The organism is Pseudoalteromonas sp. Of7M-16 (assembly GCF_022347805.1).
GTDB lineage: Bacteria > Pseudomonadota > Gammaproteobacteria > Enterobacterales > Alteromonadaceae > Pseudoalteromonas > Pseudoalteromonas luteoviolacea_F.
On the sequence record NZ_JAKRFY010000008.1, the window covers coordinates 287,047 to 344,717 of the forward strand.

51 protein-coding genes and 5 tRNA genes (2 of these 56 only partly in view) are annotated in these 57,671 nt (G+C 43.0%); 16 read left to right on the top strand and 40 right to left on the bottom strand.

Annotation, left to right across the window (positions count from 1 at the left end):
- The 7 genes from MHN81_RS11040 to rppH form a co-directional block, all read right to left on the bottom strand.
- Positions 1 to 898, bottom strand: the 5' portion of a protein-coding gene (locus tag MHN81_RS11040) for an efflux RND transporter periplasmic adaptor subunit (protein WP_239425730.1). Its footprint begins 830 nt before the window's first position; the window shows 898 of its 1,728 coding nt (coding positions 1-898); the start codon lies at positions 896 to 898; its stop codon lies beyond the left edge, outside the window.
- Positions 899 to 977: 79 nt separating this feature from the next.
- Positions 978 to 1,466, bottom strand: a complete 489-nt coding sequence (locus tag MHN81_RS11045; RefSeq protein ID WP_023397132.1) for a DUF411 domain-containing protein — start codon at positions 1,464 to 1,466, stop codon at positions 978 to 980.
- 146 nt (positions 1,467 to 1,612) lie between these two features.
- Positions 1,613 to 2,032 carry a hypothetical protein gene (locus MHN81_RS11050; protein ID WP_239425731.1) on the bottom strand — a complete coding sequence of 140 codons (420 nt, stop codon included), beginning with the start codon at positions 2,030 to 2,032 and terminating at the stop codon, positions 1,613 to 1,615.
- A gap of 115 nt (positions 2,033 to 2,147) precedes the next feature.
- Positions 2,148 to 2,942 (bottom strand): prolipoprotein diacylglyceryl transferase, encoded by a 795-nt coding sequence (gene lgt / locus MHN81_RS11055; protein ID WP_023397134.1) that lies wholly within the window; start codon positions 2,940 to 2,942, stop codon positions 2,148 to 2,150.
- Positions 2,943 to 2,951: 9 nt separating this feature from the next.
- Positions 2,952 to 3,764, bottom strand: a complete 813-nt coding sequence (locus MHN81_RS11060) for a sulfite exporter TauE/SafE family protein (RefSeq protein WP_036974841.1) — start codon at positions 3,762 to 3,764, stop codon at positions 2,952 to 2,954.
- 168 nt (positions 3,765 to 3,932) lie between these two features.
- The gene (gene ptsP / locus MHN81_RS11065) at positions 3,933 to 6,218 is read right to left on the bottom strand and encodes a phosphoenolpyruvate--protein phosphotransferase (RefSeq protein WP_023397136.1); all 2,286 of its coding nucleotides are present in this window, start codon (positions 6,216 to 6,218) and stop codon (positions 3,933 to 3,935) included.
- A gap of 13 nt (positions 6,219 to 6,231) precedes the next feature.
- On the bottom strand, positions 6,232 to 6,750 hold the full coding sequence (gene rppH, locus MHN81_RS11070; protein ID WP_023397137.1) for an RNA pyrophosphohydrolase: 519 nt from the start codon (positions 6,748 to 6,750) through the stop codon (positions 6,232 to 6,234).
- A gap of 425 nt (positions 6,751 to 7,175) precedes the next feature.
- Here rppH and mutH point away from each other — a divergent pair, with 425 nt between their 5' ends.
- Complete coding sequence (mutH, locus tag MHN81_RS11075; protein WP_023397138.1) at positions 7,176 to 7,850, top strand: DNA mismatch repair endonuclease MutH; 675 nt, start codon at positions 7,176 to 7,178, stop codon at positions 7,848 to 7,850.
- Between the two features lie 59 nt (positions 7,851 to 7,909).
- On the opposite strand, the gene MHN81_RS11080 is transcribed toward mutH, so the two are convergent.
- From MHN81_RS11080 to rlmD, 6 genes are all read right to left on the bottom strand, one after another.
- The gene (locus tag MHN81_RS11080; protein WP_023397139.1) at positions 7,910 to 8,293 is read right to left on the bottom strand and encodes a hypothetical protein; all 384 of its coding nucleotides are present in this window, start codon (positions 8,291 to 8,293) and stop codon (positions 7,910 to 7,912) included.
- A 181-nt stretch (positions 8,294 to 8,474) separates the two neighbouring features.
- Positions 8,475 to 9,767 (bottom strand): phosphopyruvate hydratase, encoded by a 1,293-nt coding sequence (gene eno, locus MHN81_RS11085; protein WP_023397140.1) that lies wholly within the window; start codon positions 9,765 to 9,767, stop codon positions 8,475 to 8,477.
- A 160-nt stretch (positions 9,768 to 9,927) separates the two neighbouring features.
- Entirely contained in the window at positions 9,928 to 11,562 is a 1,635-nt protein-coding gene (locus MHN81_RS11090; protein WP_023397141.1) for a CTP synthase, read from the bottom strand.
- A 114-nt stretch (positions 11,563 to 11,676) separates the two neighbouring features.
- Positions 11,677 to 12,456, bottom strand: coding sequence for a nucleoside triphosphate pyrophosphohydrolase (mazG, locus tag MHN81_RS11095; protein WP_023397142.1), 780 nt, complete (start codon positions 12,454 to 12,456; stop codon positions 11,677 to 11,679).
- A gap of 9 nt (positions 12,457 to 12,465) precedes the next feature.
- Positions 12,466 to 14,622, bottom strand: a complete 2,157-nt coding sequence (relA, locus tag MHN81_RS11100) for a GTP diphosphokinase (RefSeq protein ID WP_023397143.1) — start codon at positions 14,620 to 14,622, stop codon at positions 12,466 to 12,468.
- A 6-nt stretch (positions 14,623 to 14,628) separates the two neighbouring features.
- Entirely contained in the window at positions 14,629 to 15,942 is a 1,314-nt protein-coding gene (gene rlmD, locus MHN81_RS11105) for a 23S rRNA (uracil(1939)-C(5))-methyltransferase RlmD (protein WP_239425732.1), read from the bottom strand.
- Between the two features lie 82 nt (positions 15,943 to 16,024).
- Here rlmD and barA point away from each other — a divergent pair, with 82 nt between their 5' ends.
- Positions 16,025 to 18,793 (top strand): two-component sensor histidine kinase BarA, encoded by a 2,769-nt coding sequence (barA, locus tag MHN81_RS11110; RefSeq protein ID WP_023397145.1) that lies wholly within the window; start codon positions 16,025 to 16,027, stop codon positions 18,791 to 18,793.
- 98 nt (positions 18,794 to 18,891) lie between these two features.
- On the opposite strand, the gene MHN81_RS11115 is transcribed toward barA, so the two are convergent.
- The 8 genes from MHN81_RS11115 to pspA all read right to left on the bottom strand — a co-directional run bounded on the left by MHN81_RS11115 (position 18,892) and on the right by pspA (position 25,465).
- Positions 18,892 to 19,236 (bottom strand): 4a-hydroxytetrahydrobiopterin dehydratase, encoded by a 345-nt coding sequence (locus MHN81_RS11115; RefSeq protein WP_023397146.1) that lies wholly within the window; start codon positions 19,234 to 19,236, stop codon positions 18,892 to 18,894.
- A 10-nt stretch (positions 19,237 to 19,246) separates the two neighbouring features.
- Positions 19,247 to 20,044: a phenylalanine 4-monooxygenase gene (gene phhA, locus MHN81_RS11120; RefSeq protein ID WP_023397147.1), complete on the bottom strand. Its 798-nt coding sequence runs from the start codon at positions 20,042 to 20,044 to the stop codon at positions 19,247 to 19,249.
- A gap of 212 nt (positions 20,045 to 20,256) precedes the next feature.
- On the bottom strand, positions 20,257 to 21,435 hold the full coding sequence (locus MHN81_RS11125) for an aminotransferase class I/II-fold pyridoxal phosphate-dependent enzyme (RefSeq protein ID WP_023397148.1): 1,179 nt from the start codon (positions 21,433 to 21,435) through the stop codon (positions 20,257 to 20,259).
- A 176-nt stretch (positions 21,436 to 21,611) separates the two neighbouring features.
- On the bottom strand, positions 21,612 to 22,637 hold the full coding sequence (locus MHN81_RS11130) for a TIGR01620 family protein (RefSeq protein ID WP_239425733.1): 1,026 nt from the start codon (positions 22,635 to 22,637) through the stop codon (positions 21,612 to 21,614).
- Positions 22,634 to 24,040, bottom strand: coding sequence for a YcjX family protein (locus MHN81_RS11135; protein ID WP_239425734.1), 1,407 nt, complete (start codon positions 24,038 to 24,040; stop codon positions 22,634 to 22,636). Before MHN81_RS11135 ends, MHN81_RS11130 begins: the two co-directional genes overlap by 4 nt.
- Before the next feature lie 55 nt (positions 24,041 to 24,095).
- Entirely contained in the window at positions 24,096 to 24,497 is a 402-nt protein-coding gene (gene pspC, locus MHN81_RS11140; RefSeq protein ID WP_023397151.1) for an envelope stress response membrane protein PspC, read from the bottom strand.
- Positions 24,494 to 24,727, bottom strand: a complete 234-nt coding sequence (gene pspB, locus MHN81_RS11145) for an envelope stress response membrane protein PspB (protein ID WP_023397152.1) — start codon at positions 24,725 to 24,727, stop codon at positions 24,494 to 24,496. The genes pspC and pspB overlap by 4 nt, the downstream gene beginning before the upstream one ends.
- 78 nt (positions 24,728 to 24,805) lie before the next feature.
- A complete protein-coding gene (gene pspA / locus MHN81_RS11150; protein WP_023397153.1) occupies positions 24,806 to 25,465 on the bottom strand; it encodes a phage shock protein PspA in 660 nt (219 codons plus the stop codon).
- Positions 25,466 to 25,648: 183 nt separating this feature from the next.
- Here pspA and pspF point away from each other — a divergent pair, with 183 nt between their 5' ends.
- Genes pspF through MHN81_RS11180 form a run of 6 tightly spaced genes read left to right on the top strand, consistent with a single transcriptional unit; the run spans position 25,649 to position 32,056 of the window.
- Positions 25,649 to 26,734: a phage shock protein operon transcriptional activator gene (pspF, locus tag MHN81_RS11155; RefSeq protein WP_023397154.1), complete on the top strand. Its 1,086-nt coding sequence runs from the start codon at positions 25,649 to 25,651 to the stop codon at positions 26,732 to 26,734.
- A 14-nt stretch (positions 26,735 to 26,748) separates the two neighbouring features.
- Positions 26,749 to 28,392 carry an ABC transporter substrate-binding protein gene (locus tag MHN81_RS11160; RefSeq protein WP_239425735.1) on the top strand — a complete coding sequence of 548 codons (1,644 nt, stop codon included), beginning with the start codon at positions 26,749 to 26,751 and terminating at the stop codon, positions 28,390 to 28,392.
- Positions 28,389 to 29,423, top strand: coding sequence for an ABC transporter permease subunit (locus MHN81_RS11165; RefSeq protein ID WP_036974792.1), 1,035 nt, complete (start codon positions 28,389 to 28,391; stop codon positions 29,421 to 29,423). The genes MHN81_RS11160 and MHN81_RS11165 overlap by 4 nt, the downstream gene beginning before the upstream one ends.
- Entirely contained in the window at positions 29,410 to 30,303 is an 894-nt protein-coding gene (locus tag MHN81_RS11170) for an ABC transporter permease subunit (RefSeq protein WP_023397157.1), read from the top strand. The genes MHN81_RS11165 and MHN81_RS11170 overlap by 14 nt, the downstream gene beginning before the upstream one ends.
- On the top strand, positions 30,303 to 31,310 hold the full coding sequence (locus MHN81_RS11175) for an oligopeptide/dipeptide ABC transporter ATP-binding protein (RefSeq protein ID WP_023397158.1): 1,008 nt from the start codon (positions 30,303 to 30,305) through the stop codon (positions 31,308 to 31,310). The genes MHN81_RS11170 and MHN81_RS11175 overlap by 1 nt, the downstream gene beginning before the upstream one ends.
- A complete protein-coding gene (locus MHN81_RS11180) occupies positions 31,295 to 32,056 on the top strand; it encodes an ATP-binding cassette domain-containing protein (protein WP_239425736.1) in 762 nt (253 codons plus the stop codon). The genes MHN81_RS11175 and MHN81_RS11180 overlap by 16 nt, the downstream gene beginning before the upstream one ends.
- 76 nt (positions 32,057 to 32,132) lie before the next feature.
- Here MHN81_RS11180 and ppiD read toward each other — a convergent pair whose 3' ends face one another.
- From ppiD to MHN81_RS11235, 11 genes are all read right to left on the bottom strand, one after another.
- Positions 32,133 to 34,046, bottom strand: a complete 1,914-nt coding sequence (gene ppiD, locus MHN81_RS11185) for a peptidylprolyl isomerase (RefSeq protein WP_239425737.1) — start codon at positions 34,044 to 34,046, stop codon at positions 32,133 to 32,135.
- 159 nt (positions 34,047 to 34,205) lie between these two features.
- Positions 34,206 to 34,478: a nucleoid-associated protein HU-beta gene (hupB, locus tag MHN81_RS11190; RefSeq protein ID WP_023397161.1), complete on the bottom strand. Its 273-nt coding sequence runs from the start codon at positions 34,476 to 34,478 to the stop codon at positions 34,206 to 34,208.
- A 209-nt stretch (positions 34,479 to 34,687) separates the two neighbouring features.
- Positions 34,688 to 37,057, bottom strand: coding sequence for an endopeptidase La (lon, locus tag MHN81_RS11195; protein ID WP_023397162.1), 2,370 nt, complete (start codon positions 37,055 to 37,057; stop codon positions 34,688 to 34,690).
- 123 nt (positions 37,058 to 37,180) lie between these two features.
- Positions 37,181 to 38,464 (bottom strand): ATP-dependent protease ATP-binding subunit ClpX, encoded by a 1,284-nt coding sequence (gene clpX, locus MHN81_RS11200; protein ID WP_023397163.1) that lies wholly within the window; start codon positions 38,462 to 38,464, stop codon positions 37,181 to 37,183.
- 233 nt (positions 38,465 to 38,697) lie between these two features.
- A complete protein-coding gene (gene clpP, locus MHN81_RS11205; RefSeq protein ID WP_023397164.1) occupies positions 38,698 to 39,306 on the bottom strand; it encodes an ATP-dependent Clp endopeptidase proteolytic subunit ClpP in 609 nt (202 codons plus the stop codon).
- A 188-nt stretch (positions 39,307 to 39,494) separates the two neighbouring features.
- Complete coding sequence (gene tig, locus MHN81_RS11210; protein ID WP_023397165.1) at positions 39,495 to 40,802, bottom strand: trigger factor; 1,308 nt, start codon at positions 40,800 to 40,802, stop codon at positions 39,495 to 39,497.
- Between the two features lie 275 nt (positions 40,803 to 41,077).
- Positions 41,078 to 41,154: transfer RNA gene (locus MHN81_RS11215), tRNA-Pro, on the bottom strand.
- Positions 41,155 to 41,177: 23 nt separating this feature from the next.
- Positions 41,178 to 41,254 (bottom strand) — tRNA-Pro (locus tag MHN81_RS11220).
- 21 nt (positions 41,255 to 41,275) lie between these two features.
- Positions 41,276 to 41,351, bottom strand: a tRNA-His gene (locus MHN81_RS11225).
- A 28-nt stretch (positions 41,352 to 41,379) separates the two neighbouring features.
- Positions 41,380 to 41,456: transfer RNA gene (locus MHN81_RS11230), tRNA-Arg, on the bottom strand.
- A 49-nt stretch (positions 41,457 to 41,505) separates the two neighbouring features.
- A tRNA-Pro gene (locus MHN81_RS11235) sits at positions 41,506 to 41,582 on the bottom strand.
- A 390-nt stretch (positions 41,583 to 41,972) separates the two neighbouring features.
- On the opposite strand from MHN81_RS11235, the gene folD reads away from it, so the two are divergent.
- Positions 41,973 to 42,827: a bifunctional methylenetetrahydrofolate dehydrogenase/methenyltetrahydrofolate cyclohydrolase FolD gene (gene folD, locus MHN81_RS11240; protein ID WP_023397166.1), complete on the top strand. Its 855-nt coding sequence runs from the start codon at positions 41,973 to 41,975 to the stop codon at positions 42,825 to 42,827.
- 28 nt (positions 42,828 to 42,855) lie between these two features.
- Here folD and MHN81_RS11245 read toward each other — a convergent pair whose 3' ends face one another.
- Positions 42,856 to 43,278 (bottom strand): hypothetical protein, encoded by a 423-nt coding sequence (locus MHN81_RS11245; protein WP_023397167.1) that lies wholly within the window; start codon positions 43,276 to 43,278, stop codon positions 42,856 to 42,858.
- 111 nt (positions 43,279 to 43,389) lie between these two features.
- Positions 43,390 to 43,854, bottom strand: coding sequence for a Rid family detoxifying hydrolase (locus MHN81_RS11250; protein WP_023397168.1), 465 nt, complete (start codon positions 43,852 to 43,854; stop codon positions 43,390 to 43,392).
- 229 nt (positions 43,855 to 44,083) lie between these two features.
- Between MHN81_RS11250 and MHN81_RS11255 the strand changes: the two genes are divergently transcribed.
- Positions 44,084 to 44,254 carry a hypothetical protein gene (locus MHN81_RS11255; RefSeq protein WP_023397169.1) on the top strand — a complete coding sequence of 57 codons (171 nt, stop codon included), beginning with the start codon at positions 44,084 to 44,086 and terminating at the stop codon, positions 44,252 to 44,254.
- A 46-nt stretch (positions 44,255 to 44,300) separates the two neighbouring features.
- Here the strand turns inward: MHN81_RS11255 and cysS are convergent, their stop codons facing one another.
- Positions 44,301 to 45,680: a cysteine--tRNA ligase gene (cysS, locus tag MHN81_RS11260; RefSeq protein WP_023397170.1), complete on the bottom strand. Its 1,380-nt coding sequence runs from the start codon at positions 45,678 to 45,680 to the stop codon at positions 44,301 to 44,303.
- Between the two features lie 207 nt (positions 45,681 to 45,887).
- Between cysS and MHN81_RS11265 the strand changes: the two genes are divergently transcribed.
- On the top strand, positions 45,888 to 46,382 hold the full coding sequence (locus tag MHN81_RS11265; protein WP_023397171.1) for a peptidylprolyl isomerase: 495 nt from the start codon (positions 45,888 to 45,890) through the stop codon (positions 46,380 to 46,382).
- Positions 46,383 to 46,435: 53 nt separating this feature from the next.
- Positions 46,436 to 47,158 carry a UDP-2,3-diacylglucosamine diphosphatase gene (locus MHN81_RS11270; protein ID WP_023397172.1) on the top strand — a complete coding sequence of 241 codons (723 nt, stop codon included), beginning with the start codon at positions 46,436 to 46,438 and terminating at the stop codon, positions 47,156 to 47,158.
- Positions 47,159 to 47,193: 35 nt separating this feature from the next.
- Here the strand turns inward: MHN81_RS11270 and MHN81_RS11275 are convergent, their stop codons facing one another.
- The 5 genes from MHN81_RS11275 to MHN81_RS11295 form a co-directional block, all read right to left on the bottom strand.
- Positions 47,194 to 48,117 (bottom strand): glycosyltransferase family 2 protein, encoded by a 924-nt coding sequence (locus MHN81_RS11275; protein WP_023397173.1) that lies wholly within the window; start codon positions 48,115 to 48,117, stop codon positions 47,194 to 47,196.
- The gene (locus MHN81_RS11280; RefSeq protein WP_023397174.1) at positions 48,074 to 49,213 is read right to left on the bottom strand and encodes a polysaccharide pyruvyl transferase family protein; all 1,140 of its coding nucleotides are present in this window, start codon (positions 49,211 to 49,213) and stop codon (positions 48,074 to 48,076) included. Before MHN81_RS11280 ends, MHN81_RS11275 begins: the two co-directional genes overlap by 44 nt.
- A 225-nt stretch (positions 49,214 to 49,438) precedes the next feature.
- Complete coding sequence (locus MHN81_RS11285) at positions 49,439 to 50,128, bottom strand: sugar transferase (protein WP_023397175.1); 690 nt, start codon at positions 50,126 to 50,128, stop codon at positions 49,439 to 49,441.
- Positions 50,129 to 50,130: 2 nt separating this feature from the next.
- Positions 50,131 to 51,387, bottom strand: coding sequence for a WecB/TagA/CpsF family glycosyltransferase (locus tag MHN81_RS11290; RefSeq protein WP_239425738.1), 1,257 nt, complete (start codon positions 51,385 to 51,387; stop codon positions 50,131 to 50,133).
- A gap of 202 nt (positions 51,388 to 51,589) precedes the next feature.
- Positions 51,590 to 52,333 carry a putative nucleotide-diphospho-sugar transferase gene (locus MHN81_RS11295; protein ID WP_023397177.1) on the bottom strand — a complete coding sequence of 248 codons (744 nt, stop codon included), beginning with the start codon at positions 52,331 to 52,333 and terminating at the stop codon, positions 51,590 to 51,592.
- A gap of 239 nt (positions 52,334 to 52,572) precedes the next feature.
- Between MHN81_RS11295 and MHN81_RS11300 the strand changes: the two genes are divergently transcribed.
- From MHN81_RS11300 to MHN81_RS11315, 4 genes are all read left to right on the top strand, one after another.
- Positions 52,573 to 54,201 carry an LruC domain-containing protein gene (locus MHN81_RS11300; RefSeq protein WP_023397178.1) on the top strand — a complete coding sequence of 543 codons (1,629 nt, stop codon included), beginning with the start codon at positions 52,573 to 52,575 and terminating at the stop codon, positions 54,199 to 54,201.
- Positions 54,202 to 54,214: 13 nt separating this feature from the next.
- The gene (locus MHN81_RS11305) at positions 54,215 to 54,829 is read left to right on the top strand and encodes a hypothetical protein (protein ID WP_023397179.1); all 615 of its coding nucleotides are present in this window, start codon (positions 54,215 to 54,217) and stop codon (positions 54,827 to 54,829) included.
- Between the two features lie 270 nt (positions 54,830 to 55,099).
- A complete protein-coding gene (locus tag MHN81_RS11310; protein WP_239425739.1) occupies positions 55,100 to 56,560 on the top strand; it encodes a sigma-54 dependent transcriptional regulator in 1,461 nt (486 codons plus the stop codon).
- A gap of 168 nt (positions 56,561 to 56,728) precedes the next feature.
- Positions 56,729 to 57,671 carry the 5' portion of an oligosaccharide flippase family protein gene (locus MHN81_RS11315; protein ID WP_023397181.1) on the top strand. Its footprint extends 299 nt past the window's final position, so the window shows 943 of its 1,242 coding nt (coding positions 1-943); the start codon lies at positions 56,729 to 56,731; its stop codon lies off the right edge, out of view.

Below are 57,671 nucleotides of genomic sequence, written 5' to 3' on the forward strand. Positions count from 1 at the left end.
TCAAAGTACGGTTTTGAGCGTCTAAGCTGGGATACACGTAATCTACTTCGCCGAGCCAAGACTTGCCTGGTAAGTAGTCTAACTCCATTGTAACTGGTAGCCCGGGTTTGATAACCGCAGCTTGGCGCTCAAATACTTCGGCTTCAACCCAAACCTGATCTAGCTTGCCTATGCTCATCATCGTCGTGCCAGGTTGTACATAGTAACCTTCGCGGATCTTAAGGTTTTCAACCACGCCGGATTGCGGTGTGTAAAATGTAACTGTTTGACGAACCTGCTTGGTCTTTATCAGCTTTTCAATGAAGTCCACTGACATTTTAAGTGCTCGAAGCCGCTTACGCGCTGCATCTATCAGCTGCTGATCTGATTGCTTCAACGCGACGAGCATTTCTTTTTGAGCATTCACCAATTCAGGAGAATATAAATCGTACAAAGCCTGTCCTTGCTCGACTTCATCACCTATCGCTTTGACGTATAAATTATCTACCCAACCATCTACACGAGGATGGATATGCACCAACTCGTGTTCATCATACTGAACATAGCCCACGGTACTTACTGAGGCTTGCAGTGAGCTTCGCTTTACGGTCGCCGTTCTCACCCCTAAGTTATTAACCACATGAGAAGCTATTTTTACTACGCCAGGGCCAAACTCATCTTGTCCTTGAGGTTCGTCATAAACCGGCACTAGGTCCATGCCCATCGGAGATTTTCCCGGTTGGTCACGGCGATAATTTGCATCCATCGGTGCCACCCAATAAAGCGGCTTCTTCTCGCCTTCCGGTGTTGCTTCTTTATCACTGAGCGGTTGTACCTCCATAAATAACGTAGCCGATAGGCCGCCTATCGCAATCCCAATTAAAGCCGTACAAAGCGTTTTTATTGCAGAAGACATCATCGTACTCCTCCTAAACCTTTGCTAATTAAACTTGGTTGCTGTTTGGGAAATGGCATGCATTGCTCATAGATAACGGCCATTAGAACTGCTCCTTATATTCAGTCACGGTGGCAAATACCTTACTGCTGCCGTCTTTCATTAGTATCAACACTTGATATGGGTTAAAACGCTTCCCTACTTCCATGCCCGGAGAACCAAGCGGCATAGCCGGAACAGACAACCCAATGGCATTTTCTATCGGATTAGATAAGAACTGTTTAATAAACTTTGCTGGGATATGCCCTTCAAAAACATAACCATTGTCGCTCACCCCAGTATGACAAGATTGATAACGGGCTTGGATCCCCAACTTGCGTTTAACCTCGCTTAAGTTAGGTAAATCATATATTTGGTGAGATACGTTAAACTGAGTTAAATGTGCTAACCACTTCGTACAACAGCCACATGTCGGGGTTTTGTATACTTTTAACATCGGACGCTCGGCGCTTTGTGTTGCGCTTACTGGACTTTGAAAGCCAAAAATAACTGAAAGGCATAGCACAAGTGCTACAAATTTAAATTTATACATGCTGGAACTCATTTTTAGTTGTGATCTATAGCCACCGACACATATCGCTAAAACTAGAACCCAATGCGTTCACAGCACAGGCTAATAGGCAGACATCAAGGTGACCAATTTTTATACAAGACATTTAGGGCGCAATAACCCTAGGATCACACCAAAATGGGGGGTTTATATACGGAGTTGATAAATTGGTTAGGTGAACCAACATAGCCAGAAACAGGTTTGTCTGTCGCTAAATTGATTGTAGAAAAGATATTCGCTTCACTGATAAAAAGAGAAAACGGCGCACACAAACTGGTAGGGCAAGTACAATCAGTTTTGCAACAATCCATATCACTGTGTGTTGCCATAGAAGTATCATGGTGCATACCGCTACTGTGGTCATGAGACTGCGTTATGCTCTGGTGAACATCATGCATGGCCACCGCTTTAGAAGCTATGGGCATATCATGATCACATATCATTTTTGCCTGCACCAATGGCTGAAATACAAACATCAAAAACACTGCAACAACTAATACCAGTTGCACAGGGTTATGTATTGTTTTTGATAATTTGCGATCACTCACAAGTCTGATACCTTTGATTTTTGTAGCACTACTATAACGCTAAATCGACAAAGAATAAAACACTGCCTAGCTAAGTGAGTAATTTACTCACTTAGCAAAGACCATAAGCATGTAATTAAGCAGCTTTAACTGCTTCTCGGCGATGCGCCCAAATCATCAGGCCCAGGCCGCCAATTATCATTGGCAACGACAATATTTGCCCTTGTGAGATAATACCGGCATGCAACCCAATATGGGCATCAGGTTGACGGAAGTATTCAATTGCAAACCTAAACACGCCGTAGCCCAATAAGAATAGTCCTGCAATACTACCTGCTGGACGCGGCTGTTTGCGATACCAAACAAGAATTAAGAATAACACCAAACCTTCAAAAAACGCTTCGTACAATTGGGAGGGGTGCCTTGGAACATTGCCGCCCGAAGGAAAAATTACCGCCCAAGGTACATCCGTTTGTCGTCCCCACAATTCACCGTTAATAAAGTTACCGATCCTGCCTGCCAATAACCCCACTGGTACCATAGGCACCACAAAATCTCCCACAGCCAAAGGGGACTTATTAGTTCGCCATGCAAAAATAAAAATCGCGGTGATGACGCCCAGTGCGCCGCCGTGGAAAGACATTCCTCCTTCCCATACTTTAAATAGCATCAGCGGATCTGATAAAAATGAAGAGAAGTTGTAAAATAGCACGTAGCCAATACGGCCGCCTAAAATGACCCCTAACATGCCATAAAATAATAAGTCACTGACTTGTTCTCTCGTCCAGCCCGAGTTGGGTTTATCAGCTTCTTTATTTGCCCACCACATCGCAAATGCAAAACCAATTAAGTACATAAGGCCGTACCAACGGACACTTAGTGGACCGACTGAAAATATAATCGGATCAATTTCCGGAAACTGCAAAGCCATCGCTTTCCCTCAATAAAATAACATTTTGCCTGCAATCACGATGAGAATGAATGCAAACACCTTTTTAATTGTTGCTACTGGTAAATAATGTGTGGCTTTAGCACCTAGTGGTGCAGTAAACCAAGAAGTCAGTACAATACCAAATAAAGCCGGTAAGTAAATATATCCCAAAAAGCCTTGTTGCAAAGTTAACTTTTCGCTACCCGCAACGATATAACCAATACTGCCAAACAAAGCAATTACAATACCACTCACCGCGGCACACCCTATGGCTTTTCTCATATCTATAGAAAAATAGTTAAGCAATGGTACTACAAGCACCCCTCCTCCAATGCCAATCATGGCTGAGAGCGCGCCCATTATACTCGTTATGCCAGTAATCATCGCACCGCTGGGTAAACTTCGAGTGACGTTTTGTTCGACTTTACGGCTTGAAATAACCATTTTTGCAGCGATTAAAATCACACACAGTAAAAATATCCATTTGATGATCAAAGCAGGGATTAAGGTGGTAAAAAAGCCACTTAAAAGCGCACCTATCGCGACACCGCCCACCACCCAAGGTGCTATAGTCCAAGGTACATTGCCATTTCGGTGATGTGCAATTGCTGAAGACGTTGAAGTAAATAATATTGAGGCTAATGAGGTCGCAATTGCCACTACGATGACTTGCTCAGTGGGTAATATTGAAAAACTGACCAATATTGCCGATAGGACCGGAACAATAATGAGGCCACCACCAATACCAAGCAACCCAGCTAAAAAACCGACCACACAACCGAGTAACGCACAGCTTAAAACCAAAGGTGCGTTAATAGACATAATGATGTTCATTATGATGCTCTTTGTTATTGTTGTGCCCTATGTTAACGCATCTGCTGTGAGCCTGCACACCTATTCTCTTGATTCAAAAATAGCGTTCTTTAACTAAACTCTAAACGCTATTCATTCAGCTCACGACTCGTTCCATGAAAAAACCGATTTTAGAATCTAAACGTTCTTTGGCCCTGATTGCGTATAGATGATTTCGCTTAAGCCCTGAGCGATAATAAACTCTCGTAAATAACGATGTACTTGAATCGCACTTGATGCGCTCAAACATTGCTCAAGTAAGGCTTCCATGTCAGTCACCTTGAGCCTTCTAAGCACCCATTTTACTTTATTCAACGCCGAAATATTCATACTCAACCTGCGATAACCCATAGCCACGAGTAAAATCGCGCCTTCAGGTTCTGAGCCCAGCTCTCCGCATAAACTAAAAGGTAATTCCAGTGCTTGGCAATCTGTGGCAATGCGATTTAGCGCCCTTAGTACGCTAGGATGATATGGTTCAAAGAGTTTAGCAACACGTGAATTGGCTCTATCTACTGCCAGTAAATACTGCGTTAGGTCATTACTACCCACAGAGCAAAAATCGACTTTTTCTGCCCACTCAGGTAACAAAAAGATACTTGAAGGCACCTCTATCATGACCCCAATTTCAGGTTTATCTATCTGATAAAACTGATCAGCCCATTCCTCTTGTAGTTCAAAATAGGCTTGCTCAAGCAGAGCCAGCGCATCATCCACTTCTTCCGTATGACCTATCATTGGCAGCATAATTCGTAAATTACCGAGCCCTGCGTTTGCCTTAATCATCGCTTTTAGCTGATCGAGAAAAAGTTCTGGGTGATCCAGTGTAACTCTTATTCCACGCCAGCCCAAAAATGGGTTTTCTTCTTCAATGTCAAAATAATCTAAGACTTTGTCTCCGCCGATATCCAAAGTACGCATAACAACGGGTTCAGGATGATACAGAGACAACACTTCTCGGTAACACTGCTCTTGCTCTGCTTGAGATGGAAATTGTCCCCGTTGCATAAACCAAGATTCGGTACGATATAAACCGACCCCGTCACTGTACTTTGCGCTCATATGTTCTGAAGAAAGATCAAGCCCCGCATTTAATAGTAAGCTGATGCGCTCTCCATCTAGGGTAATGGGCGGCAAATCATGTTCCGCATCAAACTTATCATGCAGTTGGCTTTCTTTTTGCCGAAGTGCCTCATATTCTTGAGTCAGTACTTTAGATGGAGAAACATATACTCTCCCAGCATAAGCATCAAGAATGATGGGCTTGTCTTCAAACTGCAGTAGTGGGATATTTTCAATCCCCCAAATTGCCGGGATCCCCATTGCCCGAGTTAATATTGAAGCATGAGAATTCGCTGAACCATGAACACTGATCACCCCTACCAATTTGTCTTTAGGTACATGTGCTAACATGGCGGGAGTGAGTGTCTCCGCGACTAAAATGGTCTGCTCATGATATGACTTTGTTACCGACTCAGTACTAACCAAATGATGTAATACTCTTAACCCTAAATCCTTTACATCCACTGCTCGTTCTTTGATATAAGGATCTTGCATTGCCTCAAATTGAGTTACCAGATCTTCAATTACATGTTTTAGCGCAGATTTCGCATCCCAGCCGAGCTCTAACTCTTTGTTAACTTGCTGACCTAGACTGCGCGCATCTAAAAGCTGTTGATAAACCTCAAAGACAGCCAATGCCTCTTTGGGTAAAGATAACGATAGGCGATTAGCAAGCACATGAAACTCATGTCTAGTTGCATCCACAGCTTGTTTAAATAACTTTTTTTGTTCACTCAGATTTGTATTTTTTGTTGATTCGATACTGGAAAAGTCCAGTTTAGGCAACACGACGTACGCTTTACCAAGTGCAATTCCTGGGGTGCTGGCAACACCTTTTAACACAGATGTTTTGTGATTGGTCGCGTCTTGTTTTAACAACGTTTGTAGTTCAACATGGGCCAATTGAGACGCTAACTGGGCAGACAAGGTGATTAAAAATGACTCCTCGTCGTTACTGAATTCTCGCGTGTTTCTTTGCTGCACTACAATCACACCGAGAACTTTTCGTTGGTGGACAACTGGCACCGATAAGAAGGCATTGAAACCTTCTTCTTGAACCTCAGGAGAGTGTTTAAAACGAGGGTGCACCTGCGCTTGGGCGATGTTAATCGTTTCTTCGCGCTGTGCGACTAGGCCAACTAACCCCTCTGTAAATCCAATCCTGAATTGGCCTACAGCTTCGGGGTTTAAGCCATCACTAGCCATAAGAACGAAATTGTCTTGACTGTAGTCCGCAAAGTAAATTGAGCAGCAGTCCGTGTGCATGGCCTGCTTTACCATCACAACGAAAAGGTTTAGAGCGTCACCTAAGTTATCTTGTTGAGAAACTGACTGCGCAATTGACCTTAACGTTGCTAGCACTTTGTTACCCTATCTATCGTCTTCGCCAATGATCTTTATGGCTATGTTCTTTGCGATTAAACGGCATTGCAAATGGTGCAAACTCTTTCATAACCCTACGATAAACATCTCTTTTAAATGACACCACTTGCCTTACCGGATACCAGTAACTTACCCACCGCCAATCATCGAATTCGGGATGGTGAGTTCTCAATAGGTCAACTTCCTCGTCTTTACACCTAAGTTTGAGTAAAAACCATTTTTGCTTTTGCCCTATACAAACAGGACTTGAATCCTTACGAATTAACCTTTTTGGCAATTTGTATCTGAGCCAGTGCTTAGAGCTGGCTACAATTTCGACATCCTCAGGCCTTAACCCCACTTCCTCGTGAAGCTCGCGATACATAGTTTGCTCAGGGGTCTCACCTTCATCTACACCTCCTTGGGGAAACTGCCAAGAGTGCTGACCATAGCGCCTTGCCCAAAATACTTGCCCTTGGTTATTACATATTACAATTCCCACATTGGCACGAAATCCTTCGGCATCAATCACCTTAGCGCCTCATTCTTATGTCTATTTTATTTGATTGTTCCATATATAGCTGGCATCAGCAAATATTATTCCCGCTTTTACTCAAGTTACTCACAGCTTGTGCATAACTCAATACCATCAAGCACATTTTACAAACAAATCCACAGATTTACAGTTAAAAAGCTAACTTCTCCACAGAAACTGTGGATAATATTGTTCATATATCTGTATTTATCCAAATTCTTGTTGATTCGCAATCATCTAAATCTTATCAAAAACCAATAAAACACATAAATATCATAAACTTAAACTATTCACACCCCACTAAAAGCTGTTTAAAATACCACCAAACAAACTCAGTTCAAAAAACAACCAACCCAACTTAATCCACAACCCCTTTATATTCTGATAAAATTTCCCTACTTCTATATTAGGTAAGTAAAGCAATGCTAAAACCCGCTCCGCCAACTAGTGTTTCAGAATTATTGCAGCGTGTTGAGACGATCGCCGGGTTAACTCTGGGTGAGCTAGCTGCTCAATATCACTTTAAAAGTCCAGATGATTTACTACGAGAAAAAGGCTGGCCCGGACAGCTATTAGAATATGTATTGGGCGCCAGTGCAGGTTCAAAGCCTGTGCCTGATTTTGAACATATCGGCATAGAACTCAAAACCTTACCACTCAGTTATGCAGGAAAGCCCCTTGAAACAACCTATGTGTCTGTTGTGCCACTGACCAACCTGACGGGATTGACATGGCAAAGCTCGAGCGTTAAGAAAAAACTCAATCATGTACTTTGGCTTCCAATCCTAGCTGAGCGTGATATTCCCCCGATTGATAGAACTATTGGCACTGGATTTTTATGGCAACCTGATGCGCAGCAAGAGGCGCAATTGCAACGTGATTGGGAAGAACAAATCGAATTAATCGCACTTGGACGCGTAGATGAAATATCAGGTCACTTAGGAGAGGTCATGCAGATCAGGCCAAAAGCGGCCAACAGTAAAGTTTTAACTGATGCAATTGGTCCACGAGGTGGATTAATCAAAACATTGCCCAGAGGGTTTTATTTAAAAACGCAATTTACACACACGATTTTGGTCAATCAATTTGCGAATTAAGCATCAGCTTAATTCGCAATTATCCACCCTATACTGGTAGAGTGAAGCCCACAATAGTATTAGGCTTTAACAATTCTGAAATGGTATAAACCTTTTGATACTAGTGAAGTCCAATCCCCTGTAGGACAACTGCTCTCATTGTTTTTAAACCACATAGTCACAGTATTTTGAGTCGACAACCCCAGTAATAAAGCGCTGTACATCGCATGGCAATACTCACTAGTATGGCCGTCAGAACCACCTTGTAAGCTGCACACAACAGAGTTTGTTACGCTCAAAGGTGTGCTACCAATACCACTAAAAGAGGCTGAAACGGAACCATTTTTAGTCAAGTGTACGTTGGATACTTTGCCAAAGCAGTAGTGAGTTTTAGTGGCTGCTGCATTAAAACTCAGCGTAGCACCTAAAAATAAAGCGGCAAGAGTAGAGACTTTATGTATCATTTTTTATTTTCCTTTTTAGTTATTTGAGTTGGCTATCCAGCCGACAGTAATTGTACCTATATTATTTTCATTGACAACCCATCTCCAATCTACCTTAGAGCCACTTGATAAATGCAATAAAAAAAGCCCGCTGTACTTGCGTACAGCGGGCTTTTCAACAATACATATCAAATATTAAGTCTTACTGACCTTTGATCTCTGAACGACCATTGTAAACAGCCTTGTCACCTAATGCCTCTTCAATACGTAGAAGCTGGTTGTATTTAGCAACACGGTCTGAACGACATAGAGAACCAGTTTTGATTTGGCCTGCCGCCGTACCAACTGCTAAATCAGCAATTGTTGCATCTTCTGTCTCGCCTGAACGGTGAGAGATAACCGCTGTGAAGCCTGCATCTTGCGCCATCTTAATTGCATCAAGCGTCTCAGAAAGAGAACCGATTTGGTTAAATTTGATCAAGATTGAGTTACCGATCTTCTCATCGATACCACGCTTTAAGATTTTCGTGTTAGTTACGAATAGATCGTCACCAACAAGCTGCACTTTTTCACCAATTTTGTCTGTTAGGATCTTCCAACCATCCCAGTCGCTCTCGTCTAGGCCATCTTCAATAGACACAATTGGGTAACGTGCAGCAAGATCAGCTAAGAAATCAGCAAAACCTTCTGAATCGAACGCCTTACCTTCACCACTTAGGTCATACTTACCATCTTTGTAGAACTCAGAAGATGCACAATCAAGTGCAAGCGTCACGTCTTTGTTCATTTCATAACCTGCAGCCGCAACTGCTTCAACGATTACTTCTAACGCTTCTTCGTTTGACTTAAGATCAGGTGCAAAGCCGCCTTCGTCACCAACAGCTGTATTTAAACCGCGTGCGCTCAATACTTTTTTCAGGCTATGGAAGATTTCTGCACCCATACGTAATGCTTCACGGAAGCTTGAAGCGCCAACAGGCTGAACCATAAATTCTTGAATATCAACATTGTTGTCAGCATGCTCACCACCGTTGATGATGTTCATCATAGGTACTGGCATTGAGAACTGACCTGCTGTGCCATTAATGTCTGCAATGTGCTCGTACAATGCAACACCTTTCTCTTGCGCAGCAGCTTTAGCTGTTGCTAGAGATACAGCTAAGATTGCGTTTGCACCTAGCTTTTCTTTGTTTTCAGTACCATCTAGGTCAAGCATGATTTGGTCAACAGCACGTTGCTCTAGCGCATTTTGGCCTTCTAGCGCTTGTGCAATTTCTTTATTTACAAAGTTTACTGCTGTAAGTACACCTTTACCCAAGTAACGAGACTTATCACCATCACGTAATTCAAGTGCTTCGCGAGTTCCTGTTGATGCACCTGATGGTGCACACGCGCGGCCCCAAGCACCCGAGTCTAAATGAACATCGGCTTCAACGGTTGGGTTACCACGTGAGTCCATAACTTCACGGCCAATCACTTTTACGATTTTTGACATCTTGATTCCTCTTTTCCCAAAGTGGTGAGTGTTTTTATTTCTGCTTAATTTGCATTGCTATGCAACCGCCTTTGTGTGTTTCAGTCGCATAGCAATACCTAAGGTATTTAAACAAGGTATTTAAACAAAAAAGCCGTGCACTCGTGCACGGCTTTTTCTCTTAAGAGTTTTCTTTTTGGTAGCTGAATGCTGCACCAACAAACCCTTCAAACAATGGGTGTCCATCGCGAGGGGTCGAGGTAAACTCAGGGTGGAACTGAGCTGCAATAAACCAAGGGTGATCTTTATTTTCAATGATCTCCACTAGCTTTTTGTCTTCAGATAAACCAGTGAATGCCAACCCTGCTTGCTCTAGTTTCTCAACAAAATTGTTGTTCACTTCGTAGCGATGGCGGTGGCGCTCTGTGATTTCTGCACTACCATATACTTCACGTACTTTAGAGCCTTCAGCTAAATGACATAGCTGAGCACCCAAACGCATTGTCCCACCAAGATCTGACTCTTCGGTACGAGTTTCAACATTACCATCTGCATCTAGCCATTCGGTGATCAAACCAACGACTGGACTTGGCGTATTCACATCGAACTCAGTAGAGTTAGCATTTTCTAAACCTGCAACATTACGCGCATATTCAATTAGTGCCACTTGCATACCAAGGCAAATGCCTAAATAAGGGACTTTGTTTTCACGGGCATATTTAGCAGCAAGGATCTTGCCTTCAACGCCACGATTACCAAATCCGCCAGGAACTAGAATTGCATCAAGGTGGTCTAGTCGCTCAGTACCTTTGCTTTCGATATCTTGAGAGTCAACATATTCAATATTAACTGTTACACGGTTTTTCAAACCTGCGTGCTTAAGAGCTTCGTTAACTGATTTGTATGCATCAGGAAGCTCAATATACTTGCCCACCATACCGATTGTTACTTCACCTGTCGGGTTAGACTCTTGATAAAGCACTTGTTCCCACTCAGATAAATCAGCTTCAGGACATTCAAGGTAGAAACGGCGACAAACTAGGTTGTCTAGTTCCTGAGACTTTAACAACGCTGGGATTTTGTAGATGCTATCAACATCTTGAAGCGAGATTACTGCTTTTTCTTCTACGTTAGTGAAGAGTGCAATTTTCGCTCTTTCATTTGCCGGCAACTTACAATTAGAACGACAGACTAGGATATCTGGCTGAATACCAATTGAGCGTAACTCTTTTACTGAGTGCTGAGTCGGTTTAGTTTTTACTTCACCAGCTGCACCAAGGAAAGGCACTAACGTTAGGTGCATAAATAATGCGTGCTCACGACCCAGTTCAGTCCCAAGCTGACGGATCGCTTCAAGGAATGGCTGTGATTCAATATCACCAACCGTACCACCGATCTCTACGATCGCGATATCATGGCCCTCTGCACCTTCAATTACTCGGCGCTTAATGTCATTGGTAATATGTGGGATAACTTGGATTGTTGCGCCCAAGTACTCGCCTTTACGTTCACGACGTAAAACGTCTTCAAATACACGACCTTGCGTAAAGTTGTTACGACTAGTCATTTTGGTGCGAATAAAGCGCTCATAGTGACCAAGGTCTAGGTCAGTTTCAGCCCCGTCTTCAGTTACGAAAACTTCACCATGCTGAATAGGGCTCATTGTGCCCGGGTCAACATTGATATAAGGATCCAGCTTAAGAATAGTCACGTTAAGGCCACGTGCCTCTAAAATCGCAGCTAATGAAGCAGCTGCAATACCTTTACCCAAGGAGGAAACAACTCCGCCCGTTACGAAGATAAATTTTGTACTCATGCGAACCCTAGAATATCAAGGAAAATGGAATTTAAATAAGAATCAAGACGGGGCAATAGTATAGCAAAAGCGCGATTAGCAATCCAGCAAAAATTGTCTACTCAAACACCGAGATTACTTTGCGCGCTTTTTTATGTGCTCCCAAGCATCGTCCATTTGCTCTAAGCTAGCTTCCTCTAAGGTCAGGTTTCGCTTGGCTAAAACCTCATCTATCTGGATGAATCGATTGCTAAATTTTCTGGTAGCCTGACGCAATAACTGCTCGGGATCACGTTTCGCATGACGAATAACATTCACTGTCGCGAAAAGCAGGTCGCCAAGCTCTTCCGCGCTATGTTCTGAATACGGATCCTGTGCCATGGCTTCCTTTACTTCGTCTACTTCTTCTTCAACCTTATCCAGTGCGCCATGATAATCAGGCCAGTCAAACCCCAAAGAAGCTGCGCGTTTTTGTATTTTTTTAGCTCTTGTTAATGCCGGCAGCCCTTGGATCACATCATCGCCGAATGCTTTTTTCTCTTTACGTTCGGACTGTTTAATCGCCTCCCATTGAGCATCCAACTCTTGCTCTGTCAAAGAAGCTTTTTTGTCGAACACATGAGGGTGACGACGCACAAGCTTTTCATTGAGTCCTGCGACAATGGACTCAAAATCAAACAGGCCAGCCTCTTTGCCTAACTGGGCATAAAAAATGACTTGAAACAGCAGATCTCCTAGCTCATCTTTGAGTGCAGCAAAATCTCTCTGCTCTATGGCATCAGCCACTTCATGCGCTTCTTCTAGGGTGTGAGGAACAATCGAACTGAAGTCTTGCTGCTTATCCCAATCGCAACCTCTTTCAGGGTCGCGTAAAGTAACCATAATGTCTACAAGACGCTGTATATTATCACTCATCAAATCCCCCTAATGCTGGCGCTTGGCTTCAAACACGCCTTCTGTTTGTAGAAGCTTTGTCAGTAAACGGTTGGTTGCGGATAAATCGCCGACTTCAATTTTCATTGTAAAGATTGCCACCCCTTTTTCATGTTGAGTTTGCACATTCATATTGAGTACATTGACTTTTTCATTCGCTAAAATCGCACTAATATCTCGGATAAGCCCCTGCCTATCATTGGCCTCTATCCGAATAGTGATTTCATAGAATGATTGCACATCATCAGACCAACTGACTGCAATTTCGCGCTCCGGGTGTAGCTCCGTTATGTGAGCAAATGAGTCACAATCGGCACGGTGTACCGCAATACCCCGCCCCTGAGTGATATAGCCAACAATGGCGTCACCCGGTACAGGCTGGCAACACTTTGCAACGTGACTGAGCAAGCTACCCACACCTTCGACTACAATGCCGTTTTTATCACCTTTGTGCTTTTTACGGGTGCTTAGCTTTAATTTAGGCTCAGATTCTGGTTTATCTTGAATAAAGTTCAAAAACTGATTGATACGTACATCCCCCGCACCAATCGCCACCATCAAGTCGTCCAACTCTTTAAAGTTAAAGCGCTCGATGGCAGGCTCTAACTCTTTGTAACTGATATCCAGCTTTTGTAGGTGACTATCAAGAATTTCCTTACCCGCTTGTAGGTTTTTATCTCTGTCTTGCTGTTTGAACCAGTGATGGATTTTACTGCGCGCACGAGAAGAGTATATATATCCCAAAGACGGATTGAGCCAATCACGACTCGGTGAGGGGTTTTTCTGGGTTAAGATCTCAATTTGATCCCCAGTTGAAAGTTTGTAAGTAAAAGGCACTATTTTGCCAAACACTTTCGCCCCAATGCAGCGATGTCCTACATTGGAGTGTATGTAGTAGGCAAAATCGAGCGGAGTTGACCCCAGCGGTAGATCAAAAATATCCCCGCGTGGCGTGAAGACATAAACCCGATCTTCAACAACTTGGTTCTTTAACTCTTCGGCAAATTCACTGCCATCAACAACTTCTTCTTGCCATTGCAGTAGTTTTCTTAGCCAGCTTATCTTTTGTTCATAGCCGGAGCCGCGACCAGGCAGCGCACCTTCTTTATACATCCAGTGTGCAGCCACCCCCATTTCCGCATCTTTATGCATATCATGGGTGCGGATCTGGATTTCGACTGTTTTTCCTTCAGGGCCAAATACGACAGTGTGAATTGACTGATAGCCGTTTGGCTTAGGGGTCGCAACATAGTCGTCAAACTCCTTATTGAGGTGACGCCAGTTAGTATGTACGATACCTAGTGCCGCATAGCAATCCTGCAATTGTTCTACCACAATGCGCATAGCGCGTATATCAAATAGCTGCTCAAACTCGTAGTTTTTTTGAGACATCTTTTTGTAAATACTGTAGATGTGCTTCGGACGGCCATAAACTTCTGCCGTGACATTCGCATCAGTCAATTTTTGTTGTACCGCTGCAACCATATCACTCATATATGCTTCACGAGCAAGGCGTTTGTCGGCCAATTTTTTGGCAATTTTTTTATAACTTTCTGGGTGTAGATAACGAAAAGAAAGGTCCTCAAGTTCCCACTTAAGTTGACCAATGCCTAAACGGTTTGCTAGCGGCGCAAAAATATTCGCGGTGGTCTTTGCCGCCACGACGCGCTCTTCTTCTGAGGCATCCTTTACACTGCGCAAATAGCAGATCTGCTCTGCCAACTTGATCACAACTGCACGCACATCTTCTACCATCGCAAGCAACATACGACGGATTTTGTCTATTTGGACATTGCCTTTGCTTTGATGCGCCAAGGTGCTTATTGAAGCCATTTGCTCCACACCTTTTAATAACAGCGCGATATTTTCGCCCAAAGACTTTTCAATCGCTTCAATATCTAATTGCTGCGCTAGAAAATAGGGGGTTAGAAACGCCCCTGCAAGGGATTCTGAGTCAAAATTCAGCTCAGCCAAAATCTCAACCATTTCAATGGCTTTCTCCAGCAGATCCCCATCGGTCTCCGCGGGACATAAAGCATATGCTTCATTGAGTCGATCAGTTTTTTCTTCAGACAAACTTAACAACGCCAAACGCGCGTCAAAATCAGCCGGAAGTGTTGCGTGGTGAGATTGGCGAGTCGCTACCATTATTGACTACCTCCTTTGGAACAACGCCATTGTTTCAATATGCCCGGTGTGAGGGAACATATCCATCAGTGCGACTTTGCTAACAGTAAACCCAGCGGCCAAAATAAGCGCACTGTCTCTTGCCAAGGTAACCGGATCACATGACACGTATAAAACCTTGTTGAATTGCTTCAGTGGCATTTGTTTGAGGACATCATAAGCCCCCGTTCGTGACGGGTCTAACACTAAAGTATCTAACTCATTGCTGAACCACTCTGCTGTTGCCATATCTTGGGTCAAATCAAACTGGAAAAACTGCGCATTGTCGATATCGTTAGTGTGCGCATTTTGCGTAGCCATTGCAACAGAAGAAGCAACCCCTTCGACTCCTATGACTTTCTTTGCTTGTTTTGCAAACAGTAAGGAAAAATTACCTATGCCACAAAACAGGTCAAGCACCTGCTCTTTTCCCGATAACGCGAGCCAAGTCACTGCCTGATGTAACATTGCTTCGTTCACCGCTGCATTAACTTGGATAAAGTTGTCCAACTTAAATTCAAATTGAGTTTCATCCACTGCATATTGAGGTAACAATGCATAAGATACTTCAGCGTTGCCGTCATCCCATAATACTTGCCAGCCTTTTTTATCAAACTCGTCAGTAACGATTTGCTTGGCTGCACAATCAATTGCTTTTGTATGACGGAACAAAACAAAAGGCGCGTTATCAGCCTCGCATAATTGAATATGACTAATGCTACGAAGTTGAGGGTGACGATTTAGTATGGCTCTTAAGTCAACAAAGATAGATTGATACACTTTTTTCAATACACCGCATTCAGCGACATTGACGAGTTTTTTTGATTTTGCAGCGCGAAACCCAAGCTTGAGCACTTTCTCATTTTTGTCAAAGTACGTTGCTATTCGAGCTGCACGTCGATAGTGCGAGCCATCACTGGATATAGGTAAGCTCCATGGTAACTCACTCGTGCCTGAAAACTTGGCAAACAGTTTGCCAACCGCAAGCTGTTTGTGTGCTAGCTGTGCAGACTTCTCCAAATGTTGTAGCGAACAGCCGCCACATTCTTGATAGTGGGGACAAAATGGGATTGCACGCTGCTCACTTGGTTTAACAACTTTTGCAACACTGCCCTCAAATAGTTTGGCTTTTTGTTGGTTAATACGCACTTTAACTTGCTCGCTGGGTAAAGCACCTTCAATAAACCCAACTTTGCCATTATGCTTTGCTACGCCTCGCCCTTGATGATCAAGTGATTCAATTGACACTTCAATGACCTGACCTTTCACTGATGCTTTTTTAGCACGAAAAATTTGTGCCATGTACCGCCCCTTATACATTGCTAAACACCAATGAACTCGCTAATCTAGAGTTCATAATTATCAAAGTTTTATATCGCTCAATATGTCTAAATTAAGCTTACGCGATAGCGTTTTATTGCTTACCCTGATCCCGACGGTGTTAATCGGTTTAATACTTGGCGGATATTTTACTATAAATCGCTACGTAGAGCTTGAACAAATCTTGAAACAGCAAGGCACCAGCATCGCGAACTCGCTGGCAATGACTGTAGAGCACCCGCTCAACACCAAAGATAAAGCCAAATTGCACAGCATCATTACTAAAGCGCATAATCAACATGCGTCTTTAGTCAACAGTATTGCGGTATTTGATTTGCACAACCAGCTCATTATGACCAGCAATTACCATAGTGAATTTAACGATTTGCACTATCGCGGTAATGTCGCTGCCCTGCACGCAACTGAAGCACAAAAGCTACGCAATAATTTTGTTATCTTTTCGCCTGTAAAGGATTATGGCACTGGTGCTACATGGCAAGATGCCCATGCCCAAACTATCGCCGTTTTAATGGTTGAAATAAGCCAAGACCAAGCCATTATTGGCCAGCAAAAAGCATTGCTTTTAAGCGGCACCATTATTCTTGCCGCACTTTTATTGAGTGTCTTTTTATCCACTCGCTTAAGTCGCATGTTCTCTACTCCACTTTCCCAGCTGCAGTTAGCAACAGACAAACTAATTGAAGGAAAAACGGATATTGGCGTCAATCAGCAAATGCAAGGGGAATTTGACATGATGCGTCAAGGTCTTATCACCATCAGTGAAAAGATGGTCGGCCAAAGAGATGAAATGCAAAAACACATAGATCAGGCCACCAGTGACTACAGAGAAACCCTTGAGCAATATGAAACACAAAATATCCAATTAAATATTGCGAAAAAAGAAGCGCAGGTCGCGAACCGCGTAAAGTCAGACTTCTTAGCCAAAATGAGTCACGAGTTGCGAACCCCGCTAAACGGTGTAATTGGCTTTACTCGCCAATTGTATAAAACACCACTAAATAAACACCAAAAAGATTATTTAGACACCATTGAGCTATCCGCAAACAGCCTGCTTACCATCATTAGCGACATATTAGACTTCTCAAAACTCGAAGCGGGCGCTATGGAGCTTGAAAATATCCAGTTCCAACTTAGAGATGCGGTCAACGAAGTGATGACACTACTTGCGCCCAGTGCTTATGAAAAGCAATTAGAGCTGTCAATTGCCATTAATCGACAAGTACCTGACAACTTGGTTGGCGATCCGACACGCTTTAAACAAGTGCTTATAAATTTGATCAGCAATGCGATTAAATTCACAGAGAAGGGGTCGGTCAAAGTAGACATTAGCCATCGTCTAAAAGGTGACTCACAGACATCTCTATTGGTTTCCGTCAGCGATACCGGCCTCGGCATTGCACAAGAAAAACAAGACACGCTATTTACGCCATTTGCTCAAGCTGACACAAGCATTACTCGAAAATTTGGTGGTACCGGACTTGGCTTAATTATCACCAAACATATCGTGGAGGTCATGCAAGGTAGGATCACATTAAACTCAGCACTTGGTAGCGGTTCCTGCTTTACTTTTAATGCCATATTTAACTTACCGAGCCGCTTATTCAATGACGATCTCCCCTGCAAGCCGCTTGAGAATAAACGCGTCTTATACTTTGAACCACAAGAACACACGCGCAATGCTGTGATCGCCCAAATTGAAAGTTGGCATATGCAAGTCACCGTGTGTGACAGTGACGAAGCCTTTTTCAATGCACTGTCACAAGAGTTCAGTTACGACATTTGTCTGGTTGGCAATATGGCAACCGTCGACGATATGCAGACGGTAAAAAGCTACATAAATCACGCTAGAGAAAAAGCCGACTATTTATACCTCATGGTCAATACCATCTCTCATAATATGCGAGAGTCGCTTATTGGTAGCGGTGCTGATGCGTGTATCAGTAAGCCACTTCACCATCGAAAACTCTGCGAAATGTTGGCCGCGCCTTACCGCTTAGATCATCCAGATTTATCGATTGAAACCAACAACGCGACACACTTACCACTCAAAGTGCTTATTGCGGATGACAACGACGCCAACTTAAAACTACTCTATACGCTGCTAGAAGAGCAAGTTGAAACCATTGAAACTGCTCATAATGGTGCGCAAGCAGTCGGGCTGTGTAAAACCCATAAATACGATTTAATATTTATGGATATTCAAATGCCAATCATGGATGGGATCACTGCGTGTATAAGCATTAAAGAGTCTTCCATGAATGATGACACCCCCATCATCGCCGTCACTGCGCATGCCCTTGCAGGCGAAAAAGAGCAGTTGGTAAAAGATGGATTTAGTGGCTACATGACTAAACCCATTGATGAAGACATGCTGAAGCAGATCATATGTGACCACAGTGCCGCTTCTCCTGTCGAACGTGAACAAAAAGAGGAGCAACTGGTAAGTAGCGTTGCACCTTTTGAAAGCCACTTGCTGGATTGGAACCTTGCATTGCAACGCTCAGGTAACAAGCCACATCTCGCACTGGAAATGTTAAATATGCTACTGCAAAGCGTTCCTGAGACCATTGAACACCTCAACGAAGCCAGTGAACAAGCGGATCCAGAATTGCTCTTAAAGGTCATCCACAAGTTCCACGGTGCATGCTGCTATACCGGAGTACCCAAACTAAAAGCATTGGCTGAAACCATCGAAACGGCACTTAAACAAGATAAAGGCTTTGACTATGTCGAGCCCGAGGTGTTGGATCTGATCGATGAACTGACCAATTTGAATGATGATGCAGAAATCACAGCATCTTCCAGTTTGTAAAATGAGATACATTTTTACCGAGACGGGACTCTGGTCCCACTCAAAAAAGGCAATAAAAAAGGCGCCCTAGGCGCCCTTAACATTCCGAAATAAAACAATTACAGTGCAGCAAATACTTCGTCGGTTTTTGCAGCACAGATAAAGTCATTTTTGTGAAGGCCTTTAATAGAATGGCTCCACCAAGTCACTGTAACTTTACCCCACTCAGTTAACAAACCAGGGTGGTGACCTTCTTCTTCAGCCATATCACCCACTTTATTTGTAAACTCAAGTGCTAGTTTAAAGTTTTTAAACTTATACACTCTTTCTAACTGCATGATCCCGTCACGTACTTCAGGTACCCAATCAGGGATCTGCTTGATCAATACTGCTAACTCTTCATCTGACACTTTAGGCGCATCCGCACGACACGCTTCACATTTTTGTGCACTTAAATCAGACATGGGTGGTTCCTTAACTTGCTAATTTATTTTTAGGTGGAAATTTTGGCTCAAACAGTCCGAGCTCTTTTGCTCTTTGTACTAAAGACATAATGTCCATTTGAGAAATATCAAATAGATCATCTATCGAACTAATTGTGTAGTACAAGGGCTGCATGATATCAATACGATATGGCGTTCGAAGTACATCTAGCACTTCAAGTTTGTTAATTTCAGGCTTATCTGAATACACGTACTGGGTTTCACCAGGACTAGATAGGATCCCGCCGCCGTAGATACGCAAACCATTGTCAGTTTGCATTAGACCAAACTCAACGGTAAACCAGTATAAACGAGCTAGGTAAACGCGATCTTTCTTCTCTGCAGCATAACCTAACTGACCGTATTTGTGCGTAAACTCTGCAAACGCAGGGTTCGTTAACATCGCGCAGTGGCCGAATATTTCGTGGAAAATATCAGGCTCTTGAAGGTAGTCAAACTCCTCACGTGAACGAATAAACGTGGCTACAGGAAATTGTTTGTTGGCAAGCAATCTGAAGAACTCATCAAAATCGATCAGCGCAGGAACAGGTGCTACTTGCCAACCTGTCTCCCTTTCGAGCACAGCATTGATTTCGTGTAACTGAGGAATTCGGTCATGGGGTAGATTGATTTTCTTCAATCCTTCCATATATTCATCACACGCTTTGCCTTCAATACACTTTAGCTGTCTTGCAACTAATTCAGACCAGATTTTATTTTCTTCGTCACTCCACTCAATTACGCCTTGCTCATTAGGCTGCTTGGAAGTGTATTTACTAGATTTAGCCATAGTAACCTTCTTTATTTTGATCTCCATTTCTCTTGATGGAGCGTTCAAACCTGTTATTTCGATACTATGTAAAAGTGAGCAAAATATTAATAGGCAGGCCTGAAATGGCCCACCTCAAGAACCTCAATTTCGTAAACTATAAATTACAAAATTGAACACAAAATAATACACCCTTTAGCTACAAGGCATGCAGAGCATAATGCTGTAAATATTTATATACACAAAAATGCACTATCGAGATCCGCGATGATATCATCTGCAGATTCTAGGCCTACCGAAATGCGGATCAGCCCATCAGAAATCCCCGCAGCCAAACGCTCTTCCTGTGTATAAGGTGAGTGTGTCATCGAAGCTGGGTGTTGAATTAACGTCTCAGGATCACCTAGGCTCACAGCTAAAGTGCACAGAGCCGTAGCATTGATAAATGCTTCACCATCAGCAAGCGTGCCTTTTATCTCAAATGCAATCACGCCGCCCGCACCTTGCATTTGTTCACCAAGATAGTGATGGCCAGGGTGCGATGCCAACCCTGGGTAATAAACCTTTTCAACTTTAGGGTGGCGCTCTAAAAATTCGGCGACTTTTTGCGCACTCTCACAATGTCGCGCCATGCGAATATGTAGCGTTTTTAGGCCACGGTTTATCAACCAAGCATCATGCGGACTGATTGTCGCCCCAATGTCTTTCAAAACCGTTAATTTTACAGTCTCAATATGCTCTTTGCTGCCACACACAATGCCAGCGACAACATCGCCATGACCATTGAGATACTTGGTCGCGCTGTGAATAACAATATCAATACCAAAGCGCTTGGGTTTTTGTAGCAATGGGGTCATGAAGGTATTGTCAATCACACTCAATAGGTTGTGCTTCTTGGCAAACTCCCCGAGCATTGTCAGATCCAATACCGTCATATTCGGGTTAATAGGTGTTTCCGCAAATAACATTTTACTGTTTGGCTGTATTGCTCGCTCTAGGGCATCTCTATCTGTCATATCAACAAAGCTCACTTCGATGCCAAATTTCGGCAGCATGTGTGCAAATAAAGCGAAGCTACACCCATATAATGCACTTGAAGCAATCAAGTGATCGCCCTGTTGAAGAAAGCTCAATACTGAAGCAGAAACCGCCCCCATGCCTGTTGCTGTTGCTGCCGCGTCCTCCATCTCCTCTAACTGCGCCAGCTTTTCTTCTAATTCTCGGGTCGTCGGATTACCAAGCCGCGTATATATAAAGCCAGCTTCTTCACCTGCGAATCGAGCAGCCCCCTGTGCTGCATTCTCAAATTTAAAAGTGGAACTTTGGTATAACGGTGCCGTTAATGCGCCATGTGGGTCATCAAAGTGGTTTGGACCGTGAATACAATTAGTGTGATCGTGTAACTTCTTCATTGCTTGCCTGTTGTTATTATTCAAACTGTTTATATCTTATGTAATTAGATATTCCATGATGGATAAATGTACAAGCATGCTGGAAGTTCAGAAGGCTATGTGAGAAGAATTAATATAGTGACTCTGTACACATAAGTTGTCACCTAAGAAGTAACAACTTATCTGAAGCCCTGTGATTAGTTTTGCTTAATCAATTGATTGGTGAGCTTTTTTGCAAAGTCAGCAAGAAAGTTGGCTTTATTTTCCATACGTGGAATTGGTCGACACAACGCCATGGCTTTGTAGCCCAGTCTAGCAGTAAATACACCTGCGCTCAGACCTTGAGCGGACCTAGCTGATAGCTTACCCAGTAGTTCCGCACCCAAACTCGTCGCAGCAAGGTCACTCAGTAATTCTGATGCACCCACAAAGACGATTTGTGTCGCCAATAGCTTGTACAACTTTATTCGGCTGCGATAGCCTAAAGTAATACCGTAATGCGCACTAAGCTTTTCTACTAAACTCACACCTCGCCATAACACTGCAAGCATGTCAGTGACCGCCATCGGACTCAACGCCACCATCAATGCAGAAGTCGTCGCATACTCTGCAATAATTTTCTTGGCTTGCATATCTTGATCCCGCAACAAGGTGACTTCATACAACTGCAGAACTTCCTGATCTGTATAGTGGCTTTTTAAGCTTTTTTGAAAACTAGACACGGTATCTGCAGGTAAGTTTGCCAATAGAGGACTGAGCCAATGTTGTGCTTCTCCAATCTGGTTGCTGTTAAGCAAGCGCTCTGCCTGATCTCGGCGCGCTTCTAAATTTTTTAATGTTCGCAGCGCTTTAACTTCACGAAATAAAAATTTAGTGCCCCAGCCTAGCGCAGACACAAAAAGAAGTAAGTACAAACTTGCTAGGATAATACTTTGTTGAAAGGCATCGTAAATCGTAAAAACGAGTTCAACGGGGATCAGTATCACTAAACTCGCCAACAGCCCATGTCGCCACCCCAGTTTTGATTTTTGAGGTTGCAAGCTGCTATCAACAGATCCATCAACTGAGAAAGGCTTAAACTCTTGCTCAGAGTCGATCTGTGATACCTCATCATCGATACGCTCTCCAAATCGAGGAGTAGATCGAGTGGCTTCATGAGCACTATGATTTGGTTCTTCAGTCTCTATGCGCCGACCTGAGTATCTGTGTTTAGAGTTTGTCACGTTAGCTTATCTCCAATCAAAAACTGTAACGTATGATCTAACCGAATATGGTCTAGTTGTCCTTGATAAGCGGGGAATGGGTAAAAAGACAAAAAGTTAAAACCTTCTTGAGGCCACTGAGACGCAGATAAAACATGCTCTGGCGGCTCAGGAGGCAAATACGTAATATACTGTGACTCTGTCAGAGGTCGACCGTATACACAATGCAGTATATCACCTCCCTCTTTGACTTGTTTGGGTTGACAGCTCTTCACAGAGGATATGGTCATTGTATCTACTTCAACTCCTGAGAATTTTAGTTCATTCTCTTGTTCACATAAAAGCTCATGCAATAAACGGGTGAGGCTATCTTGCTCTGTGATTGCCACCGCGTCACACTTGTTTGCAGCAAACAGCACTTTATCTATTTGGGGCTTAAATAAACGCTGAAAAAGACCACTTTTACCATGTTGAAACATGCTCACAGTGTCTTTCAATGCCTGTTTAGTTTGGGCCAGTGTTGCAGGCCCATCATTCAGCGCACCAAGTACATCCACTAAGACAAGCTGCCTATCAAAAGCGCAAAAATAATCCTTGTAAAACGGAGAAATAACCTGTTTTTTATATGCTTCAAAGCGACTTTCTAATTGCGCATATTGGCTATCTTCACCATGCTCTCCGTGTATGGCAATAGGGAAAAATTGCACAATAGGCGCACCAGCCAAATCTCCGGGGATCAACATTCGCCCTGGCTGCAACTGGGACAGCTTGGTATTTTTTTTCAGTTTAATTAAGGTATCTGAGTAAATATCGGCTAACTCATTGAGCACAGACATATCTACAGGTTGTGCTGCATCAAATGCTTTCAATGCAGCCAAGAAAGATTCGCTAAGCGCACAAAATGCGGGATTTGACAAGACATCGAGCTGTGCCTTGCTCCACTGTTCATAAGTCATGTTTAAGAGTGGCAAATCCATTAGCCATTCACCGGGGTAATCGATTAATTCCAGGTACAGCGTATGGTCATTTGCTACATGTTGACGCAGCCCACTGGCGCTGCGAAATTTTAAGGCCAATGTCAGGGTATTGATGCGCTCGGTAGATGGCGGCCAATTAGCTGGTTCGCCCAATAAATGTGATGATGCATGAGTATAATCAAAAGTAGGAATATCGAGTGCTGTTTGCGGTACCTGTTTGCAGGCTATTAAACGCTGTTCCCTTACCACATCAAAAAACGGCAAGTTTTGGCTATTTGCTTGAGTCGTTAAATGCTTAACCAAGGCCGTAATAAACGCTGTTTTTCCACTTCCACTAAACCCAGTAACGGCTAACTTAACATGCTGGTCCAATGAACGTTGCAATGTTTTTTGTGCTTTATTTTGCAGCTTTTCAAGGGCTTTGTGGGTAACACGTTTCACGCTCATTCTTATCGCTAGTCCCTATAAATAAAGAGGCGTGGCGAATAATCGCCACGAGCCATTATAACTTGTTAATTTCCCTTTTCACCGTGAACTCCGGCGATGTCACATGACGCTCCATTGATTGAATGCGATCATCTAATTTGCCCAATCTATCTTTTAAGTCAAACAGCGCCTGGCGCGGTGGCTCGCCTTTTTGCCATACTTTAAACTTAACAGAAACAGGATCTGTATCTTGGCTATGAGCAGTATGCTCTGGTTCACTGACTTTACGGTCTAAGATAAACCAACAGGCAATATAAATAACTACAAATAATGGTCCTCCAGACAATAATACAGCTGTCACAAATAATATGCGCACAAGCCATAGTTCCATGTTGAAGTAATCACTCAGCCCTGCACAAACCCCAGCTAATTTTCCTCGCTTTGGGTCACGATATAATTCTCTGCGTCGATGACTCATACTTTACGCCTCCAATCTGGTGACTCTTGATCTAACAGTGCCTCCAATGTTTCGACACGCTCGGCCATTTTCTCTGCTTTATTTGCCAACTCAATTAGCTGGCGGTGCTCATGCTCGCTTAAACCCTGACTCACCTGTTTTTTACTCTTGTAATGAAGAATGAGCCACAGCGGGGCTACCACGATCATAAAAATAATAATTGGGGCAACCAGTATCTCTGCGTCAAACATAACCTTCTCCTGTTTATTTGGTCTTGGCAGCGTATTTTTATTTTATTGCACCTACTTTAACAGTAGGTGCGCTTAGGTTCATTTATTTGCGAGCTTTTTCTTTAAAGCTTCAAGTTCATCATCTACTTTTTCATTTTTTTGCAGATCAGCAATCTCGTCAGCCAGTGACTTTTTACCTAAGTCATAAGACTCGACTTGCGCTTCCAAGCCGTCAATTTTATTTTCATAACGTTCAAAGCGATTCAATGCATCTTCAACTTTAGTGCTATCGAGTGCCTTTTTAACATCTAGGCGTGACTCAGCAGAGCGTTGACGCAACACAATAGCCTGTTGACGTGCTTTGGCATCTGCCAGTTTTTCTTGTAATGTTGTCACTTCCTGTTGCAATTTTTCGATGTGCGATTCAACATGGCTAAGTTCTTCGGCAACACTTTGCGCTGCATCAGACGCCTTTTGCTTTTCAAGCAAAGCCGCTCTCGCCAAATCTTCGCGCTCTTTTGTCAGTGCCAACTCAGCTTTTTCTTGCCAATCATTTGCCTGGCCGTTTAGTTGCTCAACACGTCTTTCTAACTCTTTTTTCTCAGCAAGTGTTTTTGCCGAAGTGGAACGTACTTCTACTAATGTGTCTTCCATTTCTTGGATGATCAATTTGACCATTTTTTCAGGATCTTCCGCTTTATCCAATATTGCATTAATATTAGAATTAACGATGTCAGCAAAACGTGAAAAAATTCCCATAATCTTGTACCTCATTGGTTGTGAATTATATTGCTGATAAATATGTATCAATAAGCTTGCCAACTTTAAAAATAAAAATAAACACCATTTTTCAACAAGTTACAATTAAAATAAAAAGCTTTCTATCCATACCTTTTTCAAATAAACTATATATTAGTCAAAAAAACCAAGAGTTAGTCAATTATGAGTCAGTTCCGCCAACAGGATAATTTGCTCGGCCAATCCGACAGTTTCTTAGCTGTTCTCGATCAGGTATCTCAACTTGCTCCGCTAGACAAACCCGTGCTTATTATCGGTGAACGTGGCACAGGTAAAGAACTCATAGCTGCCCGTCTGCACTTCTTATCAGAGCGTTGGGACCAGAATTACGTTAAACTCAATTGCGCCGCGCTTAACGAAAATCTACTGGAAAGTGAATTGTTTGGTCATGAATCGGGCGCTTTTACTGGAGCCAGTAAGCGTCATGAGGGCCGCTTCGAACGAGCGAATAGCGGTACTTTATTTTTAGATGAATTGGCGAATACGTCTGCCATGGTGCAAGAAAAACTGCTGCGTGTTATCGAATACGGTGAATTCGAGCGTGTAGGTGGTAAGCAAACAGTTAAAGTGGACACCCGACTAGTCTGTGCGACCAATGAAGATTTACCCAGCCTAGCCGATCAAGGAGAATTTCGGCATGACTTGCTCGATAGGCTCGCTTTTGACGTTATTACACTGCCGCCACTGAGAGCGCGTCAAGAAGATATTTTATTGCTAGCAGAGCAGTTTGCCATCAATATGGCTCGAGATCTGGGCTGGTCTCTGTTTAGCGGTTTTACTCGTAAAGCAACAGAGACCTTACTCGACTATGATTGGCCAGGGAATATTCGAGAACTGAAAAATGTAATAGAACGTAGTCTATACCGCCATGGCAATGAACACCTTGCAGTTCACCAAATTACGTTTGACCCATTTGAAAGCCCATTTCGACCAAAACAACGAATAAAAGCGCCGGTTACCGACCTAGCGATTCATGCCTCTCCAGTACAGGACGCTGTAAAAGAAACCATGGAGACTCCCATCGTGAGCTCGGTTGTAACTGCACAACAATCTTTTCCTTGTGATTTAAAAACACTCTCCAGTGACTACGAAATAGAATTGCTGAAAAAAGCACTTGAATTTAGCCAATTTAATCAAAAGAAAACTGCACAAAACCTCGGATTGACGTATCATCAGCTAAGGGGATATTTGAAAAAATACAATTTGTTAGACTCACAACAAGAGGCTTAGCTGTGGTCACCAGAATGACTCGCCGGTTAAACATCAGCCAAAGATACAAAGCAATCACAATAGGCGCTGTTGCGACCTTGATTCTATCTGCATGTGGGGAAGTGCCACAAACAAAACCCACCAGTAAAACACAAGGTATCGTTTACTGTGCTGAGGCGAACCCTGTATCTTTTAACCCTCAGGTCACAACCACAGGTTCCACCATAGATATAATTGCGAACCAGTTATATAACTCTTTGATAAGTATTGACCCAGTTACGGCTGAATTTAAACCTGAGCTGGCAACAAGCTGGCAGATCAGTGAAGACGGTAAAAAAATTACGTTTAAGCTGAGAAAAGACGTCGCTTTTCATACAACCGATTACTTTACCCCTAGTCGTACAATGAATGCGGACGATGTCATCTTCTCTTTTAGTCGCTTATTTGATGTCTACAACCCCTATCATTTTGTACACGACGCCAACTATCCGTACTTTCAAAGTGTCGGTATGGACCAGCTGATCCGTAAAATAATCAAAGTCGATGAATATACAGTTCGCTTTGAGCTGTTTAGCGCCGAAAGTAGCCTGTTGTCTAATATCGCCACAGACTTTGCAGTCATACTCTCTGAAGAATATGCCATGTTCAGAGCAAGCCAAGACAAAAAGCATCTCTTCGATACTTTGCCCATTGGCACAGGCCCATATAAATACAAACACTTTTTAAGAGACAACTTAGTTCGCTTTCACAAACATCACGCATACTGGAAACACAACCACGCTGTTGACCAATTGGTTTATGACATTACCACCAACAATACAACGCGCATTGCTAAAATGCTGACAAAAGAATGCGATATTACCTCTCACCCAAGTGCAACGCAGTTAGAGGCACTGTCACAGCGCAAAGATATTGTGGTCGACAAAGCTGTAAACTTAAATGTCGGATATTGGGCATTTAATACTGAAAAGCCCCCTTTTGATAATGCGTTAGTAAGAAAGGCCCTCGCTCATAGTATCGATTTTGATAAAATTATGCAGGCTGTATTTTATGGCAATGGCATCGCTGCACAATCTATTCTTCCTCCATCTTCTTGGGCATATACGCCACAGGCCATGCCTTATTATGACCCAGTCAAAGCAAAACAATATCTAACGGAAGCTGGATTTCCTAATGGTTTTGAAATGACTTTATGGGCCATGCCTGTTTCTCGGATCTACAACCCTAACGCGCGAAAAATGGCCGAGCTTATCCAAAGTGATTTACGTCAGATTGGGATCCGTACCAGAATAGTTGAGTATGAATGGAATACTTTTATCGAGCGAATTGGCCGCCATGAACACGATAGCGTTCTGTTGGGGTGGGCTGCTGATACTCCGGACCCAGACAACTTTTTTAGTCCTCTTTTGAGTTGCACGGCGACATTTACAGGTAAAAACCCCGCCAATTGGTGTAATCCCGAATTTGACCTTCTGTTGACTCAAGCTCTCGACACAAATGACCTGAAAATGCGCAAATTTTACTATCAACAAGCGCAAGAGATGCTGATCCGCGAATTGCCACTCGTGCCTATTGCCCACGGTGTTCGATTTCAAGCTCGCAGCGCAGAAATTTCTGGCGCAGAGCTTAGACCATTTGGTGGTGTATCACTGGCAAATGTAAGGAAGGGAACGCAATAATGCTGGACTATCTTTTGCGACGTCTAAGCTTGCTGCTGTTCATGCTATTTGCACTAACAGCATTCACTTTTAGCTTAAATTACCTGTTCCCAGGAGATTTGCTGACTAACTTTAGCGGGCAGGTCAATACCAGCTTTAGTCAGTCTCAATTACTCGAAGAAAAGTATCGCATCGAAGATAATATCCTAGTGCAATACAGCGCCTTTATCGGTCGATTAATTGAGGGTGACTGGGGCGTATCTTTGTCGTCAGGTCAAACCGTATCTTCACATGTCGCTCTGTTGCTCCCTGCAACACTTGAGCTTTGTTTTTACGCTTTGGTCGTAGCGATTCTATTAGGGATCCCTGCTGGGATCATTACCAGCGCCTACCATAAAAAATGGCCTGATAAAGTCATCAGTACGCTAACCTTACTTGGCTTTTCCATTCCGGTCTTTTGGCTCGCCTTGTTGCTTATCATGGTTTTTTGTCTCGGCTTTGGTTGGTTCCCCATGTCAGGTCGAATTGGCCTGTTATACGAAATTCCCGCCGTGACTAATTTTATTCTGCTAGACATTTGGCTACTTGATTTCCCTTATGGTGGACAGGCATTTCTTGACGCACTGCATCATTTAGCACTGCCGACAATTGTACTGGCAATGTATCCAACAACCGTACTTACCAGGTTTACTAGAGACTCTATGCTCAATGTGTTGGAGCAAAATTACATTAAGACGGCAAGAGCAAAAGGTCTAAACCGCAGACAAATTATTTTGGACCACGCTCTGCGCAATGCGCTTTTACCTGTCATAAAACAAATCGGCCTACAATTTAGCACACTGATCACACTTGCTATGGTCACCGAAGTCATTTTCTCTTGGCCAGGCATAGGTCGATGGTTGATAGATAGTATTTATCAACGGGACTACCCAGCCATTCAGGGCGGGCTGCTCGCTGTGTCAATGTTCGTCATCTTTGCAAATATGCTGGCGGATTTGACTCACTCTTTACTTGATCCCGTGTCTAGGAACCAGTCTCATGGCAAAGTTTAGTTTATATAGCGAAGAGTCGAACCGCTCACCACTATCTCGCCTGTGGCGTAACTTCAAAGCGAATCACCTCGCTCTTGTTGGACTGTGGATGTTCATCGGGCTAACCCTGTTGGCAATGACTGCACCACTATTGGCCCCGTATGGCATTGACCAACAGCACAGTGACGCACTGCTAATCCCCCCCTCTTGGCATGATGATGGTGATGTACACTTTATTCTCGGCACGGATGATCTTGGCAGGGATGTGCTTTCTCGCTTGATGAATGGTGCAACCTATACCTTTGGTTTGTCTATCGTTGCAGCCCTTGTAACAACTGTTCTAGGGGTCGTTCTTGGCACTCTTGCAGGGATCAACCGAGGGTTTAAATCTAGCATTCTAAACCACTTACTTGATATTACGCTGGCAATACCATCGCTGCTTTTGGCAATCATCATTATCGCTATATTAGGCCCCGGATTACTGAACACAGTATGGGCAATTATTCTAGCTTTGTTACCGCAGCATATTCACTCAATTCGCAACCTAGTCGTCGACGAGCTAAATAAAGATTATATTGGCGCCTATAGATTGGACGGCGCAAGTCGAACTCACATCTTATTTCGTGGCGTATTTCCAAATATTTATGAACACGTTGTGGTCATATTTACCCTCGCGCTTTCTACGGCTATTCTTGATATCGCAGCACTTGGCTTCCTAAAATTGGGTGCTCAGCCTCCTACTACAGAATGGGGGGCCATGCTGGCTGAGAACTTGGGGCTTATATACCTTGCACCTTGGACTGTCGGCCTACCCGGTGCCCTATTGTTTTTGTCTGTGTTAGCCACTAACCTTGTTGGAGATGGGCTGAGAAAAGCACTCCAAGCTAGAAAGGCAACCTAATGCAACTACTAGACATTAAAAACCTCACCATTGAACTGCCGACCGAAGATGGCGTGATCCGCGCAGTTGATAAAGTAAACTTAAGCCTTAAGGAAGGCGAAGTACATGCACTTGTAGGTGAGTCAGGTTCAGGGAAAAGTTTAATTGCAAAAGCCATTGTTGGTGTACTCAATGCCCGCTGGCGAATTACAGCTGACCGCATGCATTGGCGTGGTGTCGACTTAATGCGCCTAAGCCCGGAAAAACGGCGAAAAGTGGTAGGGCGGGATATGGCGATGATATATCAAGAACCCCGTAGGAGCTTGGATCCAACAGCCAAGATATTCGAGCAAGTAGCTGAGTCGCTGCCTGATGATTGCTTTAAAGCAGGCTTCTTTGGCCGAAAAAAAGAGCGGAAAACAAAAGTAAAAGCACTTCTTCACAAAGTGGGAATACGTGAGGATGAAAAAGTGTCGAGCAGTTATCCACATGAACTGTCCGAAGGTGTATGCCAAAAAGTAATGATTGCTATGGCAATTGCGAGAAACCCGCAATTGCTGATTGCAGATGAGCCAACTACCGCGTTAGAGAGTACAACACGTGCTCAAGTTTTTAGGCTGCTCAAGAGTTTAAACCAGTTAAAAAACATGTCGATATTAATGATTTCCCACGAGTTAGAAGAAATAACTCAATGGTCTCATGCAATCCATGTTTTATATTGCGGACAGATGGTTGAAGCCGGCCCGACCAAAAAGGTATTCACCGATCCATATCATCCCTACACGCAAGCATTGGTCAAGTCATTACCAGACTATGCCCACGGCCTAGGTCACAAAGCGCCATTCTACGCGCTTAAAGGCACAATACCGCCTTTGCAGCACTTGCCCATTGGCTGCCGTTTAGGGCCTCGCTGCCCACAAGCGCAAAAAGAATGTGTTGCAACCCCTATGTTGGTCAAGTCACATGGTCATTCTTATGCATGTCATTTTCCACTCAATAGAGAGAAGAAAAAATGCAACCCGTGCTAAAAGTTCAGGCTTTAAGTAAAACGTTTAAAACACGCTCTGGGCTATTTAGGCGCAATAAAGTCAAAGTATTGAATGATATTTCCTTTGCGGTAGCGCCCGGGCAAACACTGGCCGTGATCGGTGAAACAGGCTCAGGAAAAAGTACACTCGCTAAAGTACTTGCCGGTGCCGAAGATGCCGATTCAGGGCAGATATTGTTAAATGGTGACATGATTGTCGACGATGGTACAACTAGACGAGAGTGCCATCATATTCGCCTTATATTCCAAGATCCGACACGATCTCTCAATCCAGGTCTTACTATAGGTGAGATGCTAGATGATTGTCTGCGCTTCAATACTAAGTTAACGGAAGTACAACGTAATAAAAAGATTGAACTGACTCTATCTCGCGTTGGCTTATTGTCTGAACACTATGAATATTACCCTCATATGTTTAGTGGCGGACAATTGCAACGTGTAGCACTTGCCAGAGCGCTGATTTTAGATCCCAAAGTGGTGGTTTTGGATGAAGCGCTATCTTCACTAGATCCATCAGTGCGGGCGCAAATAGTCAACCTATTACTTAAGCTGCAGCAAGAGACTGATTTAACTTATGTGCTTATCACTCACCACCTCAGCCTAGTAAAACATATGAGTGATAAACTGTTGGTATTGAACAATGGTGAAGCTGTCGAATATGGCTGTTGTGACACTATATTCAATCACCCTCAATCCAAAGTGATGAAAAAGCTATTGGCAGTGTAAGTCTCACAATAAAGAACATCTGTTAAAATAAAAAAACCACCTTACGGTGGTTTTTTTATTCATCATTAGAAGTGTCTTAGTTTTCTTCTGCTACTTCAAACGTGCTCGGCTTCACGATATCCGCCGTGCCTTCTAATGCGCTTAAAAGTGCAAGGTAGTTCTTGTTCACTTGAGTTCTTGTAATGCTCTGTTTCTGTTGAGGCTCGATCTCACCAGCAACATCAGCAAGTTTCACAGCTTTAACAACTAGTAATGCTGAATCGCCGTTATTTAATTCAACCATTGCTTTAGATGTGTTTCCTTCAGCAGGGTGAGGCAATTTGAACGCTTTGGTCACCAAAGCAGGTGAAACTGCAAAGCTCTGACGCGCTAACGAAGCTTCAGTCTTCATTTCAAGAGATTCAGCAGTAGCGATATCTGCAAGTGCTTTACCTTCTTCAAGTTGTGCAAATAACGTCTCTGCTTTTTCTTTTGCCAGCTCAGATGCTTTATCATTTACTAAGCGTGACTTAATTTGCGCAGACACCTCTTCAAGTGGTTTAACCGCAGCTGGTTTATGCTCAACGACTCTCACTACAACTACATGCTCAGGTGCAACTTCAATTACTTCAGAGTTTACGCCGTCTTCCAGTAATTCTGGTGTGAAAATAGCGCGAGTTACCGTAGGCTGATTTAGCGGTGCAGGTAATAAGTTGCGCGCAACAAGTTCAGTGCTTTTCACTTCTACTTCAGCAGCTGCCGCCGCATCTTCTAGTGTATCTGCAACTTCAAACGCTAACTCACGTACTTCTTCTTGCTTGCCATAAAAGGCGTCAATTTTCGCGTTTTGCTCTAACTCAGCACGTAATTCTGCTTCTAGCTCCGCAAACGGTTTAACTTCCTGCGCCTGAAGATCTGTTAATTGGATGATATGAAAACCAAATTCTGATTCCACAACATCTGAAAATTCACCTACATTTGACAAAGCAAACGCGGCCTCTTCAAATGCAGGATCCATCATTTCACGCTCAATCCAATCAAGGTCACCGCCTAGTTCACCGCTGGCAACGTCGTCAGAGTGCTCTTGAGCAAGCTTCGCAAAATCAGCACCAGCTTGCAACTGAGCATATAAGTCTTGCGCTTTTGTCTTAGCAGCTTCAGCATCTTCCAAGTTTTCAACTAGGATATGTGAAACACGACGTCTTTCGTCTTCAGAGTACTGAGCTTGATTTTCATCGTAATAAGCTCTTACCTGCTCATCGGTGACTGGCTCTAGCAGTTCCATATCAGCAGCTTTTAGTTCAATGTAGTTCAGTGCAACTTGCTCTGACGACATAAACTGGTCTTGATTCAAATCGTAATGATCTTGGATTTCAGAGTCTGTTACAGAAACCTGATCTTTTAAAGTTTCTTTGTCCAGTACTAGATAGTCCACATCACGTGTCTGCTGCTGTAAAACTAGCGTCTGCTTTACTTCACTCTCCAGCGCAAAATCAGAACCTGCAATCGCCGAAACCAATTGGTTACGCGTCATCTCTTCACGTAGATACTCACGGAAGTCATCAGGTTGGAAGTTCATTTGTCTGATCAGCTGTAAATAACGCTCATTGCTGAATTGACCACCAATCTGAAAATACGGCATTTCAAAAATAGCTTGCTTGATCTGCCCATCGCTCACGCGCAGTCCAAGCTCAATAGCAAGCTGGTTTTGTAGCTCTTGTTGTACCAAGCGATCTACAACCCCTTGACGAATTTGTGCCATATAAGCTGGATCAGATGCGATTTGCTCGAAGTACTCGCCAAATTGCTGTTCTAATCTACCACGTTCATTTTCGAACGCCCTTGCAAATTCCAACTGGGTAATTTTAACACCATTGACTTCTGCAACTGGTTGCTCTGTGGTTTGACCTAGGTAACCACCGATCCCTGCCAGCGCAAAAGACAAGATAACTGCACCAAGAACGATCTTGGCAGCAAGGCCCTGAGAGCCCTCTCTAATCTTTTCAAGCATTTGTTCTATCTCTTATCTAAGTCAAAGCACCAAGGTACTTTGCATCAGTTAGCTCATGTAAAAAAAGCGTATCTTACCAGATACGCTTTTTATCTTGAAGCTTATGCGTCCAATTACATCTATTTAACAATAGTGTGATTGTAAAAATATAAGCTTTTCTTAGTTAACCGCGTCTTTTAGAGCTTTACCAGCTTTAAAAGCAGGGATGTTAGCAGCAGCAATATCAATTGCAGCACCCGTTTGAGGGTTACGACCTGTGCGTGCAGCGCGCTCACGAACAGAAAAAGTACCAAAGCCTACAAGGGCAACTGAGTCGCCATCTTTTAGCGCAGCGGTTACTGACTCAATGAATGAATCCAGTGCACGACCAGCAGCGGCCTTAGAAATATCAGCATCAGCTGCGATTTGATCGATTAATTGAGATTTATTCACAATATCATCCTCTTACATTGTTATTATCAAGAGCGATGGTGGTTTAAAACTAACATCACTTTTGTTGTTAACTACGAGAAATCTTTCGATTCTCTATTGCTTAAATGTATTACAGCCTAGAAACTACGGGGCTTCCCGTGCCCTAGGCCTAAATCCAGTGCTTAACTTAGCACACCATTAGGATTTGAAAACCCTTTTTATCGACTTTTTTAAGCTTTCACAGCAGTTTTTTGCGTTTCAACAGTAAAACTGTCCACAGGTTGAGCAAGAGCGATTGATAAAACGTCTTCAATCCAAGTAACTGGGTGGATCTCTAAGCCCTCTAAGACATTTTCAGGGATTTCTTTTAAGTCCCTTTCATTCTTTTTAGGAATGACCACAGTCTTGATCCCGCCTCTGTGTGCAGCCAGCAGCTTTTCTTTTAAGCCGCCAATAGGCAGTACTTCACCTCGAAGAGTGATCTCGCCAGTCATAGCCACATCGCTTTTCACAGGGTTCCCTGTCAAGCTAGATACCAAACCTGTAACCATCGCAATACCTGCACTTGGCCCATCTTTAGGTGTAGCACCCTCTGGCACATGAACATGAATGTCACGCTTTTCGTAAAAGTCTGCATTAATTCGTAACTTTTCAGCACGATTTCTGACCACAGTCATTGCAGCCTGAATCGACTCTTGCATAACATCGCCCAACGAACCTGTATAGGAAAGTTTACCCTTACCAGGTACCGCAGCGCTTTCAATCGTTAGTAAATCACCACCAACTTCAGTCCAAGCCAAACCAGTCACTTGACCAACGCGGTCACCGTCTTCTGCTTTGCCATAATCAAAACGCTGCACACCTAAGAAACTCTCTAGGTTATCTGCGTTAATCACGACTTTCTTTTGGTCTTTATCCAATAAAATTGCTTTCACAGCTTTGCGGCACAGCTTGGACATCTCACGCTCAAGATTACGCACACCCGCTTCACGCGTATAGTACCTGATAGTGTTGATAATCGCGCTGTCTTCAATCTCGATTTCCCCAGCCTTTAAACCGTTGCGCTTAATTTGCTTAGGGATCAAATGCTGCTTTGAAATATTTAACTTTTCGTCTTCTGTATATCCAGAAAGACGAATAACTTCCATACGATCAAGTAGCGGACCTGGGATATTGAAACTATTTGATGTCGCAACAAACATCACATCAGATAGGTCATATTCAACTTCTAAATAATGGTCCGCAAAACTGCTATTTTGCTCAGGATCTAATACCTCAAGCAACGCAGATGCAGGATCGCCGCGCATGTCTGATGACATTTTGTCGATTTCATCGAGTAAGAACAGCGGGTTTTTAACCCCAACCTTACTCATACTTTGGATCAGCTTACCAGGCATTGAGCCAATATACGTACGGCGGTGTCCGCGGATCTCCGCTTCATCACGTACTCCACCCAGCGCCATGCGAACATATTTACGGCCAGTAGACCGCGCAATGGATTGACCCAAACTCGTTTTACCTACACCCGGTGGGCCAACAAGACATAAAATGGGACCTTTAAGCTTGTTAATGCGCTGTTGAACCGCTAGATACTCAATAATACGCTCTTTGACTTTATCCAACCCATAATGGTCAGCATCTAAAATCTTTTGCGCATTCGCTAAATCTTTTTTCACCTTAGAGCGCTTTTTCCAAGGTACATTAATCAACGTATCAATATAGGAACGAACAACAGTTGCTTCCGCTGACATCGGCGACATCATTTTCAGCTTATTCAATTCAGACGCTGCTTTTTCTTCAGCCTCTTTTGGCATTTGAGCTTCACTGATGCGCTTTTTCAGGGTTTCAAATTCGTCAGGTACGTCGTCTAACTCACCGAGTTCTTTCTGAATGGCCTTCATTTGCTCATTGAGATAGTACTCTCGCTGTGACTTTTCCATCTGCTTTTTCACGCGAGAACGGATTTTTTTCTCAACTTGAAGTAAGTCTATTTCACCTTCCATCAAAGCCATTAAATACTCAAGGCGCTCCGTCACATTATACAATTCAAGCACTTTTTGCTTTTCAGGTACCTTGATTGGCATGTGCGCAGCCATCGTGTCTGCTAAACGCGCAGTTTCGTCAATGCCAGACACGGAAGTCAGTACTTCAGGTGGGATTTTTTTATTGAGTTTTACATACCCTTCAAACTGACTTACTGCGCTACGGATAAAAATATCTTGCTCTTGCTCGGCAATATTTTCAGAGGCAATAAATTGAGCTTGCGCTAAGAAATACTCATCAGTTACTAAAAACTCATCAATTCTTGCTCTTTGTGTCCCTTCCACCAGTACCTTAACGGTACCGTCAGGCAACTTCAATAACTGCAAAACCGTAGCAACTGTACCGACTTCATAGATATCGTCAGTGCTAGGATCATCGATGGAGGCTTCTTTCTGAGCCACTAAAAAAATTTGCTTGTCATTTTCCATTGCAGCTTCGAGACATCTAATAGATTTCTCTCTACCAACGAATAGCGGGATCACCATATGAGGGTAAACCACGACATCGCGCAGTGCTAACACTGGAATTTCAACTCGATCCGTTCTCTCAAGCGTCATTATGTTCTCTTTGCACTTCATTTATTTTTAAGATTACAGAGGTATATGGGGATGACCTCTATAAAGTTCAACTCTTGGACAAAAAAAGGAGCACTAGGCTCCTTTTCTAACTTATCTGATAAATCATTCAGATGCAGCTTTATCTTGACCACTATTTTCGTAAATTAAAATGGGATCTGACTCCCCTTTAATTACAGTCTCATCAATCACTACTTTGCTAACATCTTCAATTGAAGGAAGCTCATACATAGTTTCAAGGAGCACAGCTTCAACGATAGAGCGAAGTCCTCGAGCACCTGTTTTACGTTCCATCGCTTTATGCGCAATCGCTTTTAAAGCATCTTCACGGAATTCAAGCTCAACGCCTTCCATCTTAAATAGCGCGCCATATTGTTTGGTAAGCGCATTTTTTGGCTCGTTCAGAATCTGTATTAGTGCGTCTTCATCTAGCTCGGTTAGCGTAGCAACAACAGGTAGACGACCTATAAACTCGGGAATTAAGCCATATTTTACTAAATCTTCTGGCTCAACGTCTTTAAACGTTTCGCTTAATGAACGTTCGCTGTCCGATGCTTTTACTTCTGCACCGAAACCAATACCGGTATTGGTATGACTGCGCTGTTCAATAACCTTATCAAGACCCGCAAATGCGCCACCACAAATGAACAGAATTTTTGACGTGTCTACTTGTAAAAACTCTTGCTGAGGGTGTTTACGTCCACCTTGCGGAGGAACAGATGCCACTGTACCTTCAATCAATTTCAATAGCGCCTGCTGAACACCTTCACCAGATACATCTCGCGTAATTGATGGATTATCAGACTTGCGTGAAATTTTATCAATTTCATCGATATAAACGATACCACGCTGCGCTTTTTCAACGTCATAATCACACTTTTGTAAAAGCTTTTGAATGATGTTTTCAACGTCTTCGCCAACGTAACCAGCTTCGGTCAAGGTAGTCGCATCAGCCATGGTAAATGGCACGTCCAATAATCTGGCCAATGTTTCTGCCAAGAGTGTTTTACCACTACCTGTTGGGCCAATTAACAGGATGTTACTTTTACCTAGCTCTACGTCTGTTTTGATACCCTGATTCTTGAGTCGCTTGTAATGGTTATAAACCGCTACTGACAACACTTTCTTGGCATGTTCTTGACCGATAACATAGTCATCTAAGTGATTGCGGATCTCTTTAGGCACCGGAAGTTTATCAGACGCATCATGCTGCGGCGCGATATCCTTGATCTCTTCTCTAATGATGTCGTTACACAGTTCGACGCATTCATCACAAATATATACTGATGGACCAGCAATCAATTTGCGTACTTCGTGCTGACTCTTACCACAAAATGAGCAGTACAAGAGCTTGCTATTCTTGTCGCCGTCTGTAGGAGTGTCTGACATTCAACTACCTCTTAAATTTGGTGAGTTATCTCTAATTCGATAACACAATACATGCTTTAACTATACCAAATAAACTTTCAGTTGGCATAACTAAGCTAAAGCAAAGTGGTGCTACTCGGTCAAAAGCAGCTTTTTTTACACCGAAAGTAAGTCAACTTGGACATCCTTAAGATATAGATCCAAGTTTTATTATTTCAAGGTGTAAAATACCACCTTTCTTTAGTTTTTAATCTTTAGCGGCTTGTATGTACCGCATCAACTAACCCATACTCAACCGCTTCTTGAGCATTCATAAAGTTGTCACGGTCAGTGTCATTGGCAACAACATCATACGGTTGACCCGTGTGTTCAGCCATCAACCTATTTAATTTTTCTTTGATTGTTAAGATTTCTTTGGCATGAATCTCGAAGTCAGATGCCTGACCTTGGAAACCACCTAATGGTTGATGAATCATTACACGAGAGTTTGGTAGACAGTAACGTTTGCCTTTGGCGCCGCCCGATAGCAAAAACGCCCCCATGCTCGCAGCTTGACCTACACATACCGTACTCACATCTGGCTTGATAAAGTTCATGGTATCGTAGATCGACATGCCCGCGGTGACAGAACCACCAGGGGAATTGATATACAAGAAAATATCTTTGTCAGGACTTTCTGACTCTAAAAACAGCATCTGCGCAACAATTAAGTTGGCCATATGATCTTCAACTTGGCCAGTTAAAAAGATAATTCTCTCTTTTAGAAGGCGCGAGTAAATATCGTAAGAACGCTCACCTTTTGCTGTTTGTTCAACAACCATAGGTACTAAGGCGTTTAGCGGGTCTATCATACCGTCATTCATATTATTGGTTCCTTTATATGCGAGGCAGGTTTGCTGCGTCATTCAAGACTCTCTCTTGAACAGACCTTAAATTATTAACTCTAATAACGAAAAAGGCTCGCAGCACTGCGTTTAACAGAGCATTACGAGCCATTTAAGCGTTAGCTTAGCTGTAAGTCAATGCTTTCCTCTAAGACGAGGTAAGAAACTTACTCTGCAGCTTGTTGAGGGTTCATGATGTCGTCGAAAGATTGCTCAACATCAGTAACCGTTGCATTTGAAAGTACTGCTTCCACAGCTTGCTCTTCCATTGCAACATTACGCATTTGCTGCATTAATTGATCATTTTCTTTGTAGTAGTTAACTACTTCTGAAGGATCTTCATATGCAGAAGCAACAGTTTCAATTAGTGATTCAACTTTAGCGTCATCAACTTTGATGTCGTTTGCCTTGATCACTTCACCAAGAAGAAGACCAGTCTTAACACGTGTTACAGCTTGCTCATGGAAAAGTTCAGCTGGTAGCTCTGGCATGTTTTTAGCGTCGCCGCCAAAACGTTGTGCAGCCTGTTGACGAAGTGCATCGATTTCTTGATCGATAAGCGCTTTAGGTACGTCAACTTCATTTGTGTCTAGTAGACCTTTGATCGCTTGCTCTTTAACCTTTGCTTTAACAGCTTGGTCAAGTTCACGCGTCATGTTCTTCTTAACTTCTTCTTTAAGCGCATCAACACCGCCTTCAGCAACGCCGAATTTAGTTGCGAACTCATCGCTTAGCTCAGGAAGCTCTTGAACTTCTACTTTTTTCACTGTGATAGTGAACTGCGCTGGCTTACCTTTTAGGTTTTCAGCGTGGTACTCTTCAGGGAAAGTTACGTCTGCAACAACTTCTTCGCCCGCTTTTTTACCAACGATACCATCTTCAAAACCTGGGATCATACGACCTTGGCCAAGCTCTAGAGGGAAGTCTTCAGCTTTACCGCCTTCAAACTCTTCACCGTCAACTGTACCTAGGAAGTCAACTGTAACACGGTCGCTTTCGCCGGCAGCAGCATCTACTTCAGTCCAAGATGCGTGTTGCTTACGAAGTGTTTCTAGCATGTTTGCTAGATCATCTTCAGTCACTGTAACAACTGGCTTTTCAACAGTTACTTTATCTAGGTCTTTTAGCTCAACTTCTGGGTAAACTTCAAAAGTTGCTTCAAACTCTAGATCTTTACCAGCTTCTAAAGTTTTTGGCGCGAAGCTTGGAGCACCCGCAGGGTTGATTTTCTCAGAAACGATTGCTTCGATGTAGTTACGCTGCATAAGGTCGCCAGCAACTTCTTGACGAACTGCTGCACCGTAGCGCTTGTTGATCACAGAAACTGGTACTTTACCAGGACGGAAACCGTCAATACGCTGTGTTTTAGACAGTTGTTGTAAGCGTTTTTTTACTTCAGTCTCAACGTTCTCTGCAGGAACGGTGATAGTCAGACGGCGCTCAAGGCCTTGAGTCGTCTCAACAGAAACTTGCATGATATACCTCAATTTTCATTTTTGGCGGCAACGCGCCTTCCTTCACAAACAAGTCGACATTGGAGTGTAATCGGAAACAACGCATTTAATCGCATTCATTCAAAACCAATTACATGTCAGGCTTGCTGCCTGCCCCATCAGGGCACTATGTTAAACATTAGACGCGGCATTATAACCTATAAAACGGGAGAGTCGAGCAATCAGAACAAATAATTGATAGATAAAATAGGAGTAAATTAAAGAGATAAAAAAAATGATGAAATTTATGAGAGAAGTGGTCGGCGATGCAGGATTTGAACCTGCGACCCCTTGGACCCAAACCAAGTGCGCTACCAAGCTGCGCTAATCGCCGATAATATATATTTTTTAGAAAAGTGGTCGGCGATGCAGGATTTGAACCTGCGACCCCTTGGACCCAAACCAAGTGCGCTACCAAGCTGCGCTAATCGCCGATATATTTTTGAGAATGTAGATGGGGCGACTGATGGGGCTCGAACCCACGACAACCGGAATCACAATCCAGGGCTCTACCAACTGAGCTACAGCCGCCACTACATACTTGTGGACTTTATTTAAATGGCGCACCCGGAAGGATTCGAACCTTCGACCCACGGCTTAGAAGGCCGTTGCTCTATCCAGCTGAGCTACGGGCGCAACACAAACAACACTTGTGTGCTATCCACCCACTAACTTTAGAAGAAAGTGGTCGGCGATGCAGGATTTGAACCTGCGACCCCTTGGACCCAAACCAAGTGCGCTACCAAGCTGCGCTAATCGCCGATTTCGTTACTTACTTAGAATGTTTTTGTTTAACACCCCTCGTTGGCAACGGGGTGCATAATAGAGATTTGAGTAGTTGAGGTCAAACATTTTTTTTATAAATTCGTTCAACTGCCTATTTTTGACACAAAAGGGTTAAAAAGCAGCTGAAAAAGCCAAAATTCACCCAGTTTCTACGGTGACTTATACTAATGCATACGCTTTATCTCGGAATCTAACTTGGCTAATTAGCTTAAGTTTGCGAAAATATAGCCAACACCGCTGGTTTATCTATTTATGTTACTTTGTAATTGCTAAATATATCAGCTGTAGTAAAAATTATTACTAGAGTCTCTCTATGTTGACTCTATAATCGTTCAAGTAACTAACCCCTATATATAAAGGTCACCCATGACGGCAAACATCATAGATGGCAAAGCAATTGCGAAACAGGTTCGCAATACAGTCGCAACTCGTGTTGAACAGCGCGTAACTCAAGGGCTTAGAGCTCCAGGATTAGCAGTAGTACTTGTCGGACAAGATCCGGCCAGTCAAGTATACGTTGGCTCAAAGCGTAAAGCATGTGAAGAAGTTGGCTTTGTATCAAAATCCTACGACCTACCAAGCGATACAAGCGAAGCACAGTTACTCGAGCTAGTCGATAACCTCAACACAGATCCAGAAGTAGATGGAATCTTAGTACAGCTGCCTTTACCTGAAGGGCTAGATGCAGAGAAAATTCTTGAACGTATCCACCCACATAAAGATGTTGATGGGTTTCATCCATACAATGTTGGTAGGCTTGCACAAAGAATGCCTGCACTGAGACCATGTACACCAAAGGGCATTATTACCTTGTTAAATTCGACGGGTGTGCGTTACAGAGGTATGCATGCTGTGGTTGTTGGCGCTTCAAATATTGTAGGACGCCCAATGTCACTTGAGCTTTTACTGGCTGGCTGTACTACAACCGTATGTCATAAATTCACTCAAGACCTTGAATCTCATGTACGCCGTGCTGACTTACTTGTAGTTGCAGTTGGAAAGCCTGAGTTTATTCCCGGTGAGTGGATCAAAGAAGGCGCGATTGTAATTGATGTTGGTATTAACCGACTCGAATCTGGAAAACTCGTTGGCGATGTGCAATATGATATCGCAGAACAAAAAGCCAGCTTCATCACACCGGTTCCTGGTGGCGTCGGCCCAATGACAGTAGCTAGCCTTATAGAAAACACATTAGAAGCTTGTGATAAATACCACAGCTAGCTAACCAAAAAATAGGAGCATTCACCTGTTATGGATGCTCCAATTGTTCCTCGGCTTCACCATCCCTGCCCCCTCTATACTCTTTAGCAAGCATTGACTGTAACATGGACATTTGTTTTTCAAATTCTTTTTGTTCTATCGCACCTGACTCTAATCTATCAACCAGCTCTCTCATTTGGGTTTCTATCTCTTTGATCTTTTCCTCATTGACGCCAAGACGGTTAAACATCATAGTTTGCTGAGCCTTAGCTAAAAAGCTGTCATTCAATCGCGATGTAGAGAGATCTTTTTGTTTTAATGCGAACGAAAGCTCTGACTCAGCACCTTGGCTGCTCATCTCTTTTGCAAACATCTGAGCCTTAGTATCTCGCTCTTCGATCTGTTTTGCCGTAAGCGGCTTATCCGAGAGAGACTCAGTGTGGTTCATTGGGGAAGTTCTGTGTAGCAACATCGTTATCTCCTTTAAACGTCGGCTAGCAATTGCCTATTGCAGCCTTCTAGCCTTGTTTAAAGCAAATGTCACGCCATAAAATAAGAACACCACACATAGCGCATTTTCGTTTTACTTCGGTACCACAGCCATACATTCAACTTCCACTCGAGCACCTAGCGCAAGCCCATTTGTCGCAAAGGCACTGCGAGCGGGGTAAGGTTTTGAAAAGAACTTGGTGTAGATTTGATTGAATTTGGGCCATTCATTAATATCAGCAAGCATAATCGTGCACTTCACAATGTTTTTCATCGACAAACCATGCGCTTCTAAGCTAGCTTGAATATTTTCCATGGTTTGCTTACTTTCACCTTTAATGCCCCCTTTCACAAGCTGCGTTGTGCCAGGTTGAATACCTATTTGGCCTGATAAGTACACAATATCATTCACCCGCACAGCTTCTGAAAAAGGTAAATTGTGCCCCGCAGGCAGCACGGCATAGGAGTTTAAAAACTCAACCTGACTACCATTTCCAGATTTGGCATACGACAGCCCCGACAATGCCAATAAAGTTATAGCAAGTATCTTTTCCTTCATCTTCTTTTTCCATAAATTGATGTGATAAATATCCAAAATACCACTGTTCATCAGAAAACCAAATGGAGCTAGCCTCGCTCCTCACATAACCATACTTGATAATTTTTCATTGGCAATCAAATTGAACAAATATTAGCCTAAACATGCACCTACAGTACTCTTTCAGGAGAATTAGTCTAGAGTGCAAATAAATAGGCGATCAGCCGGAAAAATTAACAAAGGAATAGTTATGAAACTGAATTTAAATAAAAAGAAAGTTAAAACCCTAAGCAACGACAACCGTGCTCTACCATATGCCCAAACACCTAATATTGCAGGTGGTTATCGCACTAAAACGGGTTGTAATGGCACCACTTACGCGTGTCACTCGAATGGCCCCTGCCATACGTATTTTTGCTAATAAAAAAAGGAGCACTAAGTGCTCCTTTTTAGAATGCTTATCGCTATTAAGCTTTGCGCCAAGTTGTTTTGCCCGCACTGTCTTCTAGGACAACGCCCAGAGCAGTTAACGCATCTCTCGCTTCATCAGCGGCAGCCCAATCTTTATTAGCACGTGCCGTTTTGCGCTGTTCAATCAAGGCTTCAATTTTAGCAACCTCATCGTCATCTTGATCGCCTTGCAAGAAACTCTCAGGGGCCTGCTGTGCAATACCTAACACTTCAGCTAATTTCACCAAAATATACGCGTGCTCTCCTGCGGCTTTTGCATCTGAATCTTTTAACAAGTTCACTTCTTTGGCCAGCTCAAAAATAACTGGTAAGGCCTCAGGCGTATTAAAGTCATCATTCATAGCGGCTTCAAAACGCTCCGCATATGCATTGCCCTTTAATTCAACTTCCACCAGCTCTACACCGCGCAAAGCGGTGTAGATTCGCTCTAGAGATGAGCGAGCTTGATCTAGATTTTCTTGTGAGTAGTTTAACTGGCTACGATAGTGACCGTTAATAAGGAAATAACGAACAGTCTCTCGGTCATACGCTTTTAACACTTCACGCACAGTAAAGAAGTTGCCTAAAGATTTAGACATTTTTTCTTTGTTAACCTGGACCATACCTGTGTGGATCCAAGTATTCACGTAACAGCCATTATTTGCACAGCAAGACTGCGCAATTTCATTTTCGTGGTGCGGGAACTGAAGATCTGAACCACCACCATGAATATCAAATAAATCGCCTAAATGCTTAGAGCTCATGGCACTACATTCAATGTGCCAGCCCGGTCTACCTTCTCCCCAAGGAGATGCCCAAGATGGCTCGCCCGGCTTGGCTTTTTTCCATAGCACAAAATCAAGTGGGTCATCTTTGCCTTCGGCAACTTCAACACGTGCACCAGCTTGTAACATATCTAAGTCTTGTTGAGATAGTTGGCCATAATCTTTAAACGTTGAAACATCAAATAACACGTCGCCGCTTTTTCCAACATAAGCATGTTTTTTAGCAATCAAACGCTCAATCATCTCGATGATTTCATCCATATGGCCCGTTACTGTTGGCTCAATGTCAGCAGGTAAGATATTTAGTGCTTCAAAATCATCATGCATTGCTTTTGTCATACGCACTGTCAGATCATTGATCTCTTCTTTATTCTCTGCGGCACGCTTGATAATTTTATCGTCTACATCTGTGATGTTACGGACATAAGTGACGTCATAACCAAGGTAACGAAAATAACGGTTGATAACATCAAAAGATACATATGTGCGCGCATGTCCCACATGACAGAAATCATAGATTGTAATACCACACACATACATGCCGACTTTGCCTTCTACAAGGGGCTTAAATTGTGACTTTTGACGTGTCAGTGTGTCGTATATCTGTAACATGTAGTGATTTTCCTAAATTCGAGTTTGAAACCTTTGCATCATATCACTTGAAAAAGCTCGCCACCACTGTAAAAAGGCGAATTTTATCCTATCTAGGTAACAAAAATTAAACAGTAAAACTGTCAAAGTTATTTCAACACTTTGTAGTTCAGCAGATGTACTATAAAATAGCGTTTTAATCTAATTATTGTAATTCAAGGACCCATTATGGTTGTTTTACAAACAAACTTCGGCGAAATCAAAATCGCACTATTTGAAAAAGAAGCACCAGCAACCGTTGCAAACTTCAAAAAATACGTTGAAAGTGGTTTCTACAACGGCACTATCTTTCACCGCGTGATCGATGGTTTCATGATCCAAGGTGGTGGTTTTGAGTCTGGCATGAGCCAAAAAGAAGTTGAGGCGCCAATTCAAAATGAAGCAAACAATGGACTTGCAAACAAAGTTGGTACACTGGCTATGGCACGTACGCCAGATCCACACTCAGCGACAGCGCAGTTTTTCATTAACGTAAATGACAATGACTTCCTAAACTTCTCAAGCGAAACATCGCAAGGTTGGGGTTATTGCGTTTTTGCTGAAGTCGTTGAAGGTATGGACGTTGTCAACAAAATTAAAGGTGTTGCAACAGGTTCTGCGGGTTTTCACCAAGACGTACCACTTGAAGATGTAATCATCGAAAGTGCGTCGATCACTGAATAACCCCGACATTGCAATTTGAGCGCTACGGCGCTCTTATTCACACAAGAGACACCATGCGCAAAACCTACTTTATTTCTGATCTCCATCTAACCGAACACCGGCCTGATATCACCAATGCTTTTTATGCCTTCTTGAATACGCACATAGACAGTGATGTGGACGCTTTATATATTTTGGGGGACTTTTTCGAAGTATGGATCGGGGATGATGAAGGCGATCCACTCGCGTTAGCCATTGCTAAAAAGCTCAAGGCAATCAGTGATAGCAACGTAAATATTTATTTCATCCACGGCAATCGCGACTTTTTAGTTGGAGAGCACTACGCCAAATTATGCGGTATGACTTTGCTGCCAGAACAAGCTGTTATTGATTTGTATGGCACCCCAACGCTTATTCTTCACGGTGACGAAATGTGCACCCAAGACATTGAGTACCAGAAGTTTCGTAAAAAAAGCCGCGGATGGTGGTGGCCAAGACTCATGCTTGCTATGCCCCTTTGGTATCGTCGCAGAGTCGCCAAAAATGCCCGAGCCAAAAGCAAACTCAATCAGCAAGGTAAAGCACCAAGTATTTTGGATGTAACCGATGATGCTGTTGCTAACATGTTCGAGAAATACCATGTTCAACACATGATCCATGGTCATACACATCGACCAAAGGTACACAAAACCCCAACAAAAACGAGAACAGTACTTGGGGATTGGTATAGTCAAAGCTCGTACTTGCTTGTAACTGAACAGTCACAATCATTGGAGCAACATGAGTTTAGCGAGTAAAGTACAGAGGCACTCTACTCACTAACTTCGATTACCTATGCCGCTTTTGAGAATATTGCCATTGGCGTTGAAATCAATTTATAGAAGCTCCAATGAATTGGTTTAGTCCGAGATACCGGATGAGAAAGTAATTGTGCCGCGTAATCGTAAGAGCCATGTTTGATATGGCGTTTAGCCAAGTCACAAATATGCGCACCGACATACTTTAATACCATAGGCTTTAGACGTGCGGTAATTCGCCCTTCTGTCACATCATGCAGTAAACGCTCAGCAAATGGGCACAGCTCTTTTGGCGGCGCTTTATCACATGCACTGTTTTGCGTACCTTGAAAATAGAAACTCTCTATCAACGGTGAATAAGCGATGCGTGCGTATAGAGCAAAATTAACATAAAAGCTCTGATCCTCTCCCATCCATTCACCACGAGGAAACCCACCTAAATCGCTGAACGTTGATTGCCTTACGACGATACTAGACATCGTAAATGGCAGATCTCCACTCGCTGCTACCTCAAAATAGTTATCCATTTCGTAGCCATTTGCATCCCATTTGGTTAAGGCTATTTTCGCATCTTGATAATCACTATCACCGTAAACCTTTTGATAACGGGTTGCATATAGCCCCATCTCCGGGTACAGCTCTATGAGTGCAGCAATGCGACTCAAGAAAAATGGCGACCAAGTATCATCCGCATCTAAAAATGCGATAAATTCATTGCTCGCAAGGTTTGCACCCGCATTTCTCGCTTCCGAAACACCTTGGTTGACTTGTGTAACCAGTTTTACATTCGCGATTTTTAAGCCATTGACAATATCCGCGCTACCATCAGTGGAGCCATCATCAATAATAATTATTTCATCGGCTTGATGGCTTTGAGCAACGACACTGTTTATTGCACGCTCAATGCAATCACGCTTATTGTACAGAGGGATGACAACTGAGAATTTGATGCTGTTCATATTCATTGCTCCAATTATTCATTGATAATGCGACCGCTTGCTCTACGGGTAGTGTTGGTACTACACAGTGACCCGATACAACCTGATTTGTAATATTGATGACCTCTAACGGGTCATAGTCATTGGCATCAAATTGATACATATCTGCCATACCAATCTGCTTTGACCATTGCTTACATTTGCTGTGGTATTGCAAATTAATAAATGGGGTATTGACCATGTAGGAATATACTGCCGCATGAAGCCTCATTCCTATTACCGCTTTAAACATGGCCATACTTTGCAATAGACGCAGCGGGTTGACCGTGTAGCGAATGCGTTTTACAGGTACATAGCTAGGCATCTTGCGTAAAATTTGCTCGTGAACATTGTTATCACCCAAGGTGCCATGATCATTAAAGTCGACCAAGTAGACATCTTCACGTGTCATTTCCCAAATGGCAGTGACCAACTTGACTGCCTTTCTTATCCTTGTCCGCTCGCTGACAACATCTGCTTCACCAAATGCATTGATAGCCTGCTGGCAAAAATTAAATGCAACCCCCCGACGTTCGATAGATTGAATTGCACTGCCGAAGTAATGAAGTAATGAAGGCGCTAAATCAAATGTCTGGGCGATGTTCGCAGTCGGCGCAATCGACTTAGCAATATCTAGACTTTGCGCATCACGGACTCCAATAAAGTGACATTTGTTTAAAAACTTGGCACACTGCTTTTCGTCTGACGTCGATTTAAATGCCTCGATCCCAACGCCCACGGCATAGCTCGACTCTTTACCGCAGAGCGAAATCATATGACATTTTTGTGCGATATCACGGCTTGAGTGCAATACTGAACCGCCTCCAAACACAATTTTCTTCGCGCCATACGCTCTTTGATAATGGGTCAATCTTTGATGACCTCGAAATAACATAGGGGCTTGACCTTGTACATCAAGCTGTCTTACCAAACCGTATTGATTGCTCGCATTGACCGCAATATTGTCGCTGCCAAATGTTCTCTTGGCCCCCTCAATACTTGCTAACATCAGCGCATCGTCTCCGCTGTTGCGCATGCCGTAGTAACCAACAACATAGGTGTCGTGTTTGCTCTGCATGTGTTACTCCCAACTCTGTGTATATAACTAGATAATGCAGGTGCTATGCCAAAACAAAATAAAAAAGTAAAACCTTAAAAATCAACAGGTTAAAACAAACGAGTGGTAGCGTTCGTGGATTTTCAATACGATAATTTGCAGATCGAAAATGCAAAATGCGGGGGTTTTTAAAATAAAAAAGCCAGTAAACATCTTACTGGCTGTATAAAGTGAAGGGATTGAAATTTAATATGCACCTTTTGCACCTACTACACAGGGGACAGTTTTTAGTAAAATCTTAACGTCGCTCATGATACTCTGCTCAACAATGTACTGTTCGTCTAATTGAACTTGCTGCTCAAACGTCGTATCTGCACGGCCTGTTACTTGCCAAAGGCCAGTTAAACCTTGCTCTGAATTTAGGCGCGACAATTGAGCTGGTTTATATTGCGCTACTTCCATTTCTAAAGCAGGTCTTGGGCCGATTAACATCATGTCACCTCTAACTACATTCAATAACTGTGGTAACTCATCAATCGAATATTTGCGAATGAAGCGGCCGATACATGTAATACGAGGATCATGAATGTACTTTTGACATACCCCCTCTCTAGAGCTGTCTTTTTGGTCAGGCGCTTTAAAGCGCGGGTCGTCTTGCATATACATTGAACGGAACTTGTACATAGTGAAACGACGACCAAATTTACCCACTCTGGTTTGACGAAATACCACAGGGCCTTTGCTTTCTAGTTTAATTGCTAACATCAATAGCAATAACAGAGGGCTAATAGCCAATAAACCTAGTGCAGCAACCGTTCTTTGGAACCACACAGGAATACCATGGTGAACACCGTCAATATGGTGCTTAGTTACTTTTTTCGCAGCTTGAGCTGATGCAGTTGTCACGTTTGTCGCAATTTTAGTTGTGATATCCATGATTAAAGCCCTCTGATAGATTGTTTTAAAATGAAAACTCGGAATAAGAACACTGGGTTGCCAATGACATAGCGATTGAACTTGGTTTTAGGTTCTTGCATTAAGCGCCATACCCACTCTAACCCTAATTCACGCATCCAGAGCGGCGCTCTTGGAATTGCCCCAGAAAAGAAGTCAAATAATCCACCTACTGCCAATGCACACTGGCAATTTAAACGATGTTTGTTTTTAGCAAGCCATAGTTCTTGGCGAGGTGATCCAAGCGCCACCAGCAAAATGGTCGCGCCGCTTTGATTAATTTGCTCGATGATGTCGTCATCACTTTTAAAATAACCGTGATGCGTACCGCGAATGTCTAAGCCTGTATATTGTTGTTGTAATGACTCACCCGCTTTTTTCGCAACGCCATCTTTTGCGCCCAGCAAAAAGAAAGACAGTTTTGTTTGCAAAGCGTGCTCACACAGTAGTGGCAGCATATCTGTGCCGTTGATGTTGTCCGCTAAATCGATGCCTGAATGCTGTGCAGCTATCCGCATGCCAGACCCGTCAGCAAAGTTCTTGTCGCTACCGCAAAGTGTGCTGTGAAGTTCGGTGTTATTGGCAGCTAAATTAATTGAGTTAACATTAAGGAAATACCCTACGCGACATTTTGTCTGTGGCTGCTCACTTTGACAAATCCAGTTAATTGCATCGCGCATCTTGGTGTTGGCAAACGGTATACCAAACATGTGAGTTTCCACCTGTTTACTACCGCCTTTTTTGTACAGCGTTTTGCACGTGACAAGCTTGATAACCATCAAAGCATCTTCAATAAAATTTTGCTTCGCTTGTGCTTCAAGCAGCGGTAGTTCGCCATTTAAAACTAGACCTGTGGCGTTGTGCAGCTGCAAACAATCGTATAACCCGGCTTTGTCGCACGGCGATTTAAACCTTTTCACGTTTGGTATTGAGGTTGTGCCGCGAATAATAGGCGTGCCCACAAAATGAACCTGTCCCAACGCAACATTAATTAAATTCGCGCTTGATTTGAAAAGGCCAACTTGCCAGCTATATAACTCAACGACGTCACCACCGATATCTAACCAGTTTTCACTTTTGAGTGGTGCTTTAAGAACAATCACTGCGAGTAATATATTCAGTAAATATAGGGGTAATAAAGCGACCATCAAAACCACTGCAAACGTAAATCTAATTACATTGCGTGTTGCACTTGTTTTGCCTGTCGATGCAATTGTATGTTTGTTGGTTTGAGCAGCCATGTCACTACCTCCATAATCTGTGTTGAAGAGGTAATTGCGAGGACTGTGCCAAATAAAATAAAAATTTTAAGCGATTGAATTAAATAAACTTAATGTGACTTTGTGGTTTTTGTCGAGTGGCTTTTTTTTAATTTGCAAAGCACAACGAGAAGTCATTTTTAATTTAAAAAATACGGAAGTGACTTACAGCAGCACTTCTTAGTCACTTACTAAATTGCGGATAAATACGACGAACTCTGTTAAATAGCTCCGGCAGTTTACGATTAACAACAGTGAGTTTTTTACCTTGTTGCTGGGTATCATTGAGATCGCACTTAAGAAGCAGCTTACTCACTTTAAAAATGACTTTATGGACCATTTTATCAAAAAAGCTATTTTTCAAAGGGCCATAATTAAAGTGACGAATATAATCATTCATGTCTTTCGAGTGCGTATTATTCCATTTATCACAAATCAACTGAAATCCAGAAGAGCTTTTCGCAAAGTGTGCCACATGGCCATTTTCTCCCCACCCAATTCCTTTCGACTCAGCCACAGGGGTTTCAATCGCGCCAAGTACTTGTTCAAACCATTCTATCGCTGCCGATGTATTGCGTACTAACATCACGCCTGAATTAATTTCTCCACTAAAACCATGGGCCATATAAATGAACTTATCTGCCACGAAAAGCGAGTCTATTTGTGGGCAAATGTCTTGTATGAATGCGTCAGCATCAACAAACAGCACATTTTTATAGCCTGCTTGCAACGCAGCTTTTAGCAGTAGCAGCTTAAGCCAGCAGCACTCTACCCCTAACGAAGTAAATAGTGGCCGAGTGATAACTACATAGTCATAGCCCATCTTTTTCGCATATTGCTTTTGGCTTTTTATACAGTGGCTATAACGCCATTGGTAGCCATTTAATGCAACGCTAAATACCAGAGTCTCGTTTTTATTCTGTATCACTTACTGCTCCTTAATATGATTTCGCGCTTTTTTAAAATAAAGCAAACTCAGCCTCAGTTTGCATAAGAAATATTTTTTTCATTTTAAAAAATTTAAAAAATATGCATATTAATTTGCAAAAAGCAGGCTCGAAAACGTACATCAAAAAACCATAAGTCTTTGTAATGTATTTAATTAATATTTTGGCACAGTTGCTGCTCAAGTGTACTTAACTTATTCGAAAACAAGGTCTACACGTTATGAGCTATTTATCAAAGATGTGCTTTTCTGCCGCTCTTTGCACTTTGGCATCCAGTGCGGTCGCTGTACAACAAGTCGATGGCAACTACGTATGGCAGTTTCAGTCAGGTCAAGCGTGGCCTGGTGGATATAATCAAAATACAGGTAAACCCAGTGATCTCATCTATGCAAGAGATCAGTACAGCAGTGACTTTTTTCAGAGAATTAGCAACGCACTACCTGAAGCGAAAGTAAACGAAGCCTTCATTACAGGTGACAGTGGCTCAACAATTCATTTGGTCGAGGAAGCTGAAGTATTTATTACGTTTATCCACGAAGGTGCTGGTTACAAAAACTCTTTTGGCTACTTTACATTTGACCCAGAAAATCCACCAACGTCTGCGGATCAAATCCAAGAAACCATCGTGTTTCCAAACTTGAGCTATCCACACTTAACCAATGGTCACAGAGTCAGTATTGGTACCCACCCAGCAGGAACCAGCATTGGCTTTTTTGTTGCTGCAAATGGCTTTTGGTATTACACCGGTGTAAAACCTTGGCAGATCCCTTACTATTATTCGATTTCATCCCTCAACCCAGAACCAACTGAAGACTTAAGACAACACTGCGTATTACTATATGATGAGCAAGAGCAAGAAGTCGTCATCGGTTTCGAGGACTTACCACGTACGTGGGGTGATAACGACTTTAACGATGCCGTTTTCAGTGTGCAAAGTAGTCCTGGTACTGCTATCCAATCAAGCAACCTGGTTATTATGCCTGAAGCAAATGACAGTGATGCTGACGGTATTCCAGATGAGCAAGATGAATTCCCCAATAATTTTAGACGATCACACAGCCAATACTTCCCTTCGCAAACAGGTGTCTCAACACTTGCTTATGAAGACAATTGGCCACAACGTGGCGACTACGATTTAAATGACTTAGTTGTAAAACAGCGCATTCAAACTACCTTCGATGCTAATAACGAAGTCAGTGGGTTTATTTTGCATGGTTGGATAACAGCACGTGGCGCAGCATATGAAAATGGTTACGCACTCAGACTAATGAATAGCGTACCGAGCCTCATTGAAAGTGCAACCATCACTATAGACGGTCAAGCTTTTGAAAAGTCAGTAGAAGAGTTCCAAAGTAATGCGGTTCTACAACTTTGGAGTAATACACAGCTATTTACCCAAACTGGTGAGTCCGGAAAATGTACGCACTTCAATACAGTGAAAGAATGCAGTTACTTTGAACCGATACCGTTTACATTAGATGTGACCTTCGAAACATCGCAACCTAGCTTGAATATCGCTGACTTAGATTTCTTTATATATAGAACAGCAGATCGCACAATCGAAGTCCATATGGCTGATTACCCGCCAACAGACTTATTCGACCAAACGCGCTTTGGTAAGGTTGATGACTCATCAGATCCAAGCCTAAACCGTTATTTCAGAACCGCAGATAACTTACCTTGGGCGCTGACGGTGAGCGAAGAGTTTAACTACCCGCGTGAATATATTGATGTGCTGTGGGCATACCCTAATTATGAAACCTGGGTTGAGTCAAGCGGTACACAGGCACAGGACTGGTATAAAACCAGTGACAGAGACACCCACTACTACATGCCAGAATCAGAGTAATTAGGAGCGTACCATGAAAACATTAACTAATTTAACTGCGATGTTCAGTATCACCCTACTTGCAACTCTGATCACAGGGTGTGGCGGCGGAGGTGGCGGCTCAGAATCAAGCTCGCCAGCACCTGCGGCAACACAAACAAACACGCAACCAGCTGTGTCGACAAATGCCAATACCGCAACCAGCGAGCCACAGCAAACCGAGCCGGCACAAACGCCAGAGCAAGAACAGGCTGCGACAATGGAAGACTTTATGCCACAGGCAGAGCTTAAAGAATCAGCTGCCACTGACTCGACCGATCTGTACGTTATGCCAGATTTTAAATTTAGAACCAGCGACGACGTAACCATGGAGTTCAGCGGTGAAAATGTGTTTGGTGAATCTCTAGCAGGAAGAACAATTAAAATTTATTCGTTCGATGTAGAAGTTCCTTCTGTGGAAGATGAGTTAATGGGTAACAAAGAGCTTGTTGCTACCTTAAGATTTAACCCTTCAGGGCAGCTGCAACATACGCTCACGCTACCACAGACAGCAAAAACCATGTTGGTGCGCGTTGACAGTATGTTAGAGACAAATCAAGTGCTGTTTCCGCTCAATTCAGACGAAACAATAGTCCATACGTTTAAGTAAGCTCTCCAAGCCAAAGTGTGCTCTGCTGATGTGGAGCGCACTTTATTCACTCTTTTCTTACCTTGTTCGTGCATCACTCGCTAGATATATAATAAAAGTTGTCAGATCTTTATACTTAAACAAAAACTTTGTCTATGCTTGTCGCAGTCGTGTTTGTCGCATCATGATAATTATTAAATGTTCAGTACTTTCTACCAAAAGTCTTTGGAACTCTGAGAGTTAGGCTGCTATATCTTAATAGAGAACAAAAACTAATAAAGGAGCGCTTAAATGGATAACATAACAGGACTTAATATTTTGCTTGTTGACGACGAACCGCATATTTTGCGTTCTCTCAGCCGCGCACTGCGCTCCGAACAATATCATATTCATACCGCAGAAGGTGGCCCTGCTGCACTTGAGATATTGGCAAATGAATCCATTGATGTGGTTGTCTCAGATAAGAATATGCCCGAGATGACTGGCAATGAACTACTCGCCATCATCGCCGAGCAATACCCAGATACAATTCGCATTATGCTCACCGCTTTTACCGAACAAGCAGCGCTGATTGATGCCATTAACCAAGGTAAAGTTTGGGGTTATATGCAAAAGCCTTGGGACAATGACAATTTAAGGATCACCATAGAGCAGGCACTGCAAACAAAAATGCTCATTGCTGAACGAAATATGTTACGCGCTAGTCTAAAACGCTATAAACGTGAACATAGGTCGCAGTTCCAACGCTTCATAGGCAGCTCTTTGGCCATGCAAGTCGTGTATAAGTGTATTGATAAAGCCGCCCCCAGTCGCGCAAATGTATTTATCACCGGGCCAAGTGGCACAGGTAAAGAACTCGCGGCTGAAGCCATTCATAATTTAAGCCCACGCCATAACAAAGACCTAATTTGTATCAACTGCGCTGCGATCCCTTCGGAGCTAATGGAGTCTGAAATTTTTGGTCATGTTAAAGGCGCATTCTCAGGTGCCACTAACAACCGAGATGGGGCCGCAACCCTCGCAGATGGTGGCACCCTATTTCTTGATGAGATCGGCGAAATGGATATGGCATTGCAAGCCAAGATTTTACGCTTTATTCAAACCGGGACATTCCAGCGAGTGGGCAGTGGGAAAGTAGAAACCGTTGATGTGAGGTTTGTCTGTGCGACAAACCGTAACCCCCTCGAAGCCATTGAGCAGCAGCTATTGCGAGAAGACTTATTTTATCGTCTCAATGTCATTGCCATAGATATGCCCGCTCTGTGCGACCGCGATCAAGACCCTTTGCAAATAGCCCTTTTTTACCTCAACAAATTTAGTGAGATAGAAAATAAGCTATTTGTTGGCTTTTCAAAACGCGCTGAACAACTCATATTGAATTATGCTTGGCCGGGCAACGTTAGGCAGCTTGAGAATTTGATCCACAGCGCCGTTGTGATGTCTGACGGACCTATGGTGAGTGAAGAGACGCTCATGCAGCAATTGCATTTAAAACCAAATGAAGACCTATTTAGAGCAAAAACCGTCGCTTCCGCAAAAAACCCCTTGCCTACTAAGACAACCGATACTGCTTTAAATGGTAACGAGTCACCAATGATAAACAACATCGTCCCTCTTTCTGAAGTAGAGCGAATTGCCATTGAACAAGCACTGCTGGTTTGTGAAGACAACGTCGTCAAGGCCGCAGGATTACTCGAAGTCAGTCCTTCCACTTTGTATCGCAAAATACAAAAATGGGAGCCATCACCATAAAAGCCACTTTGCAAATTAGAAAATATATGCGTCGCAAATTGCAATAACAAACAAAGGAAACTGCGGCGATAAATTTTAATTACCCTATATTACAAATGGTTAAACCATTAAGTTGAGTTGGCGCAATTATTGATTGGTTTAGATATGACCGATTAATGAGAAGCGCCAATGCAATCAAGTAAACACTCTGTTTCACAACTGCTACGTAACACATCTTGGCTGGTAGGTGCTGAGGTCGTTGCGAAAGCAACTCGCTTACTCAGTATTATGGCGATGGCAGCGTTTTTAGTCCCGGTGGAATATGGCGCTGCAATGCTGGCTCTGAGTATTCACGAAGTCATACGATTACTTTTGCGTTCAGGCACTGGCGCTCAGATTATCCGCGCTAAAGAAAGCGAATTACCAGACTTTTTATCAAATGGCTTATGTATCCAGTGGGCACTGTGCATCTTGCTTTGCATTGTACAGTTAGGTGTTGCATACGCTACCCAGTGGCTGTTTCCAGAGCATGATATAACGACGTTGGTCGCATTAATGGCATTTACTTATTTATTGTTTCCAATCGTCAGTACACGTGCATTCTTAGTACAGCGCGATAACCGTATGGCGCTATTTAGCATGATAAGTAGCTGTTGCATCATCTTAGAAAATACCACTATCGCTGTCGCTCTATACTTTGACGCAGGCTTATTATCGATAGTTTACGCAAAATGGGCCTTCGCCATACTGTGGCTGTGCGCATTTACAGTGGTTGATACATTGCCGCATAAAATTGGCTTCAAACGCAATACCTTCTTTTATTTACTTGGTTCATCAACACAGCTTGCGGCCGCTGAAGGCCTGCGTTCACTGCGCATGAACATGGATATCTTTATTGGTGCAAGATTACTATCACCAGAGTTGTTTGGCCTTTATAGCTTTGCCAAAAGTGCGGGAATTGGACTGGCAATGTCCATTAGCCAAGCATACATCACGGCACTTTATCCCTATGTATGTCAGCAACAAAAAAACACACAAACAAATCAGTTGAACCAAAAAATTATGCTGGTCACTACGGCGGTTTCTGCCATCTTTGTGTGTCAATCGGTATTAGTGCCAGTCTACGTGCCGT

Excerpts from the sequence above, each read along its gene's own strand:
- phhA (WP_023397147.1), bottom strand. The coding sequence starts at position 20,044 with ATGGCTAAATCTAGTAAATACACTTCCAAGCAGCCTAATGAGCAAGGC.
- MHN81_RS11265 (WP_023397171.1), top strand. The coding sequence starts at position 45,888 with ATGGTTGTTTTACAAACAAACTTCGGCGAAATCAAAATCGCACTATTT.
- MHN81_RS11170 (WP_023397157.1), top strand. The coding sequence starts at position 29,410 with ATGGCAAAGTTTAGTTTATATAGCGAAGAGTCGAACCGCTCACCACTA.
- MHN81_RS11175 (WP_023397158.1), top strand. The coding sequence starts at position 30,303 with ATGCAACTACTAGACATTAAAAACCTCACCATTGAACTGCCGACCGAA.
- MHN81_RS11090 (WP_023397141.1), bottom strand. The coding sequence starts at position 11,562 with ATGAGTACAAAATTTATCTTCGTAACGGGCGGAGTTGTTTCCTCCTTG.
- MHN81_RS11250 (WP_023397168.1), bottom strand. The coding sequence starts at position 43,854 with ATGAAGGAAAAGATACTTGCTATAACTTTATTGGCATTGTCGGGGCTG.
- MHN81_RS11300 (WP_023397178.1), top strand. The coding sequence starts at position 52,573 with ATGAGCTATTTATCAAAGATGTGCTTTTCTGCCGCTCTTTGCACTTTG.
- tig (WP_023397165.1), bottom strand. The coding sequence starts at position 40,802 with ATGCAAGTTTCTGTTGAGACGACTCAAGGCCTTGAGCGCCGTCTGACT.
- MHN81_RS11280 (WP_023397174.1), bottom strand. The coding sequence starts at position 49,213 with ATGCAGAGCAAACACGACACCTATGTTGTTGGTTACTACGGCATGCGC.
- folD (WP_023397166.1), top strand. The coding sequence starts at position 41,973 with ATGACGGCAAACATCATAGATGGCAAAGCAATTGCGAAACAGGTTCGC.
- rlmD (WP_239425732.1), bottom strand. The coding sequence starts at position 15,942 with ATGGCACAAATTTTTCGTGCTAAAAAAGCATCAGTGAAAGGTCAGGTC.
- MHN81_RS11180 (WP_239425736.1), top strand. The coding sequence starts at position 31,295 with ATGCAACCCGTGCTAAAAGTTCAGGCTTTAAGTAAAACGTTTAAAACA.
- MHN81_RS11255 (WP_023397169.1), top strand. The coding sequence starts at position 44,084 with ATGAAACTGAATTTAAATAAAAAGAAAGTTAAAACCCTAAGCAACGAC.
- MHN81_RS11160 (WP_239425735.1), top strand. The coding sequence starts at position 26,749 with ATGACTCGCCGGTTAAACATCAGCCAAAGATACAAAGCAATCACAATA.
- MHN81_RS11045 (WP_023397132.1), bottom strand. The coding sequence starts at position 1,466 with ATGTATAAATTTAAATTTGTAGCACTTGTGCTATGCCTTTCAGTTATT.
- mazG (WP_023397142.1), bottom strand. The coding sequence starts at position 12,456 with ATGAGTGATAATATACAGCGTCTTGTAGACATTATGGTTACTTTACGC.
- MHN81_RS11060 (WP_036974841.1), bottom strand. The coding sequence starts at position 3,764 with ATGTCTATTAACGCACCTTTGGTTTTAAGCTGTGCGTTACTCGGTTGT.
- pspC (WP_023397151.1), bottom strand. The coding sequence starts at position 24,497 with ATGAGTCATCGACGCAGAGAATTATATCGTGACCCAAAGCGAGGAAAA.
- lon (WP_023397162.1), bottom strand. The coding sequence starts at position 37,057 with ATGACGCTTGAGAGAACGGATCGAGTTGAAATTCCAGTGTTAGCACTG.
- eno (WP_023397140.1), bottom strand. The coding sequence starts at position 9,767 with ATGTCAAAAATCGTAAAAGTGATTGGCCGTGAAGTTATGGACTCACGT.
- MHN81_RS11245 (WP_023397167.1), bottom strand. The coding sequence starts at position 43,278 with ATGTTGCTACACAGAACTTCCCCAATGAACCACACTGAGTCTCTCTCG.
- MHN81_RS11310 (WP_239425739.1), top strand. The coding sequence starts at position 55,100 with ATGGATAACATAACAGGACTTAATATTTTGCTTGTTGACGACGAACCG.
- MHN81_RS11275 (WP_023397173.1), bottom strand. The coding sequence starts at position 48,117 with ATGAACAGCATCAAATTCTCAGTTGTCATCCCTCTGTACAATAAGCGT.
- clpP (WP_023397164.1), bottom strand. The coding sequence starts at position 39,306 with ATGAATGACGGTATGATAGACCCGCTAAACGCCTTAGTACCTATGGTT.
- MHN81_RS11290 (WP_239425738.1), bottom strand. The coding sequence starts at position 51,387 with ATGGCTGCTCAAACCAACAAACATACAATTGCATCGACAGGCAAAACA.
- MHN81_RS11080 (WP_023397139.1), bottom strand. The coding sequence starts at position 8,293 with ATGATACATAAAGTCTCTACTCTTGCCGCTTTATTTTTAGGTGCTACG.
- clpX (WP_023397163.1), bottom strand. The coding sequence starts at position 38,464 with ATGTCAGACACTCCTACAGACGGCGACAAGAATAGCAAGCTCTTGTAC.
- ppiD (WP_239425737.1), bottom strand. The coding sequence starts at position 34,046 with ATGCTTGAAAAGATTAGAGAGGGCTCTCAGGGCCTTGCTGCCAAGATC.
- MHN81_RS11115 (WP_023397146.1), bottom strand. The coding sequence starts at position 19,236 with ATGTCTGATTTAAGTGCACAAAAATGTGAAGCGTGTCGTGCGGATGCG.
- cysS (WP_023397170.1), bottom strand. The coding sequence starts at position 45,680 with ATGTTACAGATATACGACACACTGACACGTCAAAAGTCACAATTTAAG.
- pspB (WP_023397152.1), bottom strand. The coding sequence starts at position 24,727 with ATGTTTGACGCAGAGATACTGGTTGCCCCAATTATTATTTTTATGATC.
- pspF (WP_023397154.1), top strand. The coding sequence starts at position 25,649 with ATGAGTCAGTTCCGCCAACAGGATAATTTGCTCGGCCAATCCGACAGT.
- MHN81_RS11305 (WP_023397179.1), top strand. The coding sequence starts at position 54,215 with ATGAAAACATTAACTAATTTAACTGCGATGTTCAGTATCACCCTACTT.
- mutH (WP_023397138.1), top strand. The coding sequence starts at position 7,176 with ATGCTAAAACCCGCTCCGCCAACTAGTGTTTCAGAATTATTGCAGCGT.
- MHN81_RS11270 (WP_023397172.1), top strand. The coding sequence starts at position 46,436 with ATGCGCAAAACCTACTTTATTTCTGATCTCCATCTAACCGAACACCGG.
- barA (WP_023397145.1), top strand. The coding sequence starts at position 16,025 with ATGTCTAAATTAAGCTTACGCGATAGCGTTTTATTGCTTACCCTGATC.
- MHN81_RS11125 (WP_023397148.1), bottom strand. The coding sequence starts at position 21,435 with ATGAAGAAGTTACACGATCACACTAATTGTATTCACGGTCCAAACCAC.
- pspA (WP_023397153.1), bottom strand. The coding sequence starts at position 25,465 with ATGGGAATTTTTTCACGTTTTGCTGACATCGTTAATTCTAATATTAAT.
- MHN81_RS11135 (WP_239425734.1), bottom strand. The coding sequence starts at position 24,040 with ATGAGCGTGAAACGTGTTACCCACAAAGCCCTTGAAAAGCTGCAAAAT.
- lgt (WP_023397134.1), bottom strand. The coding sequence starts at position 2,942 with ATGGCTTTGCAGTTTCCGGAAATTGATCCGATTATATTTTCAGTCGGT.
- relA (WP_023397143.1), bottom strand. The coding sequence starts at position 14,622 with ATGGTAGCGACTCGCCAATCTCACCACGCAACACTTCCGGCTGATTTT.
- MHN81_RS11285 (WP_023397175.1), bottom strand. The coding sequence starts at position 50,128 with ATGGATATCACAACTAAAATTGCGACAAACGTGACAACTGCATCAGCT.